This window comes from Sphingobium nicotianae, assembly GCF_018603885.1.
GTDB lineage: Bacteria > Pseudomonadota > Alphaproteobacteria > Sphingomonadales > Sphingomonadaceae > Sphingobium > Sphingobium nicotianae.
The window spans coordinates 108,692-161,867 of sequence record NZ_JAHGAW010000004.1 but is presented as its reverse complement, the minus strand read 5'-3'; the positions used below and the strand labels follow the sequence as shown (position 1 = coordinate 161,867).

Genomic DNA, 53,176 nt, shown 5'->3' with positions numbered 1-53,176 from the left:
TCGAGCAGGCCGTCGGGATCGATATCTGGGCGCAGGGCGGGCATTGCAGGTCTCCTAGTCCTCGCGAGGCCCGATTTCACGAACCGGCCGGACAGTCAATCAGGCTTGCCGATCGGGCGGGCGAAGAAATTATATACGCTCCTTCCGCGCCATCTGGAATGACCGCGCGCGAGACCGCCCGATGAGCGGATCGGCAGGTTCGAAACCGGCCGGGACGATGAGGGCGAAGGCGCGAACGCCGCGCGCGCGGCATGGTCCTTCCCGGGCGGCAGAGCCGCGCGGCCGTAACGGTCAGGCGAGCGTGACCGAGGCCAGCGCGACCAGCCCGGCCGCGCCGACCAGCGCCGTCACCAACCCATATTCGAGCGCCCTGGCGCCGCGCTGTCCACTGAACATCCGTGCAATCACGAGTCCATTCCTCCAATGCGGCAAGACTATCGCAAGAAGGATGAGCAAGAGCTTAACCGGCCGATGCGAGCGCCCTTGACCGGCGCCACGCCGCGGCGGAAGATACCTATCAGGAGAGACAATGAGGAGAGGCGCGATGGCGCTCAAGGTGCCGCTGGAAGACCGGGTCGAGATCGAGGAGCTGATGGCGCGCTACGCCTGGGCGCTCGATACGGGCGACTTCGAGGGCTATGCGATGTGCTTCACCGAGGATGGCTGGCTGGAGCATTGGCCGCAGGGGCGCTGCCATGGCCGCGAAGGCCTCAAGCGCGCGACGGACTCGCTCTGGTACGAACGGCCCAACCATTATCTCGGCCGCCAGCATCGCATGAGCCAGGTGCTGATGAACCCGGACACGGCCGAGGACGGAACGCCCGGCGTGCGCATCAAATGCTTCTGGTCGATCCTGCAGCATGACGTCGTCACCTTCGAGAATCGCGTGTTCGGCATGGGCACCTGGGACACGCTGGCGGTGAAGGACACGGACGGCGAGTGGCGCTTCAAGAGCGTCTATGTCGACCTGTGGATCAATGGGCAGGTGCCCTGGCAGGGCGAAAAGCGCGCCTGGGGCGAGGATGCGCGGGCGGCGGCCGCTGCGGAATAGCGATTATCCTGCACAGATTGAGTCCCCATGAATATGTTTCCATCCAGGCCGCGTGGACAAATTCCGACGCTGAACGAACGCCCGGTTTCAGGTGACAGTCCGTTGGGCCTAAATGGCGAGTTTGGGGTGGATTGCAGACGCACGGGTTGCCGCATTTCCGACCCCGCTATCGCAGGTTCGCGGAAACTCCTCGCCGGTTTAACGAACCGACAATCTTCTTTCGACAATCTGGATCAATTCCCACCCCAAAGGCGATCATGATTTTCGCTGTAGCACTCTTGTTGAGCATGATCAGTCCCAACGATCAAGCGACGCCATTCAGGGTGGCTGATGGCCGCTTTAACGGTCACCCGGACTTTGGTTTTACCGTACAGCGTGCCAAGCAGATGATCTCATCATTGGGAGGTCGCTGGCAGATGGTACTTATCGGGGGTCAGCGGCGAGAGGATGTCGTCACCGAAGGCCGGGTGAATGATCCGCCCCCCTCCAGAAAGGCGAGAATTTTTCATGATCGTTTGGGCAAGGTCTGGAAAATCACGCTCGAGCTTGAGCTTGAAGGCAGCAACTGTGCTGACAATGTCAAAGTGGCCCAGGTCGCTTCAAAATTCGTAACTTTGATTTCGCCCGGGACCGATCCACGTGGCTTGGCGGCAGCCGTTCGGAATGACCGTACCGCTTGGCAATATACCAAGAATGCGTATTTTTTGGTCCTACGTCGGTGCACGATAATTGAAGCATCAGCGCGCAATGGCGAGCCGAGTCCTGTCGGGGTCAGTCAGGTCCCGCCGGCTCCAGCCATCAGCCGCTGGCGGACCGTTGAGCCGATTGGAGCACCATGGATAGTCCGAGAAGACATCCCGGACGACATGGTAGCCAACAAGCCCACTACTTATGTGTCCTTTGCACTCCAAGTAGGGTCAAATGGGCAAGCTAACCAATGCAAAATAACCAATGGTCCCTATGATCGCCCGCAGCTTAATACCCTCATCTGCGCGCTGTTGATAGAGAGGGCACGCTTTCGGCCTGCTTTGGACGCGCGGGGAATGCCGACTGCGGCGGTCTATAGGCGACGTATCGTAATTCCCGGCGATGAGAACTTAACAAACTGACAGATCCCCGGGGATGGAGGCGAACATCTCTCGGATGTCCGCAATCGGGTTGTATCCTGACAGGCCGCTTCTGGACGATATCTACGGATAGCCCCCATCCCGAATTTGTCCACGCGCCCTAGTCGCAAATGAGAGGCGCCGCCACCCGACCGGGCAACGGCGCCTCCCAATTCACCTTAGCGCGATCAGACGAAGCTGACGGCAACCTTGCGGCGGCGCATCGCGACACCGGCGAGCGCGAAGCCGCCGATCATCATCGCCCAGGTCGCCGGCTCGGGCACGCCCGGCGTCGGCGGCGAGGCTTGCTTGAGATCCCAGCCGACCACGTCCAGCGCCAGCTTGTCGTTGCCGGTGATGCTCAGAAACTCACCCAGACCGGCCGTCGGGTCCATGATGCCGATGTTGAGGCTGTCCTTCCAGTGGCTCGCCTGACGGCCGTCACCGAAATTGGTGCCGGTCGAGAAGAGCGGGCCGACCGTCGCGCCGCCATCGATCGAGAAATATTTGTCGCGATTGTCGGCAGTCCAGTCGATCACGCCAAGCGCCTCGCTCTGTGCCGAGTAGCGGAACAGGTCGAGCGGCTTCACGAAGGTGAACTGATTGTCGCTGAACGGGCCGTTGATCGGCGGGCTGTTATTGTCGAGCACGTCGACGCCGCTGGTGAAGCCCAGCGCATGGCCGATCTCGTGCGCCGCGACGCCGATGAAGTCATAGGCGTTGGCGTCGATGCCGTTGCTGCGGTCATAGTCGAAGTTGAACAAGGTGCTGAACTGGATGAACGCATCGCACGTCACCGTGCAGCCGCTGATCGTGCCGTTCGGCGTCGTGAAGCCCAGCGCCTTGGCATTGGCCGCCGAGAAATAGATGGTCGAGTTGTTGGCGTCGCCATCATTGTCGACATAGGGCGTGGCCGAGCCGGCGCCGTTGGGATTGTTCGACGTGCGGTTGATCAGCAGCGGGAAGGACGATCCGCCCGGCAGGTGAGCATTGGCGGTCGCATCCGCGGCGCTGGTCGCGTCGAGGCCCATGGCCAGCTTGAAGGTCGAATAGTCGATGGTGAAGCTGCGCGAGCCGGCCTGGCCAAGGATGCCCGGGCCGAGCGCGGCGGTGCCCACGGTCAGATCGACGGTGATATTGTCGGTGAAGATGTCGGCCCAGAGTTGGCCCGCCTGGAGGAAGGCCGCCTGCGCCTGCGCGCTGGTGCCGGCCGTGAAGGTGAAGTTGAAATTGACGGCGTTCGCCGGCGTGCTTGCCGTGAACGCAAAGCCCACCATCGCGGCGCCAGCCGCGAGTGCTTTCAGGTGTCGCATTGCAGTCGCTCCCACATGACTACTGAATCAACCGGGACCATCCCGATCGACAGATCTTTTTTTATTTGATCTGCGCCCCTGCGGCATCGCCTCCCAAGAAGGAGAGACGTGCCGTTAAGGACATATTTACCAAATATGAACGGCCGTGGGAAGAACGCAGAAATCCTTCCCGCCCTGCATCATCCCGCGAGTCGCACGGACCGCCCCGGATCGGGACATATGAGCGATGAATGTTTCACCCGATCGGGCAACCGGACCGCAAGGGCGAGTCGCCAGCCAGCCCCCGCCCAGGGCGCATGGCCAAATTGGCGGTAGGGATGGTGGGCCGCTATGGGGACAGCGCGCGAGCGAAGTGGACGGCCGAAACTGGGTGGGCGGCGGACCCTTTGCGCCACCGCTCCTCGTCATTCCCGCGTACGCGGGAATCCAGCTGTGACCTTGCGGCTCAGCGGCAGCGTGGAACTGGATTCCCGCGTGCGCGGGAATGACGGATAACCGGTCGCGTCCCGACGGTCGCCTTCTTGAACGATATCTCTGGGTAGCCGTATCCTATTTGTCCGCGCGTCCTAGAAGGCGACGCTCACCGCCCCGACCAGCGCGGTCTTCGTGTGCATCTGCTGGCCGTAATAATCGCGATCGGGTCCGCCGCTCGACAGGCTCAGTTCAAGATCGAACTTGCCCGCGACGCGGCCGATGCCGGCGCGCCAGTCATATTGGGTGGCGGAGATCGGGAAGGCCGGCATGCCGCCGAGCCGGGTGAGCGCGCCGACATGACCGAACAGGCGCCAGTCGGTCGCCGGCCGGGTGACAGCCTCGACCTGGCCATAGAGCATGGCGACGCCGGGGCGCAGATAGTCCGGCGAGAAAGCGATGCGGGCTGACAGGACACGCCCGGAGAGGCCTGCGAACAGCTCGCTGTAACCGGCGGGGCGGCCATAGCTGGCCCGCGAATATTGCGCGCGCAGAGCGCCAAGCTCGACTGACAGCCCATCACGCAGACGCTGGGCATAGCCGAGCGCGACGACGCCGCCCATCCAGCGCACGCCTTCGTTGCCGGGCGCGAGGAACACGGTGCCGCTACCGCTCGCAAACAGGCCGGAGGCATCATCATAGCCAATGCTGGCGCTGGCGGCGGGACGGCCCTGGCTGCGCGAATGGCCGCGCAACCGGGAGTCGCTCGCGACACTGGCGCCGAAGCTGAGCTGCGCCGGCGCGGGCGCGGCAAGCGCGAGCGCGACGAACAGACCGGCCCGGCGGCCGGCGCTGGCAGGCCTCACCGGGCAGGCCCGGCCAGACCACCACAGCCGGCAGGCGCGCCGGACGGCGCGAATGTCGCGCAGATATCGATGTCGCCGCCCGCGCTGCGGCTCGCGGCCAGCCTGAGCGGCATCCCCGGCTTCTCGCGCAGCAGCGCGAACAGGCCGCTCACATGCGCCGCCGAGAAGGAGCTGCCATCGACCAGTGACCATCGCCCCCCCGGAGCCGGTGCCGGGACATCGCGCCCCGGCGCGCTGTATACAGAGCGATTGGCGAGCCTGTCAGCATTATCGCTGACCGCGACCACGCCGGGCATCGAGGCCGGGAAGCCGCCATCGGCCAGCGCCGGATCATAGGCGGCCACGACGGTCAGCCCGCGATCGAGGCCGATGCGCAGCAGGCTGGTGAGCAGGCGGCCCGGCGGCCCGGCCAGGCTGAGATTGAGGATCGGCACGCGCTGCTCGATCGCGAACTGGATCGCCTTGGCGAGGCTGAGGCTGTCGCACAGCGTCTGCGCCGCGCGCTGCCAGCAGGCCCGCAGCGCCAGGATGCGCGCGCCCGGCGCGATGCCGGCGATGCCGACCTTGTTGTCGGCGCGCGCCGCGATGATGCCGGCGATCGCCGTGCCGTGATTTTCCGGCACAGCGGCGCCGTCCACGAAATTGCGCGACAAGGCGATCTGGCCGGCAAGATCGGGATGGCGCGCATCCACGCCGCTGTCGATCACCGCGACCGACACGCCCTTGCCGGTGCGCCAGGCGTGGAGCGCCGCCAGATGCCATATCGCGGCGGCCGGCTGGGCCGCGAACAGGGCGTCGTCATGGCCCGCCCCCGCTTTGCCGGCCTGGGCCTGCGCGGAATAAAGGCCGACCGGCTCGGACCAGCTCACCTGTGGATCGCGCGCGATCTCGGCGGCGGCGGCATCCACCGAGCGACCGCCGGGCACGGTCATGATGAAGCAATCGACGCCGAGGATCGGCATCGCCCAGTTGGTGACGAGCGCCAGCCCGTGGGCGCGCGCCAGACGGGCGGCGATGCGGGCGCGCGCGCCCCGCGCGGCATCGTCGCCATAGCCGCCGCCATAATCGGCCCCGGCGCGCAGATGCGGCGGTGCGAGGCGCAGCATGACCATGATCTGCCGCTCCACCGCCGCCGGCGCCTGCGCGCGCGCCGCCGCCAAAGGCGCGAGCAGCAGGCAGAGCGCGGCAAGGAGCGCCCGGATCGTCACGGCGCGGCGTCGATCGGCTGGGCCAGCACGATGTCGGGCCGCTTGCGCAGCAGGTCGAGCGCCGCATCGCGCCGCGCCTGCGGCACAGCCAGCACATAGGCGCCGGCCGCGGTCGGCCCGTCGACCAGCCGCGCGCCGACCGCATCGAGCGCGGCGCGCATCGCCCGCTCGCGACTGTCGGGGCGGAAGATCAGGATGATGTTGCCGGTGTGCGCCGCCGGCTGCGGCGCGCTCAGCGCATGATACTCCGCCTGCGGCGCCGGGCGCAGCCGGTCATAGACACCGATGCCGAGCAGCAGGATCGCCGCCTGCCCCGCCGCGATCAGGCCGACGCGCGAGGCAAGGCCGCGCGAGGCCCACCAGCCCGGCCGGGGCTGGCTCGCCAGAGCGCGGTCGCGCAGCGCCGCCCAGTCGCCCGCCGGCGCGCCCGGCAGTGCCAGCAGGTCGATGCGCAGCCGCTCCTCGCTTATCAGCTCGGCCGCGCACTCGGCGCAGCTCGCGAGATGGCCCTCGACCAGCGCATGCTCGGCCGGATCGAGCATGTCGGTGAGGAACCAGGGCATCAGCCGCTGCGTGGTCTCGTGCGGGTCGCCGTGGAGTGGAATGACATTGCCCATCGTTGCTTCCTAGATCCAGTCGGCCAGCTCGCCGCTGAGCTTGCGCTTCAGATGGCGGCGGGCATGAAACATGCGTGTCTTCACCGTGTCGACCGGGCAGCCCAAAATATCGGCGATCTCCCGATACCCGATCTCCTGAAAATAGGTGAGATGGACGACGGCGCGGTGATCGGGCGAAAGTTCCTCGATCGCGCTTTGCAGGATCGCGGCGGCGCGCCTGCGGCCGAAGTCGCGATCGGGCGGTGCATCATCGTCGCCCAGCTCGGGCCGGTGCCCGTCCTCGACCGGCTCGTCCTGGCGCAGCCGCGCGCGGATCGCCTTGCGATAGGCGATGGCATAGAGCCAGGTCGAGAGCTTGGCTTGGCCGCCATAGCTCTCCGGCTTGTCCCACAGCACCATCATCGTGTCGTTGACGACTTCCTCGACCAGCGGATGACGGCGCACGAGGCTGGTCACGAAGCGGCTGAGGCGCGGATGATAGAGCCGGTACAGCCCCTCGAACGCGGCGAGATCGCGCAGCCGCACGCGCGCGAGCAGGTCCGCCTCGCCGCTCCGCCGCTCCGCTTCGATCTGTCGACGCCGATCGCCCGACACGCTGTCCGTTCCGCCTCCCCGTGAGTCCGCCTGCGCGCATTAGTGCGCCCTTGCCGACGCCTGGTTCAAGCGCGGTGCAGAAAATGCGGCGGAGCGGGATGCGCTGTCCGGCTCCCGTCGATGCGCGGGAGCCGGACAGGCGGGGCCACCTTCTTGGAGGTCTGGCTGGCCCCGTGGGGGTCAGGCGAAGGCGACGCGCGCCACGCGACGGCGCATCATGCCGCCGGCCAGCGCCAGGCCGCCGATCATCAGCGCCCAGCTCGCCGGCTCGGGCACGGCGGTCAGATTGGCATTGTTCGGCGCGAAGTCGCTGATCACTTCGGTGCCGCCCGCGCCGCTGCGCGGCCAGATGTTGAAGCCATAGTCAATCGGCGTGAAGCCGTTGGCCGCGGCGGGCAGGAAGCTCAGCGGCACCCACACGTCGAACGTATCGCCCGCGAAGCTCGGCGTCAGGTTATGGCCGTTGACTGTGCTCGCGCCGACCTTGTTGATCCGGATCACCGTGTTGAAGATCACGTTGGGCTGGCCGATGCCCGCGAACGGGCTCGGCCCCGCCGAGCCGGTGTTGACGCCGATGATGTAGAAGCCCGGCGCGCCCAGATCGATCGTGCCGGCCATCGTCGAGGAGAGCTGGAACATCTGGCTGACGCTGTCCCACGCGACGCTGAACCTGGTGACGTCGAGATCGGCCTGCTGCGGGCCGGTGTAAGTGGGCAGGAAGCCGGTCTCGTCGGTGACGATCCCGGCAAGGGCCGGACTCGCGGCAAGCATGAGGCCGGCGAGCGCCGCGGCCGATAGCAGTTTGTGCATGTGTAGCTCTCCCATGAAACGTCGATCCCACGATGACGTCACGGGGTTAGTGGCGAGGCCGCCGCCGGGGGTTCAAAGAGCGTTAATCAAATTCGCCGCCCTGCGACGAGCGGTGTAGCGGTGACGACTGGTTGCGGTCGCGCCAACCTTCTCCCGCAAGCGGGAGAAGGATACGCAGCCTTATGAGCGAAGCGAATTAGGCGCAGTTGGATGAGGGTCTTTCTCTGGGGCGAGGTCCAGAAGACCCTCACCCTCCCACCGCTTCGCGGCGGGCTCCTCCCTCTCCCGCAGGCGAGAGAGGGTCCATGCGCTGCATCGATGCCCGTCACCCGGCCTAGAAAATGCCGGGCACTTCGCGCTGCGGCGTGGTCGGATGATCGGGGACGAGCAGGCGGGCGCCGCTCGTGCTGCCCGCGCTCGTGGTCACCGATTGCGCGACGACCCCGCTCGCCGAGATCGGCGAGCAGCCGCGCCCGGCGAGATAGTCGAGCGCGACGCGGGTCGAGCCCTCCTGCGCGTCGCCGAACTGGCGCGTGACGTCGTCGCTTGCCCGGCAGGTCGCTTCCATCGTCGTCGCGAGGCCGTTGAAGTAATTGCCGTTACCCGCCGCATTCTTGGTCGCGAAGGCGATGATGCGGAAGCGGTCGTCGCAGGCGCTGCGGTCGATCGCGATCTGGCCGACCGGCTTGCCATAGGTATTGCCGCCGACCAGCACGACATTGGTGTGCAGATAGGGCACCATGGCGTTGATCACGAGTTCGCTGGCCGAGGCCGTGCCCTCGAAGCCGATGAAGGCGATCTTGCGCGGGCTGATCGAGTCCGGCTGCGGCGCGAAATTGAGCGTCTCGTTCTCGGAGGATTTCTCCGGGCGGAGCGTGAGCTGCGCGAACACGTCCGACGCCTGTCGGTTGCCGCCGAGCAGATTGCCGAGCGTCTGCGCGATCGAGAGGAGGCCGCCGCCGTTGTAGCGCAGGTCGATGATCACCTGATCGATGCCTTGCGCCTTGAAACTGGCGAAGGCGGCGCGCAGCGCCGGATCGGCCGAGCTGATGAAGGTGCGCAGATTGATGTAGCCGACCTTGTTGCCATTGTCGTCGATCACCCTGGCGCCGTAACGCGAGGAGACGGGCGTCAGATCGTAATCGGCCTTGGAAACGGTGATGACATGATCGCCGCCGGTGTCGCGAATGCGCAAGGTCCGGGTGACGCCGGCGGTGTCCGGTCCGAGCGCATTGATGACACCGGCCTCGCCGGAATTGGCCATGAGCGTCGCGACGCTCTGGAGAGTGTTCGCACCGGTGCCGATGGCGAGGATCTCGACGCCGCGATCGAGCCCGGCGGCAAGACCCGGCGCGCCCTCGAACGCCTCGGACACCCAGGCGCGGCGCGCGCCGGCATCGGTCTTGACGCGGATGCCGAAACCGGCGGTCGTGCCGTTGTTATAGTAATTGGTCTCGCCCGCGATCGAGGTGACGAAGGTGAAGTAGCGATCCCGCCCCTGCGCGCGCGCCGTGGCGGTCAGCGCATCGACATAATCCTCCAGCGAGGCATAGGCGGCGGGATTGAGATTGCCCGGCAGCGTCTCGGGGAAGAGATACCATTCCTGCATCTGCGCCAGCGCCCAGTCCTGCCGCGCACGCAGGGTGCAGCTGGCATTGGCGGAGGGCGTGGGCGTGGGCGTCGACGTCGGCGTGGGTGTCGGCGAAGAACCGCCCGAACCGCCGCCATCCCCGCATCCGGAGAGCATCAGCGCAAGGCTCTGGAGGGTAAGGGCGGCCGTGCGTCCGAAGCGTCTCATGGCCCGAGTGGTAGAGCCGGCCCGCTCCCATGTCAGGTAAAATCATCCGCTTCGGAAGGGCTGGGGCTGATCGGCATTCTGCTTTCCCCCTCCCTGGAAGGGAGGGGCAAGGGGTGGGTTCGGCGCCGAACGGGGCTCGATGCCTCGTTCGGCGCTTCTGCATGGGCAAAGCGGGCATCTCTTGAGGTGCGCAGACGCGCGCACCCACCCCAATCCCCTCCCTGCAAGCAGGGAGGGGAGCTGAATTCACTGAATGTCTATCCGTCTCCTGGGACCGGCGGGCGCTTCTCGTCAGTCCGCCTTCTTGGGCGGTACGCTGAGCGAGGCGCTGAGGTCGAGCGGCCTGGCCTCCGGCATCGAGGCGATGATCGCCTTGAACCGGTCCTCGACCTGCTGTTTCCAGTTGCCGTGGGTCGAGACATAGAGCTTGTTGTGGATGATCGCGTCGACGATCATGTCGCCCACCTCGGTCGGCTCCATCCAGTCGTCCGAGACGACGCGCGTCGCCAGCCGGTCCTCATATTCCTTGAAGCCGCTGCCCGTGCGGAAGCGCTCCGGGCGGTTCTGGCCGGACTCATGGATGCGGCTCTTGATCGGGCCGGGCATCAGCACCGTGACGCCGATATTGTCCTTCTCCATCGTGTCGCGGATCGATTCGGTGAGCGTGATGACGCCCGCCTTGGCGACTGCATAGATGACCATCGCGCTCATCATCGGCGTGACGCCGGCGAGCGAGGCAGTGTTGACGATATGGCCGCCCTTGCCGCGCCGGCGCATGCCGGGCGAAAAGGCCATGATGCCGTTGATCGGCCCCATCAGGTTGATGTTCAGGCCATAGTCCCAGTCCTGATAGGTCGCTTCCTCGAACGGGCCGGAGGGATCGATCCCGGCATTGTTGACGAGGATCTCGGGGCCGCCCATCACCGCCTCGCACTCCTTGGCGGCTTCCGCCATCGCCTCGCGATCGGAGACGTCGAGGCGGATGGTGTGGACCATGCGGCCCTGCTGGCGCTCCTCGAAGAACTGCTTCGCCTCGTCGAGATGATCCTGGCGGATGTCGGCGAGCACCAGCTTGGCGCCATTGGCGAGCAGCCGCTGCGCGATGCCGAAGCCGATGCCGCTCGCGCCGCCGGTGATGAACGCGGTTGTGCCGGCAATCTCCATGAAACCCTCTCCTTCGTTGACTCGGTCCGAATTGTCTCCGGCCTTGCCGCAACTGGCGCGCGACCGCAACACCCAGCACCACGCGCGGGCCGATCAACCGATCGCGATTGAGGCTATACAGCGCCTGCCCGGCGATTATGCTCGTCCGCGAGGAGAGACGCGACGTCCAGCCAGACCATCCAGGCCGCCGATGCGGGCCGCGCCCGGCTGACCGCCGCGCTGGCGGATGTCGCGCGCGGTGACCGCGCCGCGCTGCGGCTGGTCCATGACCTCACCAGCGCGAAACTATTCGGCGTTTGCCTGCGTATCTGCCAGGATCGGGAGATCGCGGCGGACATCGTGCAGGAAAGCTATCTCAAAGTCTGGCAGCGGGCCGGCCGTTTCGATCCGGCCAAGGCGAGCCCGATCACCTGGCTGTGCGCCATCGCGCGCAACGGCGCGATCGACTGGTGCCGCGCCAATCGCGTGGCCGTCGCGCCGGTCGAGGAAGCGGCCGACATTGCCGACGATACCCCGAGCGCGCCGGAGATGATCGAAACGCGCCAGAGCGATGCGCGCATCCAGCATTGCCTTGATGAACTGGGCGGCAGCCCGGCCGAGGCGATCCGTGCCGCCTTCTTCGGCGGCTATACCTATGCGCAGCTTGCCGAGCGCATGAAGGTGCCGCTCGGCACGATGAAGAGCTGGGTCCGCCGGGGTCTTGCCCAGCTCAAGGACTGCATCGGGGATGGCTGACGCGCCGCTCACGCCCGAGGAGTTCGACCTGCTCGCCGCCGAGCTCGCGCTGGGCGTGCTCGAAGGGCGCGCGCGCGCGCGGGCGCTGCGGCTGCAGGTCTCCGATCCCGGGTTTCGCGAGGCGGTGCTCGCCTGGCAGGCGCGGTTCGAGCCGCTGCTGCATGGCTATCCCGACGCCGAGGCGCCCGACCTGTGGCACGCGATCGAGCAGCGCCTGCCGCAAGGGAGCGGGCCCGCGGGCGACAGGGTGGGCACGATCGAGCGTCGCCTCCAGGCCTGGCGGCGTAGCGCGCTGGCGGCGGGCGCGCTGGCGGCCGGGCTGGCGGCGGTGCTGCTGTTCCGCCCGGTCACGCCCCCCGCGCCGGGCCCACAGGTCGCGCAGGCGTCGCAGCCGGCGGTCGCGCATCTGGGCGATGCCGGGGGGGCGCATCAGTTCGCAGTCAATTATGATGCGATGAATGGCGAGTTGCGCGTCCGCACCCTGAAGATGCCGCAGCAGAGCGCGCTGGCGCCCGAGCTGTGGGTGATCCCGGCGGACAATGTGCCGCGCTCGCTCGGCCTGGTCTCGGCGACCGGATCGATGCGCATGACCGTCTCCCCGGCAATGCGGCACATGATGGCCGATGGCGCGATGCTCGCCGTCACCATGGAGCAGCCGGACGGCGCGCCGCACAGGGCGCCGAGCTCGACGCCCATCGCGACGGGACCGATCAACAAAATCTGAGTAAAGGCTGCATCCGCGCGCCGGTGCCTCTCGTAGCTCCTGCATCCCACACGGGATCACGGATCAGAGAGGAAGTCATCATGCATATTTCCAGCAAAGCCATTCAGATCGTTGCCGCCATCACCCTCGCATCGGCAGGCGGCATCGCCATTGCGCGCGCCAACCCGATGGTCGGCGGCGCGGCCATGTACCCGACCAGGAACATCGTCGAGAATGCCGTCAACTCGAAGGACCACACGACCCTCGTCGCCGCCGTGAAGGCGGCCGGCCTCGTCGACACGCTCTCGGGCAAGGGCCCGTTCACGGTGTTCGCGCCGACCAACGAGGCGTTCGGCATGCTCCCGGCCGGCACGGTCGACACGCTGCTGAAGCCAGAGAACAAGGCGATGCTGACCAAGGTGCTGACCTATCATGTCGTGCCCGGCAAGCACGGCGCGATGGAGATCGCCGCGATGGCGAAGAAGCATGGCGGCAAGGCCATGTTCACGACCGTCGAGGGCGAGCCGGTCACGCTCACCAGGGACAGCATGGGCGGCTGGTGGATCGCCGACGCAAAGGGCGGCAAGGCGAAGATCACCATTGCCGACGTCAGCCAGTCGAACGGCGTCATCCACGTCATCGACAAGGTGCTGATGCCCTGAGGTTGCGCGGCGGGCATCCCCAAAAAGGCGCCGCCCGCCGCCGCTCGGACGCCCGCCGCCACCCCCTCCCGAACGCGGCGGCGGGCGTCCTTCCCGACTCCCCATCTCGACGCACCAGCAAATGACGCTATGATCGCGGCCCCGCCCCATCTCCGGAGAGCGGATGCGAAGAGGCTGGAAGACGTGCGCAGACTCCCGATCGTGCTCGCCGCATGTCTGGCGATGGGCGCCGCCGATCCTCCGCCCGATCCCGCCAAATGGCTGCAGGAGCGGCTCGATCGCATCCTCGCGCGCATCGGCAGCGCGCCGGGCGAGGTGAAGATCGCGCTCTCGGACGCCAGCGACGTGCCCTGGACCCATCCCGCCGGCACGATCCAGTTTCCCCGCGCGCTGCTCGTCATGGCGCCCTCGCCCGAGGCCGTCGACGGCATGCTCGCCATGCTGCTGTCCTACGAGGAGCCGGGCGCGGGCGATGCCCGGCGGCCGGGCGGCCTCTCCGCGCGCGCCTATGGCGGCTCGGGCCTGTCCAATGATCGCGACGATCAGCAGGTCGGCCTCTCGGTCGGCCCGGCGCGCCCGCCCGAGACCAAGGCCCAGACCGATCTGCGCCGCGACAAGGCCTGGCAGGGCGCACGGTGGAACGGCCAGATCGGCAATTGCACGGCGATCCAGATCGATTTCCTGCGGGATATCGGCAAGGAGGCGCGACTGACCATCCATGGCAAGCCGATGATCTGGCCGGGCAGCGAGTTCAGCCGCAAGGTCATCGCCTATCTCGGCGCGCAGGCCTATCCGGGCGGCGACCGGCGCTGCCGGACGAGCGAGACAGATCCGGACTTCGCGCTGGTCAAGCAGAGCGCGCAGGCGGCGGACTGATCACCGCCGCGCCGGGGCCGACCGCCAAGCCGCCTCAGACGCCCTGGCTGAAGCTGACGCCGCTGACCTGCCCATTCTCGTAGAGGCAGCGGAAGCTGCGCTGGCGGCTCTCGGTCGCGCGATAGCTGGTGCGCTGGTCGATCGTGCCGGTCACGTCCCAGCCATTGCCGTGTGCCTGCGCGCCGGTGATGCGGCGAATGTCGGCGAAGCCGCCCGCGCGCGAAGCCTCTTCGCGCGCCGCCACGGCGCAGGCATCGACCGCCTCGTCCTCGCTGGCATAGCCGGCGCGGCCATCGTCATAGCGGCGGTCGTCCCCACCGCGGCCGTCATAGCCGCGCTGATCCTGTGCGCCCCGATCGTCATAGCCGCCGCCATAGCCGCCCCCGTTGCCGCCATTGTCGGCGCGCGGGTCATGGTCGCGCGGCGGCGGCGGGGCCTTGGTCTTGTTGCTGTTGGCCGAAGCGATCGCCGCGATCAGGCCGACGCCGAGCAGCAGGCCGAACACCGCGCCGGCATCGACACCGTCGCGATGGCCGCGCCAGTGGCGGTCATAGCCATGGGCCGCGGCCGGACTCACCGAGCCGATGACAAGCGCCCCGGCGGCGAGGCCCAGAGCGAGTTTCGAACGCAGCGCCATAATATCCTTTGCCCTTCCTGAGCGGCCGGCGAGCCCGGCGATGAGGGAGACCGGCTTAGCGACCGGATGATGAGCGCGGGCTGAATAGGGCCGCGACCAGCGCGCCGGGCCGGAGCCAGGCCGCGCGCGTTGTGGCAGGACGACGCCCACGGCGCGGCGCATCGCTCTTGTCATATCGCGGCCTGGCAGGGCATCCTCCGGTGAGCCGGAGTCGCGAAATGACCATCACCATCACCGCCTTTGAAAGCGCGCCCGATCGCGGCAGGGGACTGGCGCGCGACATGCCGGTTCGCTGGGCGCTCGAGGAAGTCGGCCAGCCTTACCAGGTCCGCCTCGTGTCGTTTGCGGCGATGAAGGAGCCGGCGCATCTTGCGCGCCAGCCGTTCGGGCAGATCCCGACCTATGAAGAGGGCGGTCTCGTCCTGTTCGAATCCGGCGCGATCATCTTCCACATCGCGGAACGCCACGCCGGCCTGCTGCCGGACGAGCCGGATGCCCGCGCCCGCGCGATCGCCTGGATGTTCGCGGCGCTCGGCACGATCGAGCCGCCGATCGCCGATCTTCAGAATGCGAGGCTCGTCGAGCAGGAGAGGAGCTGGGCGCAGGAGCGCCTGCCGCTGGTGGAGGAGCGCATCCGGGCGCGACTGGGGCCCCTGTCCGCGCGGCTTGGCGAGGGCGACTGGCTGGACGGCGCCTTCAGCGCCGGCGATCTTCAGATGGTGGCCGTGCTGCGCCGGTTGCGCGGCTCAGGCTTGCTGGACGCCTATCCGAACCTCTCGGCCTATATCGGTCGCGCGGAGGCCCGGCCTGCCTTCCAGCGGGCGTTCGCGGCGCAACTCGCCGTGTTCACCGCCCGGCAGCCGGCCGGATAAGCGATCCGTGCCCGGGCTCGCGCATCGCCTCAGCCGCGACGCATAAAAAAGAGGGGAAGCCGCAGCCTCCCCTCCTCTGTTCGATCATCGCGAAGCGATGGCTCAGGCGAAGCTGACCTTCGTCGCGCGACGACGCATGGCCATGCCAGCGACGCCGAGACCGACGATCATCATGCCCCACGTGGCGGGCTCCGGAACGGCCGGGCCGACATTGCCGAAGGTCAGGTCGTCGAGCTTGTAGGTCTCGGCAACGCCGCCCTGCGTACCAGCGGTCAGCACGACATAGTTGAACGCGTCGCTGCTGATGAAGCCGAAGAAGCCACCCGAGAAGCTGTTCGGAACTTCCGTGCCGAGCGTCGCACCCGGAACCGGCGTGATCGCGATGCCGAGGCCCGCACCACCGGGGGTCAGATCCCAGAAGCCGCCGAACGCGTGGAACGAGCCGGGCAGCAGGAAGGTCGTCGACTGCGTGTTGGGGACCAGACGGTCGTCGAACACATTGTCGTCACCCGCGTCGACAGTGCCGACGGTCGACAGGATCGAGAGGCCCGGAACGAGCGTCGTGTCGTTGAAGTCCTCGACGGTCGGAACCGTGGCGCCGAGAGCGGCGAGGAACGCGGCCTGGCTGTAGTAATAGGTGACGGTGGCCGACGCAGGTGCCGCAAACACGGTACCGGCGAGCAGCGCCGCTGCAATAAACTTACGCATATTCATTCTCCCACTGCGGCCGGAGCCGCGATTTCCCAACTTACAACCCAAAATCTCTGTTTTTTGGCCCCGGCGACCGCATGGATCGACTCGACGAAATGGTTGCTAAGATATGAATCGGTCGCGAGCAACGTGAATAACCATAACGATGTTTCATCGTGGCACGAATGCGTTTGCGACATCGGCGCGCTGTGCACCTGCTTTATTTTTGGCGGAAATGCGCGGATTCCAATTTATACCGCAAAAACAGAGAATTGAAATTCCACCTGGTTGGAGTCTTGGGTGCATGGCAGCAAGAGGAACCGAATAATTCACGCTGCAACTGCGAAAAAATTTATCATTCCCGGCGCGGACGCGTTAACCTTTTCCCGCTGCTCTCAGCCACCGAACAGCCTCGCCAGCCCCATGATCTGCTCTTTCATGACCCCGTCGACGGCCGGCGCGAGCTCCTTGAGCACGAAGCGCGCATGACCGCCCACGACATAGTCCATCACGATCCTGGTGCCCTTGCCCTCCGGCGTCAGCGTGAAGCTCATCGTGCCGGTCACCGCCTCGCCCTGCAGCGGGCCGAGCGCGCCGTTCAGGCGCAATTGCTTGCCCCTGACGGCGTAGATGACCCGCGCATGCTCGACCGATCCCGCCGCCCAGCGCTCGCAGAAGCAGCCGCCCGCGACCGGGTCGATCGAGAAGTTGGCCGCGCTGCCCGACCAGCTATGCGCGGCGGACCACCAGCGGCTGGGCGTCACGATCGCCGCCCACACCGCGTCCGGGCTCGCGGCCACGATGCGCGCGTTGCTGACGGTGAAGCCGCTGTCGCTCGCCTCGACCACGTCGGCCCGCGCCGGCGCGGCGATCATCAACGCCGCCATCATCGTCCACCGCATCCCGTCCTCCTTTCGCAAGAGCGCGCCGCTCCTACTTGACCAGCTTCGCCGCGATCGCCGACTGCGAAATCTCGGCGATGAACGCCGCCCATTGATCCAGCATGAAGCGCATCTCCGCGGCGGAGAATTGCGCCCCGCCGGTCGGCACCGGCATCGAGAAGCCGAGCGTCCGGTCGTCCTTGCCGACCCAGACCTTGCCGAGATCATAGTCCTCGTTGCGCGCGTTGGTCCACTCCGCCGGCGCGTCCTTGAGGTCGGTGAAGCGGCCGACCAGCACGAAATATTTGCACATCTTGCCGTCGGTGCAGCCGCCGAACACGATCGCCGTCTCGAGCCCGTTGATGGCCACCGTGAACAAAGGCGTGCCGCCATTGGGATCGATCGCGCCGGGCTGGTAGCCCATGCCGGTCAAGGCCGTGGCCATCGCGGCCGGATCGCCGCTGGAGAAAGTCTGCGCCGGTGCCGCGCTCGCGCAGAGCGCGAGCAGGAGCGCGATGAGCCTCTTCTTCAAATCCCGTCCCCCCATTCCCGCGCAGCGGCGCGGCCCCGTCCGCTTATTTCACCGCCACCTTCAATCCCGTCCAATAGGCGATGAAGCTGTACATGTCGGCAAATTCCTCGATGACCTTCTCGGTCGGCTTGCCCGATCCGTGGCCGGCGCGCGTTTCGATGCGAATAAGCCGCGGCCTCCCACCGACATCGGCATGCTGCAGCGCAGCGGTATATTTGAAGCTGTGCCCGGGCACGACGCGATCGTCCGTGTCCGCCGTGGTCACCAGGATCGCCGGATAGGCCGCGCCGTCCTTGATGTTGTGATAGGGCGAATAGGTCAGGAGATTGCGGAAATCCGCCTCATGATCCGGCCGGCCATAATCGTCGACCCAGTAGCGCCCGGCGGTGAACCGGTCGAAGCGCAACATGTCCATGACGCCCACCGCCGGCAGCGCCGCGGCGAACAGGTCCGGCCGCTGGTTGACCACCGCGCCGACCAGCAGGCCGCCGTTCGAGCGGCCCTCGATGGCGAGCTCATCCTTGCCGGTATAGCCGCTCTTCTTGAGATATTCGGCCGCCGCGATGAAATCGTCGAACACGTTCTGCTTGTTCGAGAGCCGGCCCGCATCGTGCCATTCCTTGCCATATTCGCCGCCGCCGCGCAGGCTGGCGATGGCGAGCACCCCGCCCTGCTCCAGCCAGGCGAGGCGCGTCGGCGCGAAACCCTGCGTCTGCGAGACGTTGAAGCCGCCATAGCCATAGAGCAACGTCGGCGCCGGCCTGGCCGCCTGCGCGACATCCTTGCGGCGCACGATGTACATGGGGATCTGCGTGCCGTCCCGGGACGGGAAGAAGACCTGCTCGGTCACATAGTCGGCCGGGTCGAAGGCGAGCCTGGGCTGCGCGAATACGCTCGTCTCGCCGGTGTCGACATTCAGCCGATAGATGGTCGAGGGCGTGGTGAAGCTCGAAAAGGCGAAGAACGTCTCCGGATCGCCGCCCTTGCCGCCGAAGCCCGCCGCCGATCCGAAGCCGGGCAGCGGCACGTCGCCGCGCGCATTTCCGCCCAGGTCGACCAGTTCCGCCACCGTGCGCCCCTCGCTCAGATAAGCGAGCACGATCCGGTCGCCGATCATCGATCCGCCGACCAGCGCCTGACGCTGTTCGGCCACCACTTCGCGCATCTTGTCGCGCGGCCGCGCCGCGTCGAGCATCACCAGCCGGCCGCGCGGCGCCCCGGCGGTCGTGCGGAAATAGAGCAGGTCGCCGACATTGCCGACGAGCTGCCACTCATAGTCCAGTCCCCGCATCAGCTTCACCGGCCGCGGCTTGTCCGTCGTCAGCGAGATGAGGGTCAGCTCGTAGCGCTGATCGGTGCTCTCGTTCGACGTGACGAGCAGCCAGCGCCCGTCGTCCGTCACTTCGGCACGGTTCATCAGCCCGGGCCGGTCGGGCGTCGCATAGATGCGCTTGTCGGCCGATTGCGGCGTGCCGACCTTGTGGAACCAGATCTCCTGATTGGTCACGACCGACTGATATTTGCTGCCGTTGGCCGGCGGATCGAAGCGCGAATAATAGAAGCCGCTGTCGTCGCCGTTCCAGGCGAGGTTGGAATATTTGACCCACTCGATGCGATCGTCGAGCGTCTTGCCGCTGTCCACGTCGACGATCCGCAGGATGCGCCAGTCGGTGCCGCCATCCTGCACCGAATAGAGCAGGTAGCGCCCGTCGTCGGAGGGCAGCCACTCGGCGAGCGCGGTCGCTTCGTCCTTCGAGAATGTGTTGGGATCGAGCAGCAGCCGCTGCGCGCCCTTCAGCCCCTCGCGCACATAGAGCGGCGACTGGTTCTGCAGGCCGCTGTTGCGCGTGTAGAAATAGCGGTTGCCGGCCTTGCGCGGCACGCCGTAGCGCTCATAATCATAGAGCTGCGCCAGCCGCGAACGCAGCGCGTCGCGCCCGGGCAGCTCCTTCAGATAGGCGAAGGTCGCGTCATTCTCCGCCGTCACCCAGTCCCGCACATCCTTGTCGGAACGCACGTCCGCCTCGAGCCAGCGATAGGGGTCGGCGACGCTCACGCCGAACCTGGTCTCGACGATGTCCTGCCGCCGCGTCGCGGGATAGGCGGGCGGCAGCGCCGGGTTCGCGGCCGCATCGACGACATGCGCGCTGCCGCTGCTGGAGATCGCCGCGTCGCTCTTGTCCCCCGCCCATGCCGGCGCGACCGGCGCGATCGTCACAAGGGTCAAGGCAAGCAGAAGAGCGCGCATCGGGGCTTGCAACGGCAACATGGACGGACTTCTATCTACCTCTCCGGCGGAAGATCAGTCTAGGTCCGCGCGGCGGGATTTCCAAGCGCGAAGCAAGCTCACCAAGCGGCTTTCCGACTCCCCTCCCTCCCAGGGAGGGGTGGGGGTGGGTAGCCGCGCAACGCGCAGCGCGCTACGATCCCACCATGCGCCGCATCCCCGATCATATGACGGCCCGTGCCCGCGATCTGCGTAACAATCAGACCGAAGCGGAGCGCAAAGTCTGGCAGCGCATCTCGCGCTATCGCCCGCGCTTCACGCGTCAGCTTGTCGTCGGTCCCTACATCCTCGATCTGGCTTGTCGCGCCGCAAAGCTGGCGGTCGAGTTTGATGGCTCACAGCATCTTGAGACCAGTCTCCATGATGCAGAGCGCACGGCTTTTCTTGAAGCGCGAGACTGGATCGTGCTGCGCTTCTGGAACAGCGAAGTTGCCAACAATCTCGACGGAGTGGTCGAAACAATCCTTGCAAAGACCGCCGAGTGCCTCGGCGGCACCCACCCCCAACCCCTCCCTTCCAGGGAGGGGAGAAAGAAGACCTAGTCCACGGCCCGCCCCTCACCGCCAGCGCAGCCGCTCCCGGTTCAGCTCGTCGACGCGCTTCACGCCCATCAGCCGCATGCCGCGTTCGATCTCGTCCTTGAGGATGCCCAGCGCACGTTCCACGCCCGGCTGCCCCGCCGCCGCGAGCGCATAGAGATAGAGCCGTCCGCCCGAGGCGCAGTTCGCACCGGCAGCTAGGGCCTTGAGCACATGCGTGCCGCGCCGCACGCCGCCATCGCAGATGATCTCGATCTGCCCGCCGACCGCGTCGACGATCTCGCGCAGCTGGTCGAACGGCGCCCGGCTGCCGTCGAGCTGGCGCCCGCCATGGTTGGAGATCATGATCGCGTCCGCGCCGATCACCACCGCGCGGCGCGCATCGGCCACGCTCATGATGCCCTTGAGGCAGAAGGTGCCGCCCCAGTCCTCGCGCAGCTGCTCGGCCATCTTCCAGTCCATCGACGTGTCGAGCATGGTGTTGAAATAGCCGGCGATCGAGACGGCCTCGCCGCTGCCTTCCTTCACATGCGTGTCGAGATTGGGCAACGCGAACTTGTCGCGCAGCATATAGTCCAGCGCCCAGCGCGGCTTGATCGCATAGGAGGCGAGCGAGGAGGCGGTGAAGCGCGGCGGCGAGGTGAAGCCGCTGCGCGCGCAGCGCTCGCGCTTGCCCGAGACGATCGTGTCGACCGTGAGCGCCAGCGCGTCGAACTTGGCCGCCTTGCAGCGCTCGACCATCGATCGGTTGAGCCCGCGATCCTTGTGATAATAGAATTGGAACATCTTGGGCGTGGAGATGGTCTCGCCAATCTCCTCGATGCTCACCGTGCCGAGGCTGGAAATGCCGAACCACAGGCCGAGCTTTTCGGCCGCCTTCGCCACCGCCCGCTCGCCCTGCCAGTGGAACACGCGCTGCAGCGCGGTCGGCGACAGGATCAGGGGCAGCGCGCTCTTGCGGCCCATGATGGTGACGCTGGTGTCGATCTCCGCCACGCCGGCCAGCACGTTGGGCACCAGGTCGCAATCGGCATAGGCGGCGGTATTGCGGTCCTTGGTGATCTCGTCGTCGGCCGCGCCGTCGATATAGTCGAACACCGGCCAGGGCAGGCGATGCTTCGCGAGGCGGCGGAAATCGTCGATATTGTGGCAGTCGGTCAGGCGCATGCCCGGTCCTTAGCGGCGCGGGACGGGTTCGTACATGCGATTTCCGAACAGGGCGTGATAGCGCCGCACTCATCGCTTTTCCGTCTTCGGGAAGGAAGCGGAGGGTGAGGGCCTGCTTACTTTCCCTCGTCATCCCCGCCTTCGCGGGAATGACGGCCACAGGCCGGCGTGGGGCGACTTGTTCCCCTCCCTTTCAAGGGAGGGGTTAGGGGTGGGTGCGAGCGAAGCGAGGTTGAGCCCGACAGCCGCTGGCGCGGCCTACCCACCCCCAGCCCCTCCCTTGAAAGGGAGGGGAGCAGCATATCCTCAACACGCAGCCCTTCGACAAAGCCCGATCGACCGTCTAAGTGACGGAACAAACAGACAGGGAGGATCATCATGGCCGCGCCCGGCGCCACCACCTTCGGCGAAGCGCTCTCGCGTGCGCCCATGCGCGCCTTCCAGTGGGTAACGGTCGCCATCTGCATGCTCGTGCTGGTCAGCGACGGCATCGACATGCAGCTGCTCGGCATCGTCGCGCCGCTGGTGATCAAGGATTTCGGCGTCGACAAGGGCACGTTCGGCATCGCGATGAGCGCGGCTTTGGTCGGCTTCGGCCTCGGCGCGTGGGGCGGCGGCTGGCTGGGCGACCGGATCGGCCGGCGCTTCACCCTCGCCCTCGCCGCCCTGGTTTTCGCCCTCGCCACCGTCGCCGCCAGCCAGGCGGACGGCGTCTGGCACATGGCCCTGTGGCGCGTGCTCGGCGGCCTCGGCTTTGGCGCCGCTTATTCCAATGCGCTGGCGATGGCGAGCGAGTGGCTGCCCGATCGCCTGCGCCCGGTGACGATCAGCACCCTCTCGGTCGGCACGCCGATCGGCGGCACGGTGGTCGGCTGGCTCGGGCCGACGCTGGCGGCGGATTATGGCTGGCGCGGCGCCTTCGTGGCGTTCGGCATCGCGACCTTGCTGCTCGTGATCATCATCCTCGCGACCCTGCGCGACAGCCCCTCCTACCTGCTCGCCCGCGGCAAGACCGAGGCCGCCCGCCGCGCCGCCCGCCATGTGCTCGCCGAGGACGTGCCCCTGCTGCCCGAGCGCCACGAGGGCGATGCGGCCGGCCTCCCCGCGATCGGCGTGCTCCACCGCACCAACCTGCGCCTCAACATCGGCGTCGGCACCGCCTTCGCCGCCTTCGCCGGCGTCGCCTACGGCATCCTCAACTGGTCGACCACGTTCCTGACCGCCTCCGGCTTCACCCTCGCGCAGGCCGGCGGCGCCGTCTCGGTCGGCGGCATCACCTCGATGGCCGGCTCGGTCCTCGCCGGCATGCTCACCCGCCGCTTCGGCTCGCGCCGCGTCATGACGGTGATGAGCGTGACGCTGCTGACCCTGCTGGTCGCCCTCGCCTTCGTCGTCGAGACCCTGCCGGACGCCCCCACCGCCGCCGAGCGCCTCACCGTCGTCACGCTCATCGGCGCGGCCGCCGCGGTGTTCAGCGGCGGCATCGCGATCATGTATGTCATCATGATCTTCGGCTACCCGCAGTCGTGCCGCTCGGCCGGCATCGGCTTCGGCATCTTCATGAGCCGCGTCGGCGCGATCAGCGCCAGCGGCTTCGGCGGCGCGCTGCTCGATTTCGGCCAGGGCAGCACCATCCCCTTCTTCGCGACCCTCTGCGCCTGCTCGGTGCTGGTGCTGGCGGCGGTCGTCATCATCGACCGCCATGTGCCGCCGGCGGGGGTCAGCAGTTAGTAAGCGGACAATCGGTCTAGCCCTCTCCCGCTTTCGCGGGAGAGGGTTGGGTGAGGGTCTTTCTGTTTTCCCCAAGCGCAGCGGCAATGGCCTCGACAACGCCATCGAAATTCTCGACGATCTCATGATTCCAGAAACGCAGGACGCGGTAGCCCTTCGCCTCCAGAAAGGCGGTGCGGGACGCGTCCCGCTCTCCATCATGCTGGCCACCGTCAAGCTCGACGACAAGCCTCGCCTCAATGCACAGGAAATCGACGACAAACGGTCCGACCATGGCCTGCCGCCGAAACTTGTGGCCTATCAGCTGCCGCGCCCGCAAGGCTTGCCAAAGCCGCTGTTCGACATGGGTCATGGTCCGGCGCAGCGACGCCGCATGCGGACTGATCTGACGGCGGACCGGATACATGATCCTTATCCTAGAAGAAGAAAGACCCTCACCCAACCCTCTCCCGCGAAAGCGGGAGAGGGCTAGATAATCCGCTTCATGACCTCAGGATCTAAGACGGCTGAACCCGCCCCCGCCGCCCCCCAGCCCGCCGCCCCATGCCCCGCGACTTCATCACATTCCGCCGGAACATCGCCGTGCCGGCGCGGATGATCAGCCAGGTGCACAGCGCCTGCCAGAGCAGCAGCACGAGATGCGGCCAGAGCGCGGGGAACTGCGCCGCCCGCGCCATCAGCGCGAAGGGCGAGCTGAACGGGAAGAGGCAGGCAACGCCCTCGATCAGCGTGCCGGGCCGCGCGGTCGCATAATTGGCGAACAGGAAGATGCCGACCTGCCCCATGCTGACCGGCATGGAGAGCGTCTGCACGTCGCGCACCGTCGCCGCCATCGCGCCGATGCCGAGATAGAGCGAGCCGAGCAGCAGATAGGCGCTGGAGAAATAGACGAAGCCGAGCGCGACGAAGAGCGGCCAGCCGACCGCCGGCGCGGGCACGGCCGGCAGGGCCGATCCCGCCAGCAAGGCGATCGCGCCGCCCAGCGCCGTCCACACCGCGATCGCGATGAGCGCCATGCCGAGCATCGCGAACAGCTTGCCGAGGAAGATCGCTTCCATCGGAATGCTGGCGGTCAGGATCTCGATGATCTTGTTGGCCTTCTCCTCGACCAGGTTGGAGAGCACCATGCCCGCCAGCAGCATGGTCGCGAGGAAGAGGCACATCTGGCCGAGCTGCGCCGTCGCGCTGCGGTCGACCGGCGCGGCCGGGTGGGGGCGCGCCGGCTTCAGGCGGATGGCGAGCGGCGCGGCGACCGCATCCTCGCTCTGCCGCGCGGTGTCGACGAGCAGGCGGACTTCGTCGCCGAGCGCCTGCGCATCCTGCGCGTCGGCATGCAGCACCGGGCTGCGCAGCGAGCCGGCGAGCAGCAGGTCGCCGGAGGCACTCTCCGCGCGCCCTGTTTCCAGCATGGGAAAGTCGGGGACGATCGCCTTCAGCCGCCGCTGCGCCGCGATCAGCCGCGCGACGTCGCCGTCCGGCATCGCCACCGCGATCGTGCGGGCGAGGTCGGGCTTCGCCATGTGGCTGCCGACATTGCCAGCCGCCAGCGCGATGCCCAGCATGATGACCGGCGTGATCAGGAAGAAGATGAACGCCCGCGAGCGGATCAGCGCGTTGAAGTCGCGCCGCGCGATGACCAGCGCCCCGCGCACGATCTCGTTCATGCCCTCGGTCATGCCCGGTCCTCCTCCTGCGCGCGGTCGAGATCGGCCGCAGCCGCCTCGCCCGCGATGGCGACGAAGGCGTCGTGCAGGCCCGGCCGCTCGATCGACAGCGAGACGATGCCGGCATCGCCCTCGATCAGCGCCTTGAGCAGCGGCTCGACGCCCGCCTCGGCCAGCTCGAACTGCCAGTGATGGCCCTGCTGCAGCGCGCCGGGCGGCAGCGCCGCGCGCCAGGGCCCGTCGGCCGCCCGCGTCTCCAGCCGCACCTGCGGCGCCAGGCGATTGCGCGCCTCATCCACGCGCCCGGCGAACGGCACCTTGCCGCCGGCGATGATCGCGATCTCCTCGCACAGCCGCTCGGCATGGGCGATGACGTGGGTGGAGAAGATGATGGTGACGCCGTCCTGCGCCTGCGCGCGGATCAGCCCCTCCAGCTTCTGCTGGTTGAGCGCGTCGAGGCCCGAGAAAGGCTCGTCCAGCACGATGAGGCGCGGGCGGTGGACGATCGTGCCGAGCAGCTGCACCGTCTGCGCCATGCCCTTGGACATCTGCCGCACCGGCCGGTTCATCGCATAAGCGAGGCCATGCCCCTCCAGCAGGTCGCGCGCGCGGCGCCGCCCCTCGGCCAGCGGCAGCCCGCGCAGCGCGCCCATGAAGGCGATTGCCTCGATCGCGCTCATCGAGGGATAGAGGCCGCGCTCCTCGGGCAGATAGCCGACCAGCTTGGCCACCGAAAGCGGCCGGTCCGCGCCGAGCAGCAGGCAGCGCCCCTCGTCCGGCGCGATGATGCCGAGCAGCATGCGCAGCGTCGTTGTCTTGCCTGCCCCGTTCGGCCCGAGCACGCCGAAGATGCTGCCGGCCTTCACCTTCAGGCTGATATGATCGACCGCGCGAAAACCGTCGAAATCCTTGACCAGCCCCTGCGCATCGATGGCGAGCGGCGCGGAGGTGGAGGTGGAGGTGGGGGCGATCGTCATGGGAGCCATGTGCATCCCCGCTGCCTAGCGGCAAAGCCCTAATGGCTTACCAACGCGAGGCGCGTTTATCCGCCTGTCCGGCGACGGGAGCGGCGGCCTTCCGGGCCGCGGCGCAATCGCCCCGTTCCGTCCGCCCGAATGACGGTCACGCGTCGCTGGCGACAAAATCGCCGCGCGCCCAGGCCCACCACAGGAGAGCCGCGCTCGCCAGCAGGGACAGGACCAGCGCCGACAGGGATGCCTCCGGCCCGAAACCGCCTCCGCTCAGCAGCTCGGAGACATGCGCGGCCGGCCGCAACGCGAGCGGCCCACCGGCAATCTCGCCCGTGCCCGAGACCGCCGCGCCCAGACGCCAGCCTTGCGTGAAGTTCCAGCCGGCATGCATGCCCATCGAGGCCCAGGCCCGCCCGGTGATCATGTACAGCGCGATGATGGCCCCCTCGCCCGCGATCAGGCAGGCCACCGCGAACAGGCTCGCATCCGGATTGGCGAGATGCAGCAGCCCGAAGACGACCGCCGCGCCGGCCAGCGCCGGCCAGATCCCGAAGGCCCGCCACAGCAGCCGGAAGATGACCAGCCGCATGACAAGCTCCTCGAGCACGCCCGAACGCAGGGAATCGCGCAGCGCCAGCGCGACGCCGTCGATCGGTTTCGGCGTGATGATCACCCAGCCGAACAGCCATTGCACGCCGACAATGGCGCCGAGCAGCGCGCCGCCGATGATGAGGCCCGCCAGCAATTCCCAGGGCGCGCGGCGCAGGCCAAGCTCCGGCGTCGCCCGCCGCTCGCCGAACCGGATCGTCGCCCGGTAGGCGATCAGAACGGCGAGCAGGCCGATGATCGCCACCACGAGCTTGTAGGCGGCGGGGGCGGCGCTCAGCGAGTCCAGCCGGATCCCGCCGGCCCGGACCGCGAGCCACAGGCCCCCCCGGGCAACTGCATTATACAGGATGACTGTGCCGACGCACAGGACGACCAGCCAGCCCAGCGCGCGCAACCAGCGCCATTTCCCCGGCGCCAGGACTCCCGCCGATCCGATCACCACCATATCCCGCTCCCCCGATGCTGCGCCGCACGCTACCATGGTGTATTATCTTGTCAATACACCATGCATCGCGCCGGTCGGGAGCCTTTGCGCCCTTACCCCAACGGCGCCGGCCGTCTCGGCGATGCCCCACCTCGGCGCGAGAGCTGGCCCGGGAACATCCAGCCCGGATATTCCGGCCCGAGCGCGCTCGCCTCGTCCAGCGCGGCGATCTCCGCCGGGGTCAGCGCGACATCGCTCGCCGCCAGATTCTGCGCAAGCTGTTCGGGCCGCGTCGCGCCGACGATGACGCTGCTGACGAACGGGCGCTGCAGCAGCCAGGCCAAAGCGATCGAGGCGATGCCAATGCCGCGCCCCTCCGCCATCGGCCGCATCAGGTCGATCAGCGCATAGACCTTGTCCATGTCCAGATAGTCGGCCGGCCCGCCGCTCTTGGCGACGCGCCCTTCGCCCGCGACGCCCCGACCCTCACCGGCGTCGGTCCGGCTATACTTGCCCGAGAGCAGGCCGCCCGCCAGCGGGCTCCAGACCATCAGGCCGACGCCCTCGCTCTGCATCATCGGCACGATCTCGCGCTCCAGGTCGCGGCCGGCCAGCGTGTAATAGGACTGGATGCTCGCGATCCGCTCCAGCCCGCGCACGCCCGCGATGCCCTGCGCCTTGGCGACCTGCCAGCCCGCCCAGTTGGAGACGCCGACATAGCGCGCGCGGCCCGAGCGGACGATGTCGTCGAGCGCGCGCAGCGTCTCCTCGATCGGCGTCTGCGGGTCGAAGCCGTGCACCTGATACAGGTCGACATAGTCCATGCCGAGCCGCTTCAGGCTGGCGTCGATCTCGTCCATCAGATGCTTGCGCGAATTGCCGGCATGATTGGGGTCGGTGCCCATCCGCGCGAAGGCCTTGGTGGCGACGATCGCGTCGCGCCGGGCGATGCCGACCTGGCGCAGCGCCGCGCCGGTCAGCGTCTCGGACTGGCCGTCCGAATAGACATTGGCCGTGTCGATGAAATTGACGCCCGCATCGAACGCCTGCCGCACCAGCGCGCTGGCGGCCTCCTGCTCGAGTCCGGCAATGTGGGAGAAGCGCCCTTCCACCGTGCCGAAGGTCATCGCGCCCAGGCAGAGCTCGGAGACGATCAGGCCGGTCTGGCCCAGATGGTTGTAGCGCATGACGGCTCCTCTCGATTTTTTTTGGGTTTGCAGGGGGTGCAAAGGCGTCGCGTGTGCGACTCCGCGCAAGTTTATGGGCTCGCGCTGGCGGCGGCAAGCTTAACATGTGAAGCATCGCGCGCAGCGACCCCGTCGCAACCCGTCGCAAGCTAAGTTTCCTGCGTGACGAACGGCTTGCGCGGTGCCAAGATGGACAGAATCAATAAGCTCAGGAGAGAGAGCATGCGATACCATCTTGCCCTGGCGGGTGCGCTCGCGCTTGCCGTATCGCTCGGCGCCGTGCCGGTGCAGGCTCATCACAGCATGGCCATGTTCGACCAGACCAAAAAGGTCACCATGTCCGGCACCGTCCGCGAATTCCAGTGGACCAATCCGCATTGCTACATCCAGCTGATGGTCCCGGACGCCAGCGGCAAGACCACCGAATGGAGCATGGAGATGGGCGCGCCCATGTATCTCTATGCCAAGGGCTGGCGGCCCGGCACGCTCAAGGCCGGCATGAAGATCAGCATGTCCATCTATCCCCTGCGCAACGGCAATCCGGGCGGCGTCGTGATCGACGCGACGACCGCCGACGGCAAGCCGATCGGGAAGAATATCCAGTGATCCGCGCGGCCCTGCTCGGCGGCGTCTTGCTCTGCGCCCTTGCCGCTCCGGCCCTCGCCGATCCCGCCTCTCCCGCCGCCCGCGCCAGGCAGTTCGCCAAGCTCCCCTACTGGGATGGCCTCTGGCTCACCGAGAATGACCAGACCACCATCGGCGGCCTCTCCGAAGTGCAGGAGGCGGCGAAGGCGACGGGCGAGAAACCCAAAGTCCACCCGATGAAGCTGATCGCGCCCTTCGCCCCGTGGAACGAGGAGGGCAAGCGCCGCCTCGCCGAGGTGCGCAAGACGCAGGGCAATCGCAAGGCGGACGGCTGGGGCTATCCGATGATGATGAACGGCGCCGCGCCGATCGAATTCCTCATCACGCCCGAGGAGACGCTGATCATCAACGGCTATCGCGACGTGCGCCATATCTACACGGACGGGCGCAAGCATCCCGCGCCGGACGATCGCTGGCCGACCGTCTGGGGCGACAGCGTCGGCCATTGGGAAGGCGACACGCTCGTCGTCGACACGATCAGCGTCAAGAACCCGAATGTCTATTTCCACGGCGGCCCGCCGCTCTCCGACGATGCGGACTATGCCGAGCGCATCCGCATGGTCGGCAAGGACCGGATCGAGGTCGAGATGGTGATCACCGATCCGACGACGCTGACGGGCCCGTGGAAGAGCCAGCTCGCCTTCGTGCGCGCCACCGGCTTCGATCGGATGATCCACATGGAATATGACAATGACCGCACCGTCTTCGACGGCGACAACAACACGATCGCGCCGCCCAGGGACGAGCAGCCAGCCCAGCATTAAACGCCGCGCCTGATCATATGCGGCCATCAGGAGAGAGACGATGAGACACAGGATCGGGACCGCCCTGCTGGCCTTGGCCGGCGCCCTCGCCTTTGCCGCCCCCGCGCCCGCCCAGCTCCTCGCCGGCGAGCGCGAGGCGACGGTCGCGCCGATCGACGGCATCGTCGCCCCCGGCGCGAAATGGGAGCTGGCCTGGGCCGGCTTCATGACCGCCGACGGCATGGTCGGCACCGACGATGGCGGCCTCCTGTTCGCGCAGGAGCAGAGCAACAGCATCCGCAAGCTGGCGCCGGACGGCAGCGAGCAGGTCTTCCTCTCCGGCGTCGCGGGCGCGGGCGCGGTGTCGATCGACGCGAAGGGCCGCCTCTTCACCGTCGAGCGCACCTGCACCGATCCCGGCCTCAACATGCCGAGCTGCCCGGAGCTGACCCGCGTCGTCCAGCTCGCGCCCGAGCGGCGCCTGATCGCCAACAGCTTCGCCGATGGCCGTCCTCTGGGCCGCCTCAACGATGTCATGGCCGATGGCCAGGGCGGCGCATACTTCACCGTCGGCGGCGTCTATCGCGCCGCGCCGGACGGCAAGGTGAGCGTCGTCGCGGAGGGCAGCGACGTCACCACCAACGGGCTGGTGCTGAGCCCGGACGGCAGGACGCTCTACGTCACCAACCGCCAGAAGATCATGGCTTTCGATGTCGGCAAGGATGGCGCCACGTCCAACCGCCGCGACTTCGCCGCGCTCGATCATGAGCCGGCCGGCGCGTTCGGTGGTGACGGCCTGGCGGTCGACGATCAGGGGCGGCTCTATGTGACGGCCGGCGCGGGCATCTATGTGTTCGACAAGGCGGGCAAGGAGCTGGGCATCATTCCCGTCCCCCGCCCGCCGATCACGCTCGCTTTCTCGGGGCCGGACAAGCAGACGCTCTTCGTCGGCGCGATGGGCGCGGTCGGGCCGGACGGCAAGCCCTGGACCACCCCCAAGGGCGTCCGCAACGTCGGCATGACCGTCTACAAGCTGCGGATGCTGAGCACCGGCTATAAGGGCCGGCCGAAATAGGCGGCGGGCGGGAAAGGGTTCCTCCTTCCCCGGATGGCAGGGTGCGGCCGGGCGCTCACGCCGGCCGCCAGACCCCGTCGGCGAGATCGGCGGGGTCCACCGTCACGGTCTGCACCAGACTGCCCGTGCGCACGGTCAGCAACGTCGCGACGCGCACATAGGCGGTCAGCGCATTGCCCTCGATCGCCTCTTCCTCGGTCGCGACCTCATAGGGGCCGGCCGGCAGCGTCGCGTCGAGCGCCCGCACGTGAAACGGCGCCCCGAAGGTCACGAGCGATCGGGTGGTGCGGATCGCCATGCGCGATCAGGCGACGCTGGCCACGCCGCGATCGGGATTTTCGCTCGCCAGCCTGTCTTCCTGCTCTTCGCAGTCCGATACGGGCTCGGGGAGCCTGACCTCGACATGGCGCTTGGCTTCGCGCTCCTCGGCAAGTCCTGCCTCGCGGCTCCATGCGACGGCGGCCGAAACCGCGATCGAGCGGACGTTTTCGAGTGTCGCGCCGTTGGCGCGTTCCCGCTGGATGGCGGCTTGCGCCCGGCAAAAGGCTGCTGTCTGAGCCATGATCTTATCCTTTCGATGTGCGACACTCGCGTCGCGGAAATGCGCGGCGCTCAGGCCGATTTGTCGTCCAGCCGCGCCTGACGGAGCGCATCGGCCAGCCGGGAAAAGCGAAACGACTTGTAGTGGAAGCGCGGTGTCGGAACCATCTTGATGCCATAGCGGGCCATCAGTTCGGCATCCTCGGCGTCGATCTCATCGCTGATCGTGGCGCCATTCGGGGCCATCGGAGCCGCTCGGTCGCGAACGGGGCGAAATGTCATGAGATACGATCTCCCGGGCTGGATCGCGACGCAATCGTCGCTTTCACAAGCGGGGAGCCAGCGCTGCCAATTTGCGATCAAGCCCAGGTGCGCCGGGCCAGCACGATGTCATATGGTGTCGCGACCCCGCGCGCACAAGGGACCGCGCCGCTCCGCGAGACCGGACATGCCCGCCCGCCAAAGAAAAAGGGCCCCGCATCGCTGCGAGGCCCTCTATCTCGATCAGATCGAAGCGCGATCAGGCCGCTTCGTATTCGTCCTCGTCGGCGGTCTGCACCGGGCCCGAATCCTGGCCCTTGGCGCTCTCGTCGCGATCGACCAGTTCGATGATCGCCATGTGGACGGCGTCCGAGGCGCGATAGCCGGCCTTGATGATGCGGGTATAGCCGCCTTCGCGGTCCTTGTAGCGCTCGGCCAGCACGTCGAACAGCTTGGTGAGCTGCGTGTCGTCGAGCAGGCGGGCATGGGCCAGACGGCGATTGGAGAGGCCGCCGCGCTTCGCCAGCGTGATCAGCTTCTCGACATAGGGGCGAAGCTCCTTCGCCTTGGGCACGGTGGTCTTGATCTGCTCATGCTTGATGAGCGAGGCCGCCATATTGCGGAACATGGCCGTGCGGTGGCCGGAGGTGCGCTGCAGCTTGCGGCCGCCATAGCGATGACGCATGGGTGTCTTCCTTCGTTCGTTAAGGGGCCGTATCAGGTTCCCCAGACCAGGCAGTGATGAGGGCCACCGCCAAAAGCCCGCCCCTCGAAGGGGTTGAAGCGCCGCCCCAAAGCGGATTCGGCGCGCAAAGTCAAGGAAAAGCGGCCGAGGACGGCCACCTGCCCATCCGCTGCGAAACCGGCGTGCAGATCATGGCATTGCGGCGACGCGGCGCACAGGCTGTTTTCCGCGCTTTGGACGATCCCGCCAATATCCGCACGTATAACGCGAAATATTATTGAACGGCATCTTCACCGATGGATATATATCTTTAGTAATATTTATCTCGCAGCACCCGATGATTTTGCGCATGAACGCGCAGACTTTCGGCGATCATCCATCTTATTCCGGCTGTATTCCAATTTACACATGACATCGCGTGGAACTCATTGCGCGTTCGCCCGTTCGCTGAGTCTCACAAAAGGGAGTCGCGCTATGGGTATTATCATGTGGCTGATCATCGGAGGCGTGGTGGGATGGCTTGCGAGCCTGATCATGCGCACCGACGCGCAGCAGGGCATTTTCCTCAACATCATCGTCGGGATCGTCGGGGCCTTCCTGGGCGGCCTTCTCCTGGCGCGTGGCGAGATCAACAACGCGCCCCTCACGATCGAGACCTTTGCGGTCTCGCTGCTCGGTGCCGTTGTGTTGCTCGGCATCGTCAACCTGCTGCGCCGCGGCACGCTGCGCTAACGACGCCGCAGATCGGTCAGAGAGAGGAGGCCATCATGGCAGACAATAGCAGTTCAAGCTCGAACCTCGGCTTGATCGTCCTCGCGATCGCCGTGCTGATCGCCGCCGCCGTCGGGTTCATGTTCTACCAGAGCCAGCAGAACAAGGACAATGCCGTGACCGGCGCCGCCCAGGCCGTTGGCGACGCGGCGAAGGACGTCGGCGACGCGGCGAAGAAATAGCCGACGCACGCGGGCGGCGGCGCGGAGAATCGGCCGACACGGTCGAGGGGACGCAGATCGGTTTCGCCAACACTAACCCTCGCGTTGGCGAAAGGTGGCTTCGACGGTGTGTGGGAGCGCAGTCGGAGCCACCCCCAACTTGCCCACCCCCTCTGCGGAGCCGGGGGGCTGACCAGCTCGCTGGCCATCATCATCACAGGACAGGAAAATAATGTCCGTCACAGCGAAGGGGGATGGTCGGGCCGAAACCGCAATGCCCGGAAACGTTCTGATCGTGGAGGACACGCCGATCGTCGCGACGGCGATCTCGACGATGCTGCTGGAGCTCGGAATCGAGGATGTCACGATCGCCGGGAGCGTCGAGCAGGGCCTTTCCTCCCTGGAGGAGGCGCGGTTTCACCTGGCCATCGTGGATCTCCAGCTCGGTGACCAGAACGGCCTCGTCGTGGCGGAGCGCTGCGCGGACCTCAAGATCCCCGTCATCTATTCGACCGGGCATGGCCCCGTGATGGTGCCGGTCGTCTATCCGGGCGAGGCCTTTCTCCAGAAGCCCTATACGCTCGCCCAGCTGAAAGGCGCCATCGAGGCCCTGTGCGGCCAGCATGGATGACCGCCGCCGTCGCTTCCGGCAGCGTGACCGGCCAGACGATCATCGCGCCCCACGGAACGATTGCCCCGCCCGGCGGTTCTGCCTCTGACAGGGCGCGCCCTTCGCGCCCGTCCCGGAGGACCCATGAAAACCGCCCCTTATGCGAGAAATGGATTGGCCCTTGGATTGCTGGCGGGCGCCGGCGCGCTGGCTGGCGCGGGCCTGCTGATCTGGCGGGCGTGGCGCGGCCGCCAGCCGCAGGACGCGCCCGCCGCCGCCTTCGCCGGCACCGGCGCTCACAAGGACAGCCCCGTCCAGGTCCGCGATGCCGGCCCCGAGCACATCCGCGACGAGGATGGCGAGGATTGGGACGCGCTCGACCAGGCTTCGGACGAGAGCTTCCCGACCAGCGACCCGCCGACCGCGAACGATTTCCGCACGCCCGAGCCGATCGACTATTCGGACGGCAAGGCCAGCCGCCCGCACTGACCGCACGCCCGTCGAACGGGCGTCGGACGGCCGGGCGCGCCCCCACGCGCCCGGCCGCCGCTACGGCACCCGCACCGAGGGCGCCCCGCCCGGCGCCAGCATCAGCGCATGCAGCGCCCAGACCATCGCGTCGGCCCGGTCGGGTGATCGCCCCGGCCCCTCATAGCCGCCGCCCGCGATCAGCCCGGCGAGCTGCGCTTCGAGCACCGGGAAGCGCCCGGCGAAGCGCGCCCGCCCAGCCTCGAACAGGCCAGCGGCCGGCTCGGCCCGCGCCGCCTTGCTCCGCGTTGCGCTGACCAGCGTCACCGCCATGCGCAGCCCCGCGCTCGCCAGCACGCTGCGCACCATATCGCCGCCCTGATTGCCCTCGGCGATCACCCGGTCCGCCCCATGTCGCTCCGCCGCCGCCGCGACCGCCCGCGCCCAGCCGTCGGGCGAGCGCCCTTCCACCGTCTCGTCCGCCAGCACATGGCCGATGCCGCGCCCGTCCAGCCCGCACGCCACGATGCCGCACACGCCCGCCGCGCTCGCCGGCGGATCGACGCCGATCACCACGCGCACCAGCGCCGCCGGCTCCACCGCCGCCCCCCGGCTCGCCTCGATCAGCGCCGCCGGCCACAGCGTCCCGCGCAGATCCGCGATCAGCTCGCCGCCCAGCTCCTGCCGCCCGAGCCGCGTGTCGCCATACTCGGCCGTCACCGCCGCCAGCCAGGCGTCCGGCAGGTGCGGATTGACCCCGCTCGCCCCGCCGGTCTTCACCGTGTCCGCCATCGCCAGGATGCGCGTCAGCACCGCGCTGCCCTCCCGCGGCGTCGTCGTCACCAGCGCGCGCGGCCGCTCGCCGGCGCGCAGGCCGAGCTGCAGCATGTCCCATGTCTCCTCCGGATGCCGCCATTTCGCCAGCTCGTCGCACCAGGCATAATGATGCTCCGGCCCGCGCAGCGCCTCCGGATTGGCGCCGGAGAAGAGCGCCGCCTCCGCCCCGCACGGCCAGATCACCCGCTGCCGGCTCGGCTCGAAGCGCGGCCGCGCCTGCACGTCGCGCCCCGCGCCCGCCCCGGCCTCCGCCGCGATCGCCAGGATGCCGCTGCGCCCCTCGACCATGATGCGCCGCGCCTCGTCCGCCGTCGCCGCCACCAGGGCGATGCGCAGCGGCTCGCCCGCCCCCGCCGCCCCGTCGCCCGCCGCCGCCGCCGCCCGCACCATGGCGGCGACCCACTGCGCCCCCGCCCGCGTCTTGCCGAAGCCGCGCCCCGCCATCAGCACCCAGGTCCGCCAGTCGCCCGGCGGCGGCACCTGCCCGGCATGCGCCCACTCCCGCCACGCGCTCTGCCAGACGTCGCGCTCGCCGTCGTTCAGCCCGCCGAGCACGCGCGCGCGCTTCTCCGCCGTGCGCAGCCGCGCCGCGAAGATCTCGCGGATGAAGTTCATGCCTGCCTCCATGATTTCGGGAGCACGAAACCGCCCCAGCGCGCGCCCAGGCCCCTCTCCCCGGAGCCGTCCGCAATCGACGCTTCCGCTCCCCCTCCCGCAAGCGGAAGGGGGCCGGGGGGTGGGCACTGCGGCATCACCGTCCAATGCCCCACCCCTAACCCCTCCCGCCTGCGGGAGGGGACCGCCCGCCTATGCAGGCAGGCCCCGCTTCCCTATACCCCGGCTCCCCCGGCCTCCTCCCCCGCCACCGCCACAGCCGCCTCCTTCGCCGCCCGCTTCGCCGCCTCGCGCGCATCCCAGCGCTCGATCGCCTCGATCTTGCGCAGGATGCTCGCGCGCACCGCATCCAGCGTCGGCGCCTTGCGGTTCGCGTCATAATGCTGCGCCTTGCCGCCACGCACGGAGGCGCGATGCAGCCGCAGCAGGTTCATCATCTCGGCATTGCTGAGCGGCTCGCCCGCCTGCTCCCAGTCGCCGTCCAGCTCCAGCCGCACGACGCTGTCCGTCGCCCGCTCGACGAGCTGCGCCTCGATCCGCGCATAGCCATGCTCCATCGCCTCGGCCCAGAGCGCCGCGAAGGCCGGATAGCGCAGCCGGCGCCTGTAGATCGCCACGGTCGAGAAGCCGACCTCCCGCGCCGCCAGCCGCACGTTGCACGTCGCCGCCAGCATCTCCAGGAACACGCGCTCGGCCCGCTCGGACCAGCGCTTGCCCGTGGTGTCGATGATCTTGGTCTTGCCGTTAATCGCCGGACGCACGACGCGACCAGCCAGCGGTGACGGCACCGCGAGCTCCTTGCCCATGGGGATGATCCTGATCTGTTGAGAAATGCAGCGCGAGCGGCGCCCCAGGTCAAAGAGGCAGGACTCGCAATGTTCCTGTTTTGTACCAGATCAGCGTGACGATGTCAAGGGCAGTCGGGACCACCAGAACAAGGATCATTCCAATGAGTTGCCACAAAGAAGGTTTGGTATATCATTCTCTCAGAGCTGCCTGTTAATAATTTAATGAGATGAAATATGGACTTCAATCCACGATATTTTGGAGATCAGTCCCCTGAGATAGTTACACACAGACCAAACACCGGATTGCCAAATCGCGTGATACTTGATGCCAATATTATTCTTTATTTCTTCTTATTTTTGGATGGCCCGATTCACGTTTTGGGGAGGCTAATATCGGAAGGATATACTCTCTATATTACCAAAACCGTTTTGGAAGAATGCCGGAAGACTCTTGAGAAAAGCCGCGACAATTATGAGGAAATTTTTGATGTCCTTAAAAAATCTATAGAAGGTAGCCAGATAATGATGCTGGACTCCGGGAATGATTTCCCCGGCGTTAATCCATGCGATCGTCATTTAGCGCGCGCCGCAATCGATATTGATGGCTACGTGCTAACTGACGACACTCCTCTTTTGCTAGAATTAGATAGATCTCACGTTCACGGCCGCTCCCTTCGCGAACAGCTTTGGGAGTTTTCAGATGAAAAAACCCAGCAGTGGTTACTATCGCTCGGCACATGCTTCGCAGCCGACGGTCATATCCTTATTAAAGCAACTTTTAACCCTAGTTACTTAACATCATGGCGCGCAAAATTTACGCTTTGGTTCCACCCTTCGCTCGGCACTCTCATCTACGACGGTTCCATTTCAGCTTTCGTATACATTCCTTGGGACGGTAGTGCGCCCATTCGTCTTCCATTCGTTCTTGAGCGCGGCATACCATTCGCGGCGCTTCTCAACTATTCAGTTGGTTAGACACAACGATAACGCTCAAAGCCCGTCAATTAGGCGGCACTTCCCAATCAAGATCAGCGAAACAGCGGCAGCTCACAACCTCGCCGGACACGTCACTCGCCCTCTCTCTGAACGGACCAGATTCATGGGCCGGTTATGTTCATTTGATTACATTTGGGCCCTACCAACTCAGCCCAAAAACTTGGAATTCTTGCTCGCAACTTGTTGGTGTTGCGCCTCCGACTTTGACTTCTGGCCTGGCGCTAGCGGGCGCGGTTTTTGCAAAAGTGGAGGGCAACATGATGAGGCGCATGCCATGGGATGCTGCGGTCCTGCTTGCGAGAATCGCCGCGCCAGGACTTTATCGATCCAAGAGACACGAGGAGCTACCCCAAGATTGGAATGCCTTAGGGTTTGAACGTGATAGACCAGTTTTTGATGAGCAACTTGACAGGCTTTTGGCACGATATGCCATCCAGCCTACATGGTAGATAAGAAAAGAAGCCCCCGCTTTTCGGCGAGGGCCCTTTGATCCCATACAAGGCAATTCGCCTTATCCCAAAAGCCCCTGCTCGATCTCGTCGAGGCTATTGCGCCCAAGTTCGGCATGCCGAGAATACACGCGCCCTCAGACTTCGACCACCACCACCCCCAGCGCCAGCGCCGCCTTCGCCATCTGCTCGTCCAGCGTGACGAGCGCGCAGCCGTTCGCCATCGCAACGGCCAGATGCAGCGCATCCCCGGCGCGCAGGCCGAGGTCGCGCCGCTGGCAGAGCGACGCGGCCTCCCGAAAGATGCTTTCCTCGATCGGCAGGCTGCGCAGGGCCTGTGTGAACAGCCGCCACTCGGCGAGGGCGGCGATCAGGATCTCTTCGCTGATCGCGCCCATGCGGGCCTTGAGCGCCAGCGCGCTGGAGAACTCCGTCAGCGTCCATTGGCTGATCGCCATCGCCTCGCCCCCGCGCTCCGCGATCAGGGCATGCACCCGCTCCGTTGCCGGCTCCCGAATGAAGGCCGGCACGATGGCCGAGGTATCCAGATAGAGCAACGTCACGCCGGATCGCGCCCGCTCAATAGCGGTCGGCGTCGCGCAGCCGCCGGATGAACGCCCCGGCGCCTTCCCTCTGCACCGATTGCGCCGCGGTCAGCCGCCGCAGCCGCTCGACGTCCAGCGGCGGCCCTTTGCGATCCGCCGGGATGACGCGCGCCACCGTCTTGCCGCGCCGCGTGATTTCCACGCTCTCCCCGGCCATCACCTTGTCGATGAGTTCGGAGAGGTGCGCCTTGGCGTCGGCGATGCTGTAGCTGTCCAAGAGATCCTCCGCCGCAAGATGGTCAACCAGATGACCATATAGCGGATGAGCGTCAAAAAAAAGCCCCCGCCTTCCGGCAGGGGCTCCTTGCATCCTCCAAGCTCCAACCGGGTCAAAGTACCACTTTGACCCGAAGGCTTTACCCCAGCAATTCCTGCTCGAGCTTCTTGGCGATCTCCTCGATATTCTCCGGCGGCCAGCCCGGGATGTCCATGCCCAGCCGCAGGCCCATGCTCGAGAGCACTTCCTTGATCTCGTTGAGGCTCTTGCGGCCGAAGTTCGGCGTGCGGAGCATCTCGGCCTCGGTCTTCTGGACGAGGTCGCCGATATAGATGATGTTGTCGTTCTTGAGGCAGTTGGCGCTGCGCACCGAGAGCTCCAGCTCGTCCACCTTCTTGAGCAGGTAGCGGTTGATCTGGTTGGTGTCGCCCTCGTCCGCCTCGCCGCCGGCCGCGCCGGCATGGCCGCCGCTCGACGGCATCGCGCTGGGCAGCGCATCCTCGAAGTGGACGAACAGCTGCAGCTGGTCCTGCAGGATGCGCGCGGCATAGGCCACCGCGTCCTCGGGCGTCACCGTGCCGTCGGTCTCGACCGTCAGGTTCAGCTTGTCATAGTCCAGCTCCTGGCCGATGCGCGCATTCTCGACCTTGTAGGCCACCTGGCGCACGGGCGAGTAGAGCGCGTCGACCGGGATCAGGCCGATCGGCGCGTCGGCCGGGCGGTTGTTGACCGCGGGCACATAGCCCTTCCCGATGTCGGCGGTCAGCTCCATGTTGAAGCTGGCGCCCTCGTCGAGGTGGCAGATCACCAGATCCGGGTTCATCACCGCGATGTCGCCGGTCACGGCGATGTCGCCGGCCTTCACCTCGGCCGGGCCGGTCGCGCTGAGCTGCAGGCGGCGGGGGCCGTCGCCTTCCATCTTGAGCGCGATCTGCTTGACGTTGAGGACGATGTCGGTGACGTCCTCGCGCACGCCGGCGAGCGAAGAGAATTCATGCAGCACATTCTCGATCTTGATCGAGGTGACCGCCGCGCCCTGCAGCGAGGAGAGCAAAACGCGCCGCAGCGCGTTGCCGAGCGTCAGGCCGAAGCCCCGCTCGAGCGGCTCGGCGACGAACGTCGCGCGCCGCTTCGGGTCGCCGCTGGCCTTGAGCTCAAGGCTGTTGGGCTTCTTCAATTCCTGCCAGTTCTTGATATTGACAGTCATGTATTTCCCCTGGGGTTTGGGCGGAGGTGGGATTGGTCAGCGCTGGTCCTGATCCCGCCTCGGCCTTACAAAACGATCCGGTTCGCTTGGTTCCCCTGTTCGGGCGCCGCGCGGTCCGGCGGGTTCGTCAGACGCGGCGGCGCTTGCTGGGGCGCACGCCGTTGTGCGGGATCGGCGTCACGTCGCGGATCGAGGTGATGGTGAAGCCCACCGCCTGGAGCGCGCGCAGCGCGGATTCGCGGCCCGAACCGGGGCCTTTGACTTCGACCTCGAGGGTACGCACGCCGTGCTCCGCCGCCTTGCGGCCGGCATCCTCGGCGCAGACCTGCGCGGCATAGGGCGTCGACTTGCGGCTGCCCTTGAAGCCCATCATGCCGGCGCTGGACCAGCTGATCGCATTGCCCTGCGCGTCGGTGATGGTGACCATGGTGTTGTTGAAGCTGGCGTTCACATGCGCGACGCCGGCCGAGATGTTCTTGCGTTCGCGCCTGCGAATACGCTGGGGTTCCCGTGCCATCTGCTGATATTCCTACTCGAAAACGTGGTGCTGGCTGAGCGGGGGAGCGTCGTGCGGCCTCTTGTGTGTGGCGCTGGCGCCCGCCCGGTTCGGCGGAGGAGAAGCTGGGCCTTGCGGCTTACTTCTTCTTGCCGGCGATCGGCTTGGCCTTGCCCTTGCGGGTGCGCGCATTGGTGTGCGTGCGCTGGCCGCGGACGGGGAGGCCCTTGCGGTGGCGCAGGCCACGGTAGCAGGCCAGGTCCATCAGGCGCTTGATGTTCATCGCGGTCTGGCGACGCAGGTCGCCCTCGACCGTGATGCCGCCGTCGATGGTCTCGCGGATCTGCAGCACTTCGGCGTCGGTGAGATCCTGCACGCGGCGGCTCTCTTCGATGCCCAGCTTCTTGGTGATGGTCTCGGCCGTCTTGGGCCCGATCCCATGGATATAGGTCAGCGCGATGATCACGCGCTTGTTCGTCGGAATATTAACGCCTGCAATACGCGCCATAAAAACTTTCTCCTGCTCCACGGGACGCTGTGGCGAACGGCCCATCTCAACGCTTCACTTGCCCCAGGACGCAAAAAGGACGGCGGGCGCCTTCATGCGCTGCCGTTTGACCTATCGTCTCGGGATCGGCGGGCGTTAGCGCGAGTCGGCGAGTCTGTCAACTGCAAGAGAAGCCGCTTTTGCGCGCTATTCGCATCGCTTCTACGATGCGCCGTCGAGTAAATGGATTGTCCTCTTCAGATTTTCAAGATCAATCCTGAAGCGATCCGGCGTGTCCGGTTCGGGGCGTCCGACAATGAATCCAAACGTCCCATCATAAAAATCCACCAATCCCTTGTGATAGGCATAGAAGCGGTGGGGATCCTGCAGGACGAGCAGCTTCAGCGCATCGGGCGCAAAGAAGTGGAGATGGTTCAGGTGGGATCCCTCTGCGCTCACCACCATTTCCGCATCCCGCACCGCGACAGCGATCTCCTGAGCGGAAAGCGAGGACGGAACCACCGTGCGGAACCCTAGATCCTCCAGCATGGCTTGGATCAGCGCGAGATTGGCCGGATCGCGCGGGCGCGCACCGGCACCGCGCGAAAGATAGATGTGCGACCCCGCTGATTGCCCCGGCATAAACGCCGCCCTGTCTCGCAACGTCTGCCGCAATTCCATGAAACGACGTTCCCAATAATGATTATGCCCCATGTCATGCAGAAGGATCAGCCTGTCGAACCGCGCTTCCCAGAGATAGCGGCAGGCAAGGCCGCTCATCTCGCGAAAGGCCGGTTCGTGCGGCCAGAGCTTCCGCGCCACCCCGACCGACGGCAGGCCGAGCGAGCGGCCATGGAGCTCGCTGACGAGGCTATCCCGGACCCAATGGCCGAACTGCTGGCCCGAAAGTCCGCTGGTCGAGAGGAAAGCGTCTCGGAAGTGGATCGGATCAGCCTCGCCAAAATGAGATCGGGCCGCAGGAAGCACGGAAGGAAAACGCCCGACATAGCGCCCTGCTTTCAGGGTGATATTCTTAATGTGCGCAGGCTCGAACATGTATTCGACCGTCGCTCTGTGCAAATGTGAACCTCCGCTGATGCGCGTCCATTCAAGCTGAGCATCGCCATCCTCAGGATAGCCGAGCACGGCTTCGAACTCCCCGGGAAGAAAAATAGCGCGCTTGCCAACCGACGGCACTTCCGGCGCAATCTCCCGCACGGATGTCGCCGCCGACGCGAACGAGACTGGCCGGATCCTGTTCATCAATCGGGAAAGGAAAAATTCCATGAGGCCAGCCAATAAGGAACAATAAACAGGGTAGCGCGGAGCGTCGTCGTGAGATGAAGGCAGCCGGTGCCCTATCAAAGGGCCCGACGGCAGGCAATTGTCATGCGAGAGACCGCTTCCGATGAGACTGCGGAAAGAAAAAGGCGACGACTGACGGGATTTTCTCGATGACTGGGCCGCTGGAAAAGTAAGCGTTATGGACCTGGTAACGCCCCAAGTGTAAGGCTCCGCCAGGTAAGGCTCGGCTCGCCCAGCTTCGACTGTTTATGCCTGTGGGAGACAGCATTGCGAATTCTGAAGACGATCGAGGACGCGTCGCAGCAGCGCTACGACGTGCTGGTGGTGGGCGCGGGTTTCGCCGGTTCGGTCATGGCCGAGCGCATGGCGGAGGAGGCCGGGCTCAATGTGCTGGTGATCGACCGGCGCGAGCATGTCGCGGGCAATGCCTTCGATCATGAGGACGCTTCGGGCATTCTCATCCATCGCTACGGCCCGCACATTTTCCACACCAACAGCGAAGACGTCTTCGCCTATCTCTCCCGCTTCACCGATTGGCGCCCCTATGAGCACCGCGTCCTCGCCCAGGTCGAGGAGAAGCAGGTGCCGATGCCGATCAATCGCACGACTCTCAACATGATCTTCGGCAAGAGCCTGTCGACCGACGAAGAGGCCGAGGAATTCCTGGCCGGCATGGCGGAGCCGCGCGACGAGATCCGTACCTCGGAGGATGTCGTCGTCTCGAAGGTCGGGCAACATCTCTACGAGATGTTCTTCCGCGGCTATACCCGCAAGCAATGGGGCCTGGACCCGTCGGAGCTCGATCGCTCGGTAACGGCGCGCGTGCCGACCCGTGTCGACACGGACGACCGCTATTTCGGCGATAAGTTCCAGCAGATGCCCGCCAACGGCTACACTGCCATGTTCGAGAAGATGCTCGATCATCCGCGCATCTGCATCCTGCTCGACACCGACTACAAGGATGTGGTCGGCAAGATCGACTATGACCGCATGGTCTTCACCGGCCCGGTCGATGAATATTTCGATTTCCGTCTCGGCAAGCTGCCCTATCGCTCGCTGCAGTTCCGCCACGAGATGGTGGATCAGGAGCAGTTCCAGCCCGTCGGTGTGGTGAACTATCCGAATGAGGCCGTGCCCTACACGCGTATCACCGAATATAAGCACCTCACCGGCCAGGTCGCGCCCACGACCAGCATCACCTACGAATATCCCTCGGCCGAGGGCGATCCCTATTATCCGATCCCGCGACCGGAGAACCAGGAGCTGTTCCGCGAGTATGACAAGCTCGCCAACGCGGAGGAGAATGTCCTCTTCGTCGGCCGGCTCGCAACCTATCGCTATTATAACATGGACCAGGTGGTCGGGCAGGCACTGGCGACCTTCCGCCGCGCCTTCGTCGAGACCAAAGAGGCATGAAGACGGCACTGAAGCCCGTCGCCAAGCGGCTCGCGCGGCAATATGCCTATCGCCAGTCCGCGCTCTCCGCGACGGTCGGCTGGCAATTCAGGCAGAATCCGCGCCCCATCCACCTGCTCCTCGTCAGCGACGACAGGGTGATGACCAGCGAGCAGCAGTTCGCGCCCTTCGAGCGCCACGCCGCCGCGCTGCGCAAGGCGCTGGGCCTGGTCACGCGACCGGCTTCGATCGAGGCGGCACTGGCGATGAGCCCGGGCGACTTGGCTGGCTTTGCGGCAATCGGCCTGAAGCTGGGGTTCCGTACGCCTGCCGACGAGGCGGTGGCGATTACCCGGCAACTGCACGACCGGCTTGCCGGCGCTGGGGTTCCGCTCATCTATTTCGATGGCGACGACGACAGCAGCATCCAGTGGCCGGGCGTCCTCGCGGCGAGCGATCTCTATGTGAAGAAGCATGCCTATGCCGATCGCGCCGATTATGGCGTCACGCGCATCGGCAAGAGCAATCTCACCGATTACATCGCCCGCTCCCAGGGCTTCGACTTTTCGGGCAACGAGATACCCACCTCGCCCGCCATCGATCCGGCACTGGCGGAGCGTGTCATGGTCGGCTGGAATATCGGCCTCGACGACAAGATCGCCGATCTCGCAAAGCGCATGACGGACGTGGATCTGGACAATCGCCCCGTCGACGTGTGCGGCCGCGCGACCGCGGCGCCCGACAGCTGGATATACGCTTTCCGCGAGCCAGTCGCGCGCCAGCTTTCCGCGCTCGAAGGCGAGCTCAACGTGACCGTGCCGACCGCTCGCGTCGACCAAGACGAATATTATCGCGAGATGCTCTCCAGCAAGATTTGCGTCAGCCCGTTCGGCTATGGCGAGCTCTGCTGGCGGGATTTCGAGGCGGTGCTATGCGGCTGCCTCGTGGTGAAGCCGGACATGAGCCATATCGAAACCGCGCCCAATCTCTTCGTGCCCGGTGAAACCTATGTGCCATGCGCGTGGGACTTTTCCGATCTGGCCGATGCCTGCCGCCGCTATGCAACGGATGACGAGGCGCGCCTACGCATCGTCCAGAACGCGCGCGATGCGTTGCTCGAGAGCCTGACGCCCGGCTGGTTCGTCGGTCGGGTGGCGCGCGTGCTGCAGGCTGCGGGCGTCATCGCCGACTGACGTTCGCCGCGCCGCGCGTCGCTCAGGTCCTGCTATCGAGGATCTTCGCGATCGCTGCCGCCACATCCGCGATGTCGGCCATGCCGTCGACCCTGTTCACGATCCCGCGTGCATCGTAGATCGGCAGGATCGGCGCGGTCTTGGCACGATATTCTGCCATGCGAGTGCGCACTGTTTCCTCATTGTCGTCAGGGCGCCGCTTGAACTCGGTCCCGCCGCACTTGTCGCAGACGCCCGCGACCTTGGGCAGCTTGTAGCGATCGTGATAGCCCTCGCCGCAGGTTGCGCAGGTGTAACGACCGGTGATGCGGTCGACAAGCGCGTCCTCATCGACTTCCAGTTCGATGACATGATCGAGCACGCGGCCACGCGCGGCGAGCAGTGCGTCCAGACTCTCGGCCTGCGGTGCGGTGCGCGGGTAGCCGTCGAAGATGACGCCGGTTTCGGGCGCCAGCTGGTCCAGTGCTTCGCCGATGATGCCCGAGACGATCTCGTCCGATACAAGCTCGCCCGCTTCCATCACGGCCTTGGCCTTGAGGCCGATCGGCGTGCCGGCCTTCACGGCGGCGCGCAGCATGTCTCCGGTGGAGAGCTGGACCATGCTGCGCTCCGCAACGAGACTCTGCGCCTGCGTCCCTTTGCCGGCGCCGGGCGGTCCCAGCAGGATGATGTTCATGTCACTCCCCCGAATGTTATGGCGCCGGCGGCGCTGCGCCGCTCGGTCGAGCCTGTCCTTGTGCCCTAGCGGAGCTTGCCCTTCAACCGCGCCTTCTTGATGAGATCGCGATATTGATGCGCAATGAGGTGGCTCTGAATCTGGGTCACAGTATCGACTGTCACGTTGACCACGATGAGCAGGCTTGTCCCGCCCAGATAGAAGGGGATGCCCGCGCGCGCGATCAGATATTCCGGAATGAGGCAGATCACCGCCAGATAGGCCGCGCCGACCACAGTGATGCGGGTCAGCACATAATCGAGATAATTCTCGGTATTCTTGCCGGGCCGGATGCCGGGAATGAAGCCACCGTTCCGCTTCAGATTCTCCGCCGTCTCCTCCGGATTGAACACGACCGCCGTGTAGAAGAAGCAGAAGAAGATGATGCCCAGGCCATAGAGCGCCATGTAGAGCGGCTGGCCGTGGGTGAGATACTGGTTGATGACGAGCACAGTGTCGCCCCAGAAAGAGCCTTCCGGCGCGGTGTTGGCACCCGCGAACTGGGTGATGGTCAGCGGCAGCAGCAGCAGCGAGGACGCGAAGATCGGCGGAATCACGCCCGCGGTGTTGATCTTGAGCGGCAGATGGCTGCGGTCCGCCTGCATGATGCCCTGCTTGGTCTGACGCTTGGGATACTGGATCAGCACGCGGCGCTGGCCGCGTTCCATGAAGCAGATTCCGGCGATGAGGCCGAGGCCGATGACGACGATGCCGACGATGATCAGGCCCGAGATCGAGCCGGTCCGCCCGGATTCGAACAGATTGGCAAGCGTCACCGGAAGCTGGGCGACGATGCCCGCCATGATGATCAGCGAGGCGCCGTTGCCGATGCCCCGGCTGGTGATCTGCTCGCCCAGCCACATCAGGAACATGGTGCCGCCGATCAATGAAATGACCGCCGTCATGCGGAACAGCATGCCCGGGTCGACCACGGCCTGGAGGCCCGACTGGGCGCCGTAATTCTCGAGGCCGGTGGCGATGAAATACCCCTGGATCGCGGTCAGCGCGACGGTGCCGAAGCGGGTATATTGGTTGAGCTTCTTGCGCCCCGCTTCGCCTTCCTTCTTCAGCGCAGCCAGTTGCGGTGACAATGAGGAGCCAAGTTGCACCACGATCGACGCCGTGATGTAGGGCATGATGCCGAGCGCGATGAGGCTCATACGCTGCAGCGAGCCGCCGGAGAAAGTATTAAAGATGTCGAGAATGCCGCCCTGCGTCTGACGATAGAGCTGCGCCAGCACGGTCGGGTCGACGCCCGGCAGCGGCACGAAGCTAAGGAAGCGGAACACGATCAGCGCGCCTATGGTGAACCACAGCCGCTTCTTGAGCTCGGTTGCCTGGCCGAAATTGGCGAGGCTCAGATTGGCTGCCACTTGGTCGGCGCGTGATGCCATGATCGTCTTAAACCTTCACAACTGCGCGGCGATACTGCGCGCGGCCTAAACTCACCCGGGTCATCCCATAGCGCCCACCTCTCGTCCTGTCGAACGCGGACGCATATCGGCCCCTGACTCACACGCCAGCGAGCGAAATCGATGACTCCCCCCGCTAGATATGCATGACCCCGCTGGCCCATATCGGACAGCGGGGTCATGCTTTCAACCGATTTGCAAAAAATCAGGCCTTCTTCTGGGCCGCTTGCGCGGTGCCCTTCTTGGCCTGAGCCAGCGCTGCGGGATCGCGCGCCTCGATCAGCTCGACCTTACCGCCGGCCTTCTCGATCGCTTCGATCGCCGACTTGGATGCGCCAGCCACCGTGAAGCTGACCTTCGCGGTGATCTCGCCCTTGGCGAGCAGGCGCACGCCGTCCTCGCCGCCGCGCGAGATGCCGGCCGCACGGAGCGCCGCCTGATCGACAGTCGCCTTGGCATCCAGCTTGCCGGCGTCGATCGCCTTCTGGATCATGCCGAGGTTCACGACCGCATAATCCTTGGCGAAGATATTGTTGAAGCCGCGCTTCGGCAGGCGCATGTGGAGCGGCATCTGGCCACCCTCGAAGCCATTGATCGCTACACCCGAGCGCGCCTTGGCGCCCTTCTGGCCACGACCGGCGGTCTTGCCCTTGCCCGAACCGATGCCGCGTCCAACGCGCATCCGGCCCTTGCGGGCGCCATCATTATCCTTGATTTCGTTCAGTTTCATGTCGTTGCACTCGCTTTCGCTGGCCGGGAAATCCGGCGCTGTTCGCGCTAATCCTCTCGCCCGAGAGCGAGAGGAAAATCACTTATTCTACGATGGCCACCATGTGGGGAAGCTTGCGGATCGCACCGCGGACTTCCGCCGTGTCTTCCAGCTCAACCACGCGATGCATCTTGCCCAGCCCGAGGCCAATCAGGATCTGCTCCTGCTTGGCGGGACGGCGGATCGGCGATCCGATCTGCTTGATCTTGATCTTGGCCATATCGCTTACTCCGCAATCGCTTCGGCATCAGCCGCAGCGAGCTCTGCCGAGGCACCACCGCGACGAAGCAGATCGGCAACCTTCTTGCCGCGACGCTGCGCGACCGACTTGGGGCTGGTCTGCTCGGTGAGCGCCGCGAAGGTCGCCCGGATCATGTTGTAGGGGTTGGACGTGCCGTTGGACTTGGTCACCACGTCGGCAACGCCCAGGCTCTCGAAGACGGCGCGCATCGGGCCGCCCGCGATGATGCCGGTGCCCTGCGGTGCCGTGCGGACCGTCACCTTGCCGGCACCGAAATGGCCAAGGCCATCATGATGCAGCGTGCGGCCTTCCTTGAGCGGAACGCGAACCATCGCCTTCTTGGCGGCGGCGGTCGCTTTGCTGATCGCCTCGGGAACTTCGCGCGCCTTGCCATGGCCGAAGCCGGCACGGCCCTTGCCGTCGCCCACGACGACGAGCGCCGCGAAGCCGAAGCGCTTGCCGCCCTTCACCGTCTTGGAGACGCGATTGATGTGGACGAGCTTCTCGATGAACTCCTCGCCACCATCATCGTCGTTGCCACGGCCGCCACGACGGTCATCACGACGACCACCGCGGCCGCCACGATCACCGCCGCCGCGGTCGTTGCGACCGCCGCGATTGCCACGGCCCCGGCCGCTGGGCGCCTCGGTTGCTGCAGGCGCTTCCGCCTCGACGGCCACCGTGCCGGTCTCAATCTCGGTTTCGTCTGCCATGATCAGAACTCCAGTCCGCCCTCACGGGCGGCGTCGGCCAGCGCCTTCACGCGGCCATGAAAAAGGAAGCCTCCGCGGTCGAACACGACCTTGGTGACGCCGGCCTTGGTGGCGGCAGCCGCGACGCGCTTGCCGACATCAGCAGCCGCATCGGCCGTCGCGCCGGTCTTGCCGCGCACGTCCTTGTCCAGGGTCGACGCGGCAGCGAGGGTCTTGCCCGCTGCGTCGTCGATGATCTGGGCATAGATATGCCGGCCCGAGCGATGGACGCTGAGGCGGGGCTTGCCGCCGGCGCGAGCCTTGAGCGCGGTGCGGACGCGGCGCGTACGCCGGTCGAAGAGAGAGAGTTTCGCCATGGCTTACTTCTTCTTGCCTTCTTTGCGGAAGATAAACTCGCCGTCATATTTGATGCCCTTGCCCTTGTAGGGCTCCGGCTTGCGCCAGCGGCGGATCTCTGCGGCCACCTGGCCGACCTTCTGCTTGTCCATGCCGCTGATCTCGACCGTGGTGTTGTCCGGGGTCTTGATCTCAATGCCCTCGGGCACCGCGTAATCGACATCATGACTGTAGCCGAGCTGCAGCTTGAGGGTCTTGCCCTGCGAGTTGGCGCGGTAGCCCACGCCAGTGATCAGCAGCTTCTTGGAGAAGCCCTGCGTCACGCCAGTGACCAGGTTTTCCACGAGCGTGCGCTGCATGCCCCAGAATGCGCGAGCGGCCTTAGTGGCATTGGCGGGTTTCACCACGATGGCGCCCTCCTCGACCACATAGCTGATCTCGTCGCGCATCTGCAGGGTCAGCGTGCCCTTGGGACCCTTGACCGACAGCTGGCTACCTTCGATGGTCGCGGTCACGCCCGAAGGAATGGCGACCGGCCTTTTACCGATGCGGCTCATCAGAATACCTCCGCCAGCACTTCGCCGCCAACGTTCTGAGCGCGCGCTTCGGTGTCCGAAAGCACGCCCCGAGGCGTCGAGACGATGGTGATGCCCAGGCCGTTGCGCACGATCGGCAGCTCCTTGGAGCCCGAATAGACGCGGCGGCCAGGCTTCGAGACGCGCGCGACATGCTTGATCGCAGGCTCGCCCTCGAAATATTTGAGTTCGATGCGCAGGCCGTTGTGGCCGGCGACGTCCTCTTCGGAATAACCGCGGATATAGCCCTCGCGCTGGAGCACGTCGAGCACACGCGCGCGCAGCTTGGATGCGGGGGAAACCACGCTATCCTTGCGCGCCCGCTGGCCGTTGCGGATGCGGGTGAGCAGATCACCCAGGGGATCGGTCAATGCCATCTCTGTCTATCCTTACCAGCTCGACTTGGTGACGCCGGGGATCAGACCCTTGTTGGCCAGATCGCGCAGCTGAATGCGGCACAGTCGGAACTTGCGGTAATATGCGCGCGGGCGGCCGGTCAGTTCGCAACGGTTGCGAATCCGGGTCGGATTGCCGTTGCGGGGGATCTCGGCCATCTGCAGGCGGGCCATCAGGCGCTCGCCATCGTCGAGCGATGTGTCGCCCGCGATCGCCTTGAGCTTCGCATATTTGCCGGCATATTTCTTCACCAGCTTCTTGCGACGCTCATTCTTGTTGATCGAACTCAGTTTCGCCATGGACTTAAGCTCTCTTCCTTAGATTCTAGATCCGGCCACGCTCAGGCGGCCTGCTTGTCAGCGTCGAGGGGGAACGGGAAACCGAAGAGGCGCAGCAGCTCGCGCGCTTCATCGTCCGTCCGGGCCGTCGTGGTCACGATGATATCCATGCCACGAATCTTCTCGATCTTATCGTAGCTGATCTCCGGGAAGATCAGCTGCTCCTTGATGCCGAAGGCATAGTTGCCGCGGCCGTCGAAGCTGTTCGGGTTGAGGCCACGAAAGTCGCGGATGCGGGGCATCGCGATCGTCACGAGACGATCGAGAAACTCGTACATGCGCTCGCGACGCAGCGTCACCTTCGCACCGATCGGCATGCCCTCGCGCAACTTGAACTGCGCGATCGACTTCTTCGCCTTGGTGATGACCGGCTTCTGACCGGCGATCAGCTCCATTTCCTCGGCGGCCTGAGTGACCTTCTTCTTGTCCTGGGTCGCCTCGCCCACACCCATGTTCAGAACGATCTTGTCGATCTTCGGAACTTCCATGTGGTTCTTATAGCCGAACTTCTCGGTCATCGCCTTGACGATCGTGTCGTCATAGAGCTTGCGCGAGCGCGGGATATACTTGTCAGCCATTGATGACCTCCCCGGTCTTCACCGCGACACGGACCTTCTTGCCATCACGCTCCTCGAAGCGGACGCGCGTGGCCTTGCCGTCCTTGCCGGCAATCGCGACGTTTGAAATGTGCAGCGGCGCCGGCTTGCGGTCGATGCCGCCCTGCGGGTTCGCCTGGTCGGGTTTGCGGTGACGCGCGTGGATGTTGAGGCCCTCGACCAGCACCTTGTCATCCTTCGGCATGACCTGCAGGACGGTGCCGGTGCGGCCCTTGTCCTTGCCAGCCAGAACGACGACGTTGTCACCCTTCTTGATACGTGCAGCGCTCATCACAGCACCTCCGGTGCGAGCGAGATGATCTTCATGAAGTTCTTCGCACGCAGCTCGCGAACCACCGGGCCAAAAATGCGCGTGCCGATCGGCTCCGCATTCTTGTTCACCAGCACGGCCGCGTTCGTGTCGAAGCGGATGACGCTGCCGTCGGCACGACGGACGTCCTTCGCGGTGCGCACGATCACGGCGCGGTGCACGTCGCCCTTCTTGACGCGGCCACGGGGCGCAGCGTCCTTCACGGAGACGACGATGATGTCGCCGACGCTCGCGAAACGGCGCTTCGAGCCACCGAGCACCTTGATGCACTGGACGCGCTTGGCGCCGCTGTTGTCAGCGACCTCAAGATTGGATTGCATCTGGATCATTGGATCCGGTTCCTTCTCAATTGGCCTGCCGGGATGCCCCGGTGGTTCCGTTAAACTTTAATAGGGTCCGCTCAATGCGCCACTTCGGGCGACTTGTGCGTGTCGACACGCTCGATCACCTTCCAGGTTTTCAGCTTGGAGATCGGAGCGGTCTCCTCGATGCGAACCGTCTCGCCCTCATGATACTGGTTGGCATCGTCGTGGGCGTGGTACTTCTTCGAGCGGCGGATGATCTTGCCGTAGAGCGGGTGCTTCACCTTACGCTCCACCAGCACGACGACCGTTTTGTCACCCTTGTCGGAAACCACCGTTCCCGTCAGCACGCGCTTGGGCATGGGTCTGTTTCCTTCTTACTTCGCGGCCGAGCGCGAACGCTCGGTCTGCAGGGTCTTGATGCGCGCGATGTCGCGGCGCACTTCACGAATACGGCTCGGCTTCTCGAGCTGGTTGGTCGCGGCCTGGAAGCGCAGGTTGAACTGCTCCCGCTTCAACTCGCCCAGATCGGTCGACAGCTGGTCGTCGGTCTTCGCATTGAAATCACTGATCTTGGACATGACCATCATGCTCCCAGATGCGAGGTGTCGCCGAGACGCGCCACCACCTTGGTCTTGATCGGCAGCTTCATCGCTGCGCGGCTGAACGCCTCCGCGGCGAGCGGGCCGGGAACGCCGTCCAGCTCGAACAGGATGCGGCCGGGCTTCACGCGCGCCGCCCAATATTCGATCGAACCCTTGCCCTTGCCCTGACGGACTTCGGCCGGCTTCTTCGACACCGGCACGTCCGGGAAGACGCGGATCCAGAGACGGCCCTGACGACGGATGTGACGCGTGATCGCGCGGCGAGCCGCCTCGATCTGACGCGCGGTCACCCGGTCCGGCTCCATGGCCTTGAGACCATAGGATCCGAAATTGAGGTCCGTGCCGCCCTTCGCGTCGCCCTTGATGCGACCCTTGAAGGTCTTGCGGAACTTGGTTTTCTTCGGTTGCAGCATGATGCTCTACCTATTCCTGTCAGCGCGCCGGGCGCACGCCGGAGGTCTGAGCCTCCAGCATGAGGCGATCGGTGGCCATCGGATCATGGCCGAGAATCTCGCCCTTGAAGATCCAGACCTTGACGCCGCACACGCCATAAGCCGTGTGCGCCGTCGCTTCGGCATAATCGACGTTGCCGCGCAGCGTGTGGAGCGGCACGCGGCCTTCGCGATACCACTCGACGCGGGCGATCTCGGCGCCGCCGAGACGGCCGCCGCACGTGATCTTGATGCCCTCGGCGCCCAGACGTAGCGCGCTCTGCACGGCGCGCTTCATGGCGCGACGGAAGGCGATGCGACGCTCGAGCTGGTCGGCGACGCCTTGCGCGACGAGCTGGGAGTCGATCTCCGGCTTGCGGATCTCGACGATGTTGAGCGACACGTCGCTCTTGGTCATCTCGCCCAGCTTCTTGCGCAGCTTCTCAATGTCCGCGCCCTTCTTGCCGATGATGACACCGGGACGGGCAGCGTAGATGGAAACGCGACACAGCTTGGCCGGGCGCTCGATCACCACCTTGGAGATCGCGGCCTGTGGCAGCGTCTTCATGACATACTTGCGGATCTTGAGATCCTCAAGCAGCAGACGGCCATAGTCCTGACCTTCGGCGAACCAGCGGCTGTCCCAGGTGCGGTTGATCTGCAGACGCAGACCGATGGGGTTGCTCTTGTGACCCATGTGCTTACGCCTCTTCAGTCTGCTCGCGAACGACGATACGCACGCGGCTGAACGGTTTCAGGATC

At 66.0% G+C, this 53,176-nt stretch carries 68 protein-coding genes and 2 pseudogenes (2 of these 70 cut by a window edge); 20 read left to right on the top strand and 50 right to left on the bottom strand.

Going from position 1 to position 53,176, the window contains the following annotated elements; all coding sequences use genetic code 11:
* Positions 1-44: the 5' end (the start) of an aminotransferase class V-fold PLP-dependent enzyme gene (locus KK488_RS07270; protein WP_214622490.1), read on the bottom strand. It extends 1,084 nt beyond the left edge of the window; only the first 44 of its 1,128 coding nucleotides appear in the window; the start codon lies at positions 42-44; its stop codon lies off the left edge, out of view.
* 485 nt (positions 45-529) lie between these two features.
* On the opposite strand from KK488_RS07270, the gene KK488_RS07265 reads away from it, so the two are divergent.
* Complete coding sequence (locus KK488_RS07265) at positions 530-1,051, top strand: nuclear transport factor 2 family protein (protein ID WP_214622489.1); 522 nt, start codon at positions 530-532, stop codon at positions 1,049-1,051.
* A gap of 257 nt (positions 1,052-1,308) precedes the next feature.
* Positions 1,309-2,160 carry a hypothetical protein gene (locus tag KK488_RS07260; RefSeq protein ID WP_214622488.1) on the top strand — a complete coding sequence of 284 codons (852 nt, stop codon included), beginning with the start codon at positions 1,309-1,311 and terminating at the stop codon, positions 2,158-2,160.
* Between the two features lie 185 nt (positions 2,161-2,345).
* Here KK488_RS07260 and KK488_RS21780 read toward each other — a convergent pair.
* From KK488_RS21780 to KK488_RS07220, 9 genes and pseudogenes are all read right to left on the bottom strand, one after another.
* Positions 2,346-2,447 (bottom strand): annotated as a pseudogene (locus KK488_RS21780) (PEPxxWA-CTERM sorting domain-containing protein); the annotation flags it as partial.
* 36 nt (positions 2,448-2,483) lie between these two features.
* Positions 2,484-3,434 (bottom strand): annotated as a pseudogene (locus KK488_RS21290) (NF038122 family metalloprotease); the annotation flags it as partial.
* Positions 3,435-4,036: 602 nt separating this feature from the next.
* Positions 4,037-4,747: a TorF family putative porin gene (locus tag KK488_RS07250; protein WP_214622487.1), complete on the bottom strand. Its 711-nt coding sequence runs from the start codon at positions 4,745-4,747 to the stop codon at positions 4,037-4,039.
* On the bottom strand, positions 4,744-5,955 hold the full coding sequence (locus KK488_RS07245) for a S8 family peptidase (protein ID WP_349356858.1): 1,212 nt from the start codon (positions 5,953-5,955) through the stop codon (positions 4,744-4,746). Before KK488_RS07245 ends, KK488_RS07250 begins: the two co-directional genes overlap by 4 nt.
* Positions 5,952-6,572 (bottom strand): anti-sigma factor family protein, encoded by a 621-nt coding sequence (locus KK488_RS07240; protein WP_214622486.1) that lies wholly within the window; start codon positions 6,570-6,572, stop codon positions 5,952-5,954. Before KK488_RS07240 ends, KK488_RS07245 begins: the two co-directional genes overlap by 4 nt.
* Before the next feature lie 9 nt (positions 6,573-6,581).
* Positions 6,582-7,166 (bottom strand): RNA polymerase sigma factor, encoded by a 585-nt coding sequence (locus KK488_RS07235; RefSeq protein WP_349356857.1) that lies wholly within the window; start codon positions 7,164-7,166, stop codon positions 6,582-6,584.
* Between the two features lie 180 nt (positions 7,167-7,346).
* Entirely contained in the window at positions 7,347-7,976 is a 630-nt protein-coding gene (locus tag KK488_RS07230) for a PEPxxWA-CTERM sorting domain-containing protein (RefSeq protein ID WP_250890155.1), read from the bottom strand.
* A gap of 334 nt (positions 7,977-8,310) precedes the next feature.
* Positions 8,311-9,774: a S41 family peptidase gene (locus KK488_RS07225; protein WP_214622485.1), complete on the bottom strand. Its 1,464-nt coding sequence runs from the start codon at positions 9,772-9,774 to the stop codon at positions 8,311-8,313.
* A 291-nt stretch (positions 9,775-10,065) separates the two neighbouring features.
* Positions 10,066-10,938: an SDR family NAD(P)-dependent oxidoreductase gene (locus KK488_RS07220; RefSeq protein WP_214622484.1), complete on the bottom strand. Its 873-nt coding sequence runs from the start codon at positions 10,936-10,938 to the stop codon at positions 10,066-10,068.
* Between the two features lie 177 nt (positions 10,939-11,115).
* Here KK488_RS07220 and KK488_RS07215 point away from each other — a divergent pair, with 177 nt between their 5' ends.
* From KK488_RS07215 to KK488_RS07200, 4 genes are all read left to right on the top strand, one after another.
* The gene (locus KK488_RS07215) at positions 11,116-11,673 is read left to right on the top strand and encodes a sigma-70 family RNA polymerase sigma factor (RefSeq protein ID WP_214622640.1); all 558 of its coding nucleotides are present in this window, start codon (positions 11,116-11,118) and stop codon (positions 11,671-11,673) included.
* Positions 11,666-12,397: an anti-sigma factor gene (locus KK488_RS07210; protein WP_214622483.1), complete on the top strand. Its 732-nt coding sequence runs from the start codon at positions 11,666-11,668 to the stop codon at positions 12,395-12,397. Before KK488_RS07215 ends, KK488_RS07210 begins: the two co-directional genes overlap by 8 nt.
* Before the next feature lie 80 nt (positions 12,398-12,477).
* The gene (locus KK488_RS07205) at positions 12,478-13,038 is read left to right on the top strand and encodes a fasciclin domain-containing protein (protein ID WP_214622482.1); all 561 of its coding nucleotides are present in this window, start codon (positions 12,478-12,480) and stop codon (positions 13,036-13,038) included.
* Between the two features lie 183 nt (positions 13,039-13,221).
* A complete protein-coding gene (locus KK488_RS07200; protein ID WP_214622481.1) occupies positions 13,222-13,914 on the top strand; it encodes a hypothetical protein in 693 nt (230 codons plus the stop codon).
* Between the two features lie 34 nt (positions 13,915-13,948).
* Here KK488_RS07200 and KK488_RS07195 read toward each other — a convergent pair whose 3' ends face one another.
* Positions 13,949-14,551: a hypothetical protein gene (locus tag KK488_RS07195; RefSeq protein WP_214622480.1), complete on the bottom strand. Its 603-nt coding sequence runs from the start codon at positions 14,549-14,551 to the stop codon at positions 13,949-13,951.
* A gap of 218 nt (positions 14,552-14,769) precedes the next feature.
* Here KK488_RS07195 and KK488_RS07190 point away from each other — a divergent pair, with 218 nt between their 5' ends.
* A complete protein-coding gene (locus KK488_RS07190; protein WP_214622479.1) occupies positions 14,770-15,423 on the top strand; it encodes a glutathione S-transferase family protein in 654 nt (217 codons plus the stop codon).
* 102 nt (positions 15,424-15,525) lie between these two features.
* Here the strand turns inward: KK488_RS07190 and KK488_RS07185 are convergent, their stop codons facing one another.
* From KK488_RS07185 to KK488_RS07170, 4 genes are all read right to left on the bottom strand, one after another.
* A complete protein-coding gene (locus tag KK488_RS07185) occupies positions 15,526-16,131 on the bottom strand; it encodes a PEPxxWA-CTERM sorting domain-containing protein (RefSeq protein ID WP_214622478.1) in 606 nt (201 codons plus the stop codon).
* Positions 16,132-16,508: 377 nt separating this feature from the next.
* Positions 16,509-17,015 (bottom strand): SRPBCC family protein, encoded by a 507-nt coding sequence (locus KK488_RS07180; protein ID WP_214622477.1) that lies wholly within the window; start codon positions 17,013-17,015, stop codon positions 16,509-16,511.
* A gap of 31 nt (positions 17,016-17,046) precedes the next feature.
* A complete protein-coding gene (locus KK488_RS07175) occupies positions 17,047-17,526 on the bottom strand; it encodes a YbjN domain-containing protein (protein WP_214622476.1) in 480 nt (159 codons plus the stop codon).
* Between the two features lie 43 nt (positions 17,527-17,569).
* Positions 17,570-19,774: a prolyl oligopeptidase family serine peptidase gene (locus KK488_RS07170; RefSeq protein ID WP_214622475.1), complete on the bottom strand. Its 2,205-nt coding sequence runs from the start codon at positions 19,772-19,774 to the stop codon at positions 17,570-17,572.
* A gap of 185 nt (positions 19,775-19,959) precedes the next feature.
* Here KK488_RS07170 and KK488_RS07165 point away from each other — a divergent pair, with 185 nt between their 5' ends.
* A complete protein-coding gene (locus KK488_RS07165) occupies positions 19,960-20,355 on the top strand; it encodes an endonuclease domain-containing protein (RefSeq protein ID WP_214622474.1) in 396 nt (131 codons plus the stop codon).
* 15 nt (positions 20,356-20,370) lie between these two features.
* Here KK488_RS07165 and KK488_RS07160 read toward each other — a convergent pair whose 3' ends face one another.
* A complete protein-coding gene (locus tag KK488_RS07160; RefSeq protein WP_214622473.1) occupies positions 20,371-21,519 on the bottom strand; it encodes an alpha-hydroxy acid oxidase in 1,149 nt (382 codons plus the stop codon).
* 378 nt (positions 21,520-21,897) lie between these two features.
* Between KK488_RS07160 and KK488_RS07155 the strand changes: the two genes are divergently transcribed.
* A complete protein-coding gene (locus KK488_RS07155) occupies positions 21,898-23,250 on the top strand; it encodes an MFS transporter (protein ID WP_214622472.1) in 1,353 nt (450 codons plus the stop codon).
* Positions 23,251-23,266: 16 nt separating this feature from the next.
* Here the strand turns inward: KK488_RS07155 and KK488_RS07150 are convergent, their stop codons facing one another.
* The 5 genes from KK488_RS07150 to KK488_RS07130 all read right to left on the bottom strand — a co-directional run bounded on the left by KK488_RS07150 (position 23,267) and on the right by KK488_RS07130 (position 28,105).
* A complete protein-coding gene (locus KK488_RS07150; protein ID WP_214622471.1) occupies positions 23,267-23,656 on the bottom strand; it encodes an endonuclease domain-containing protein in 390 nt (129 codons plus the stop codon).
* A gap of 91 nt (positions 23,657-23,747) precedes the next feature.
* Complete coding sequence (locus tag KK488_RS07145; RefSeq protein WP_214622470.1) at positions 23,748-24,926, bottom strand: ABC transporter permease; 1,179 nt, start codon at positions 24,924-24,926, stop codon at positions 23,748-23,750.
* Positions 24,923-25,891, bottom strand: coding sequence for an ABC transporter ATP-binding protein (locus tag KK488_RS07140; protein ID WP_432653839.1), 969 nt, complete (start codon positions 25,889-25,891; stop codon positions 24,923-24,925). The genes KK488_RS07145 and KK488_RS07140 overlap by 4 nt, the downstream gene beginning before the upstream one ends.
* Positions 25,892-26,036: 145 nt before the next feature.
* Positions 26,037-26,939, bottom strand: coding sequence for a CPBP family intramembrane glutamic endopeptidase (locus KK488_RS07135; RefSeq protein WP_214622468.1), 903 nt, complete (start codon positions 26,937-26,939; stop codon positions 26,037-26,039).
* A gap of 92 nt (positions 26,940-27,031) precedes the next feature.
* On the bottom strand, positions 27,032-28,105 hold the full coding sequence (locus KK488_RS07130; protein WP_214622467.1) for an aldo/keto reductase: 1,074 nt from the start codon (positions 28,103-28,105) through the stop codon (positions 27,032-27,034).
* Between the two features lie 222 nt (positions 28,106-28,327).
* Here KK488_RS07130 and KK488_RS07125 point away from each other — a divergent pair, with 222 nt between their 5' ends.
* Genes KK488_RS07125 through KK488_RS07115 form a run of 3 tightly spaced genes read left to right on the top strand, consistent with a single transcriptional unit; the run spans position 28,328 to position 30,568 of the window.
* On the top strand, positions 28,328-28,711 hold the full coding sequence (locus tag KK488_RS07125) for a DUF6152 family protein (protein ID WP_214622466.1): 384 nt from the start codon (positions 28,328-28,330) through the stop codon (positions 28,709-28,711).
* On the top strand, positions 28,708-29,514 hold the full coding sequence (locus KK488_RS07120) for a hypothetical protein (protein ID WP_214622465.1): 807 nt from the start codon (positions 28,708-28,710) through the stop codon (positions 29,512-29,514). The genes KK488_RS07125 and KK488_RS07120 overlap by 4 nt, the downstream gene beginning before the upstream one ends.
* Before the next feature lie 40 nt (positions 29,515-29,554).
* Positions 29,555-30,568 carry an SMP-30/gluconolactonase/LRE family protein gene (locus tag KK488_RS07115; RefSeq protein WP_214622464.1) on the top strand — a complete coding sequence of 338 codons (1,014 nt, stop codon included), beginning with the start codon at positions 29,555-29,557 and terminating at the stop codon, positions 30,566-30,568.
* A gap of 55 nt (positions 30,569-30,623) precedes the next feature.
* On the opposite strand, the gene KK488_RS07110 is transcribed toward KK488_RS07115, so the two are convergent.
* From KK488_RS07110 to rplQ, 4 genes are all read right to left on the bottom strand, one after another.
* Entirely contained in the window at positions 30,624-30,839 is a 216-nt protein-coding gene (locus tag KK488_RS07110; protein ID WP_214622463.1) for a hypothetical protein, read from the bottom strand.
* A gap of 33 nt (positions 30,840-30,872) precedes the next feature.
* The gene (locus KK488_RS07105) at positions 30,873-31,130 is read right to left on the bottom strand and encodes a hypothetical protein (protein WP_214622462.1); all 258 of its coding nucleotides are present in this window, start codon (positions 31,128-31,130) and stop codon (positions 30,873-30,875) included.
* Between the two features lie 50 nt (positions 31,131-31,180).
* Complete coding sequence (locus tag KK488_RS07100) at positions 31,181-31,354, bottom strand: hypothetical protein (protein ID WP_214622461.1); 174 nt, start codon at positions 31,352-31,354, stop codon at positions 31,181-31,183.
* A gap of 274 nt (positions 31,355-31,628) precedes the next feature.
* Positions 31,629-32,054: a 50S ribosomal protein L17 gene (rplQ, locus tag KK488_RS07095; protein ID WP_214622460.1), complete on the bottom strand. Its 426-nt coding sequence runs from the start codon at positions 32,052-32,054 to the stop codon at positions 31,629-31,631.
* 56 nt (positions 32,055-32,110) lie between these two features.
* On the opposite strand from rplQ, the gene KK488_RS07090 reads away from it, so the two are divergent.
* The 5 genes from KK488_RS07090 to KK488_RS07070 all read left to right on the top strand — a co-directional run bounded on the left by KK488_RS07090 (position 32,111) and on the right by KK488_RS07070 (position 34,085).
* Positions 32,111-32,335 carry a hypothetical protein gene (locus KK488_RS07090; RefSeq protein ID WP_214622459.1) on the top strand — a complete coding sequence of 75 codons (225 nt, stop codon included), beginning with the start codon at positions 32,111-32,113 and terminating at the stop codon, positions 32,333-32,335.
* 193 nt (positions 32,336-32,528) lie between these two features.
* Positions 32,529-32,786: a GlsB/YeaQ/YmgE family stress response membrane protein gene (locus tag KK488_RS07085; RefSeq protein WP_214622458.1), complete on the top strand. Its 258-nt coding sequence runs from the start codon at positions 32,529-32,531 to the stop codon at positions 32,784-32,786.
* Between the two features lie 35 nt (positions 32,787-32,821).
* Positions 32,822-33,007, top strand: a complete 186-nt coding sequence (locus tag KK488_RS07080) for a hypothetical protein (RefSeq protein WP_214622457.1) — start codon at positions 32,822-32,824, stop codon at positions 33,005-33,007.
* A 253-nt stretch (positions 33,008-33,260) separates the two neighbouring features.
* Positions 33,261-33,617, top strand: coding sequence for a response regulator (locus KK488_RS07075; RefSeq protein ID WP_214622456.1), 357 nt, complete (start codon positions 33,261-33,263; stop codon positions 33,615-33,617).
* Between the two features lie 123 nt (positions 33,618-33,740).
* A complete protein-coding gene (locus tag KK488_RS07070; protein WP_250890154.1) occupies positions 33,741-34,085 on the top strand; it encodes a hypothetical protein in 345 nt (114 codons plus the stop codon).
* Between the two features lie 60 nt (positions 34,086-34,145).
* On the opposite strand, the gene KK488_RS07065 is transcribed toward KK488_RS07070, so the two are convergent.
* Together KK488_RS07065 and KK488_RS07060 are read right to left on the bottom strand one after the other, a co-directional pair.
* Positions 34,146-35,516, bottom strand: a complete 1,371-nt coding sequence (locus KK488_RS07065; protein ID WP_214622455.1) for a terminase large subunit domain-containing protein — start codon at positions 35,514-35,516, stop codon at positions 34,146-34,148.
* Between the two features lie 215 nt (positions 35,517-35,731).
* Positions 35,732-36,322, bottom strand: a complete 591-nt coding sequence (locus KK488_RS07060; protein WP_214622454.1) for a hypothetical protein — start codon at positions 36,320-36,322, stop codon at positions 35,732-35,734.
* Between the two features lie 216 nt (positions 36,323-36,538).
* Here KK488_RS07060 and KK488_RS07055 point away from each other — a divergent pair, with 216 nt between their 5' ends.
* On the top strand, positions 36,539-37,279 hold the full coding sequence (locus KK488_RS07055) for a PIN domain-containing protein (RefSeq protein ID WP_214622453.1): 741 nt from the start codon (positions 36,539-36,541) through the stop codon (positions 37,277-37,279).
* 607 nt (positions 37,280-37,886) lie between these two features.
* Here KK488_RS07055 and KK488_RS07050 read toward each other — a convergent pair.
* The 6 genes from KK488_RS07050 to KK488_RS07025 form a co-directional block, all read right to left on the bottom strand.
* Complete coding sequence (locus KK488_RS07050; protein WP_214622452.1) at positions 37,887-38,312, bottom strand: type II toxin-antitoxin system VapC family toxin; 426 nt, start codon at positions 38,310-38,312, stop codon at positions 37,887-37,889.
* Between the two features lie 16 nt (positions 38,313-38,328).
* Complete coding sequence (locus tag KK488_RS07045; protein WP_214622451.1) at positions 38,329-38,571, bottom strand: type II toxin-antitoxin system Phd/YefM family antitoxin; 243 nt, start codon at positions 38,569-38,571, stop codon at positions 38,329-38,331.
* A 139-nt stretch (positions 38,572-38,710) separates the two neighbouring features.
* Positions 38,711-39,778: a DNA-directed RNA polymerase subunit alpha gene (locus tag KK488_RS07040; protein ID WP_214622450.1), complete on the bottom strand. Its 1,068-nt coding sequence runs from the start codon at positions 39,776-39,778 to the stop codon at positions 38,711-38,713.
* A 127-nt stretch (positions 39,779-39,905) separates the two neighbouring features.
* Positions 39,906-40,295: a 30S ribosomal protein S11 gene (gene rpsK, locus KK488_RS07035; RefSeq protein ID WP_184475630.1), complete on the bottom strand. Its 390-nt coding sequence runs from the start codon at positions 40,293-40,295 to the stop codon at positions 39,906-39,908.
* A gap of 118 nt (positions 40,296-40,413) precedes the next feature.
* Positions 40,414-40,782: a 30S ribosomal protein S13 gene (gene rpsM / locus KK488_RS07030; protein WP_214622449.1), complete on the bottom strand. Its 369-nt coding sequence runs from the start codon at positions 40,780-40,782 to the stop codon at positions 40,414-40,416.
* A 201-nt stretch (positions 40,783-40,983) separates the two neighbouring features.
* Positions 40,984-42,024 (bottom strand): glycosyltransferase 61 family protein, encoded by a 1,041-nt coding sequence (locus KK488_RS07025; RefSeq protein ID WP_214622448.1) that lies wholly within the window; start codon positions 42,022-42,024, stop codon positions 40,984-40,986.
* 309 nt (positions 42,025-42,333) lie between these two features.
* On the opposite strand from KK488_RS07025, the gene glf reads away from it, so the two are divergent.
* Positions 42,334-43,482, top strand: a complete 1,149-nt coding sequence (glf, locus tag KK488_RS07020) for a UDP-galactopyranose mutase (protein ID WP_250890153.1) — start codon at positions 42,334-42,336, stop codon at positions 43,480-43,482.
* The gene (locus KK488_RS07015) at positions 43,479-44,654 is read left to right on the top strand and encodes a glycosyltransferase (RefSeq protein ID WP_214622447.1); all 1,176 of its coding nucleotides are present in this window, start codon (positions 43,479-43,481) and stop codon (positions 44,652-44,654) included. Before glf ends, KK488_RS07015 begins: the two co-directional genes overlap by 4 nt.
* 22 nt (positions 44,655-44,676) lie before the next feature.
* Here the strand turns inward: KK488_RS07015 and KK488_RS07010 are convergent, their stop codons facing one another.
* From KK488_RS07010 to rplV, 17 genes are all read right to left on the bottom strand, one after another.
* Entirely contained in the window at positions 44,677-45,330 is a 654-nt protein-coding gene (locus KK488_RS07010) for an adenylate kinase (RefSeq protein WP_214622446.1), read from the bottom strand.
* Between the two features lie 65 nt (positions 45,331-45,395).
* Positions 45,396-46,763, bottom strand: a complete 1,368-nt coding sequence (secY, locus tag KK488_RS07005) for a preprotein translocase subunit SecY (RefSeq protein WP_214622445.1) — start codon at positions 46,761-46,763, stop codon at positions 45,396-45,398.
* Positions 46,764-46,986: 223 nt separating this feature from the next.
* Positions 46,987-47,511: a 50S ribosomal protein L15 gene (gene rplO, locus KK488_RS07000; RefSeq protein ID WP_214622444.1), complete on the bottom strand. Its 525-nt coding sequence runs from the start codon at positions 47,509-47,511 to the stop codon at positions 46,987-46,989.
* Positions 47,512-47,593: 82 nt separating this feature from the next.
* On the bottom strand, positions 47,594-47,770 hold the full coding sequence (gene rpmD, locus KK488_RS06995; protein ID WP_214622443.1) for a 50S ribosomal protein L30: 177 nt from the start codon (positions 47,768-47,770) through the stop codon (positions 47,594-47,596).
* A gap of 5 nt (positions 47,771-47,775) precedes the next feature.
* Positions 47,776-48,504 (bottom strand): 30S ribosomal protein S5, encoded by a 729-nt coding sequence (gene rpsE, locus KK488_RS06990; protein WP_250890152.1) that lies wholly within the window; start codon positions 48,502-48,504, stop codon positions 47,776-47,778.
* 2 nt (positions 48,505-48,506) lie between these two features.
* Complete coding sequence (gene rplR / locus KK488_RS06985; protein WP_214622442.1) at positions 48,507-48,860, bottom strand: 50S ribosomal protein L18; 354 nt, start codon at positions 48,858-48,860, stop codon at positions 48,507-48,509.
* A 3-nt stretch (positions 48,861-48,863) separates the two neighbouring features.
* Positions 48,864-49,397: a 50S ribosomal protein L6 gene (gene rplF / locus KK488_RS06980; RefSeq protein ID WP_214622441.1), complete on the bottom strand. Its 534-nt coding sequence runs from the start codon at positions 49,395-49,397 to the stop codon at positions 48,864-48,866.
* Positions 49,397-49,792, bottom strand: a complete 396-nt coding sequence (rpsH, locus tag KK488_RS06975) for a 30S ribosomal protein S8 (protein WP_214622440.1) — start codon at positions 49,790-49,792, stop codon at positions 49,397-49,399. The genes rplF and rpsH overlap by 1 nt, the downstream gene beginning before the upstream one ends.
* A gap of 12 nt (positions 49,793-49,804) precedes the next feature.
* Positions 49,805-50,110, bottom strand: a complete 306-nt coding sequence (gene rpsN, locus KK488_RS06970) for a 30S ribosomal protein S14 (protein ID WP_214622439.1) — start codon at positions 50,108-50,110, stop codon at positions 49,805-49,807.
* A gap of 41 nt (positions 50,111-50,151) precedes the next feature.
* Complete coding sequence (gene rplE, locus KK488_RS06965; protein WP_214622438.1) at positions 50,152-50,727, bottom strand: 50S ribosomal protein L5; 576 nt, start codon at positions 50,725-50,727, stop codon at positions 50,152-50,154.
* Entirely contained in the window at positions 50,720-51,037 is a 318-nt protein-coding gene (gene rplX / locus KK488_RS06960; RefSeq protein ID WP_214622437.1) for a 50S ribosomal protein L24, read from the bottom strand. The genes rplE and rplX overlap by 8 nt, the downstream gene beginning before the upstream one ends.
* Positions 51,037-51,405 (bottom strand): 50S ribosomal protein L14, encoded by a 369-nt coding sequence (rplN, locus tag KK488_RS06955; protein WP_214622436.1) that lies wholly within the window; start codon positions 51,403-51,405, stop codon positions 51,037-51,039. Before rplN ends, rplX begins: the two co-directional genes overlap by 1 nt.
* Before the next feature lie 71 nt (positions 51,406-51,476).
* The gene (gene rpsQ, locus KK488_RS06950; RefSeq protein WP_214622435.1) at positions 51,477-51,740 is read right to left on the bottom strand and encodes a 30S ribosomal protein S17; all 264 of its coding nucleotides are present in this window, start codon (positions 51,738-51,740) and stop codon (positions 51,477-51,479) included.
* Between the two features lie 15 nt (positions 51,741-51,755).
* Entirely contained in the window at positions 51,756-51,959 is a 204-nt protein-coding gene (rpmC, locus tag KK488_RS06945; protein WP_214622434.1) for a 50S ribosomal protein L29, read from the bottom strand.
* A 5-nt stretch (positions 51,960-51,964) separates the two neighbouring features.
* On the bottom strand, positions 51,965-52,396 hold the full coding sequence (gene rplP, locus KK488_RS06940) for a 50S ribosomal protein L16 (protein ID WP_214622433.1): 432 nt from the start codon (positions 52,394-52,396) through the stop codon (positions 51,965-51,967).
* Positions 52,397-52,415: 19 nt separating this feature from the next.
* A complete protein-coding gene (gene rpsC, locus KK488_RS06935; protein WP_214622432.1) occupies positions 52,416-53,111 on the bottom strand; it encodes a 30S ribosomal protein S3 in 696 nt (231 codons plus the stop codon).
* A gap of 4 nt (positions 53,112-53,115) precedes the next feature.
* A protein-coding gene (gene rplV / locus KK488_RS06930) for a 50S ribosomal protein L22 (protein WP_214622431.1) crosses the window boundary here: on the bottom strand, positions 53,116-53,176 show its final stretch. It continues 320 nt past the right edge of the window; the window shows 61 of its 381 coding nt (coding positions 321-381); its start codon lies beyond the right edge, outside the window; it ends in the stop codon at positions 53,116-53,118.

Excerpts from the sequence above, each read along its gene's own strand:
- KK488_RS07265 (WP_214622489.1), top strand. The coding sequence starts at position 530 with ATGAGGAGAGGCGCGATGGCGCTCAAGGTGCCGCTGGAAGACCGGGTC.
- KK488_RS07260 (WP_214622488.1), top strand. The coding sequence starts at position 1,309 with ATGATTTTCGCTGTAGCACTCTTGTTGAGCATGATCAGTCCCAACGAT.
- KK488_RS07240 (WP_214622486.1), bottom strand. The coding sequence starts at position 6,572 with ATGGGCAATGTCATTCCACTCCACGGCGACCCGCACGAGACCACGCAG.
- KK488_RS07230 (WP_250890155.1), bottom strand. The coding sequence starts at position 7,976 with ATGCACAAACTGCTATCGGCCGCGGCGCTCGCCGGCCTCATGCTTGCC.
- KK488_RS07225 (WP_214622485.1), bottom strand. The coding sequence starts at position 9,774 with ATGAGACGCTTCGGACGCACGGCCGCCCTTACCCTCCAGAGCCTTGCG.
- KK488_RS07220 (WP_214622484.1), bottom strand. The coding sequence starts at position 10,938 with ATGGAGATTGCCGGCACAACCGCGTTCATCACCGGCGGCGCGAGCGGC.
- KK488_RS07210 (WP_214622483.1), top strand. The coding sequence starts at position 11,666 with ATGGCTGACGCGCCGCTCACGCCCGAGGAGTTCGACCTGCTCGCCGCC.
- KK488_RS07205 (WP_214622482.1), top strand. The coding sequence starts at position 12,478 with ATGCATATTTCCAGCAAAGCCATTCAGATCGTTGCCGCCATCACCCTC.
- KK488_RS07195 (WP_214622480.1), bottom strand. The coding sequence starts at position 14,551 with ATGGCGCTGCGTTCGAAACTCGCTCTGGGCCTCGCCGCCGGGGCGCTT.
- KK488_RS07190 (WP_214622479.1), top strand. The coding sequence starts at position 14,770 with ATGACCATCACCATCACCGCCTTTGAAAGCGCGCCCGATCGCGGCAGG.
- KK488_RS07185 (WP_214622478.1), bottom strand. The coding sequence starts at position 16,131 with ATGCGTAAGTTTATTGCAGCGGCGCTGCTCGCCGGTACCGTGTTTGCG.
- KK488_RS07180 (WP_214622477.1), bottom strand. The coding sequence starts at position 17,015 with ATGCGGTGGACGATGATGGCGGCGTTGATGATCGCCGCGCCGGCGCGG.
- KK488_RS07170 (WP_214622475.1), bottom strand. The coding sequence starts at position 19,774 with ATGCGCGCTCTTCTGCTTGCCTTGACCCTTGTGACGATCGCGCCGGTC.
- KK488_RS07165 (WP_214622474.1), top strand. The coding sequence starts at position 19,960 with ATGCGCCGCATCCCCGATCATATGACGGCCCGTGCCCGCGATCTGCGT.
- KK488_RS07160 (WP_214622473.1), bottom strand. The coding sequence starts at position 21,519 with ATGCGCCTGACCGACTGCCACAATATCGACGATTTCCGCCGCCTCGCG.
- KK488_RS07155 (WP_214622472.1), top strand. The coding sequence starts at position 21,898 with ATGGCCGCGCCCGGCGCCACCACCTTCGGCGAAGCGCTCTCGCGTGCG.
- KK488_RS07150 (WP_214622471.1), bottom strand. The coding sequence starts at position 23,656 with ATGTATCCGGTCCGCCGTCAGATCAGTCCGCATGCGGCGTCGCTGCGC.
- KK488_RS07145 (WP_214622470.1), bottom strand. The coding sequence starts at position 24,926 with ATGACCGAGGGCATGAACGAGATCGTGCGCGGGGCGCTGGTCATCGCG.
- KK488_RS07140 (WP_432653839.1), bottom strand. The coding sequence starts at position 25,891 with ATGACGATCGCCCCCACCTCCACCTCCACCTCCGCGCCGCTCGCCATC.
- KK488_RS07135 (WP_214622468.1), bottom strand. The coding sequence starts at position 26,939 with ATGGTGGTGATCGGATCGGCGGGAGTCCTGGCGCCGGGGAAATGGCGC.
- KK488_RS07130 (WP_214622467.1), bottom strand. The coding sequence starts at position 28,105 with ATGCGCTACAACCATCTGGGCCAGACCGGCCTGATCGTCTCCGAGCTC.
- KK488_RS07125 (WP_214622466.1), top strand. The coding sequence starts at position 28,328 with ATGCGATACCATCTTGCCCTGGCGGGTGCGCTCGCGCTTGCCGTATCG.
- KK488_RS07115 (WP_214622464.1), top strand. The coding sequence starts at position 29,555 with ATGAGACACAGGATCGGGACCGCCCTGCTGGCCTTGGCCGGCGCCCTC.
- KK488_RS07105 (WP_214622462.1), bottom strand. The coding sequence starts at position 31,130 with ATGGCTCAGACAGCAGCCTTTTGCCGGGCGCAAGCCGCCATCCAGCGG.
- KK488_RS07100 (WP_214622461.1), bottom strand. The coding sequence starts at position 31,354 with ATGGCCCCGAATGGCGCCACGATCAGCGATGAGATCGACGCCGAGGAT.
- rplQ (WP_214622460.1), bottom strand. The coding sequence starts at position 32,054 with ATGCGTCATCGCTATGGCGGCCGCAAGCTGCAGCGCACCTCCGGCCAC.
- KK488_RS07090 (WP_214622459.1), top strand. The coding sequence starts at position 32,111 with ATGAGGGCCACCGCCAAAAGCCCGCCCCTCGAAGGGGTTGAAGCGCCG.
- KK488_RS07085 (WP_214622458.1), top strand. The coding sequence starts at position 32,529 with ATGGGTATTATCATGTGGCTGATCATCGGAGGCGTGGTGGGATGGCTT.
- KK488_RS07080 (WP_214622457.1), top strand. The coding sequence starts at position 32,822 with ATGGCAGACAATAGCAGTTCAAGCTCGAACCTCGGCTTGATCGTCCTC.
- KK488_RS07075 (WP_214622456.1), top strand. The coding sequence starts at position 33,261 with ATGCCCGGAAACGTTCTGATCGTGGAGGACACGCCGATCGTCGCGACG.
- KK488_RS07070 (WP_250890154.1), top strand. The coding sequence starts at position 33,741 with ATGAAAACCGCCCCTTATGCGAGAAATGGATTGGCCCTTGGATTGCTG.
- KK488_RS07065 (WP_214622455.1), bottom strand. The coding sequence starts at position 35,516 with ATGAACTTCATCCGCGAGATCTTCGCGGCGCGGCTGCGCACGGCGGAG.
- KK488_RS07060 (WP_214622454.1), bottom strand. The coding sequence starts at position 36,322 with ATGGGCAAGGAGCTCGCGGTGCCGTCACCGCTGGCTGGTCGCGTCGTG.
- KK488_RS07055 (WP_214622453.1), top strand. The coding sequence starts at position 36,539 with ATGGACTTCAATCCACGATATTTTGGAGATCAGTCCCCTGAGATAGTT.
- KK488_RS07040 (WP_214622450.1), bottom strand. The coding sequence starts at position 39,778 with ATGACTGTCAATATCAAGAACTGGCAGGAATTGAAGAAGCCCAACAGC.
- rpsK (WP_184475630.1), bottom strand. The coding sequence starts at position 40,295 with ATGGCACGGGAACCCCAGCGTATTCGCAGGCGCGAACGCAAGAACATC.
- rpsM (WP_214622449.1), bottom strand. The coding sequence starts at position 40,782 with ATGGCGCGTATTGCAGGCGTTAATATTCCGACGAACAAGCGCGTGATC.
- KK488_RS07025 (WP_214622448.1), bottom strand. The coding sequence starts at position 42,024 with ATGAACAGGATCCGGCCAGTCTCGTTCGCGTCGGCGGCGACATCCGTG.
- KK488_RS07015 (WP_214622447.1), top strand. The coding sequence starts at position 43,479 with ATGAAGACGGCACTGAAGCCCGTCGCCAAGCGGCTCGCGCGGCAATAT.
- KK488_RS07010 (WP_214622446.1), bottom strand. The coding sequence starts at position 45,330 with ATGAACATCATCCTGCTGGGACCGCCCGGCGCCGGCAAAGGGACGCAG.
- secY (WP_214622445.1), bottom strand. The coding sequence starts at position 46,763 with ATGGCATCACGCGCCGACCAAGTGGCAGCCAATCTGAGCCTCGCCAAT.
- rplO (WP_214622444.1), bottom strand. The coding sequence starts at position 47,511 with ATGAAACTGAACGAAATCAAGGATAATGATGGCGCCCGCAAGGGCCGG.
- rpmD (WP_214622443.1), bottom strand. The coding sequence starts at position 47,770 with ATGGCCAAGATCAAGATCAAGCAGATCGGATCGCCGATCCGCCGTCCC.
- rpsE (WP_250890152.1), bottom strand. The coding sequence starts at position 48,504 with ATGGCAGACGAAACCGAGATTGAGACCGGCACGGTGGCCGTCGAGGCG.
- rplR (WP_214622442.1), bottom strand. The coding sequence starts at position 48,860 with ATGGCGAAACTCTCTCTCTTCGACCGGCGTACGCGCCGCGTCCGCACC.
- rplF (WP_214622441.1), bottom strand. The coding sequence starts at position 49,397 with ATGAGCCGCATCGGTAAAAGGCCGGTCGCCATTCCTTCGGGCGTGACC.
- rpsH (WP_214622440.1), bottom strand. The coding sequence starts at position 49,792 with ATGGCATTGACCGATCCCCTGGGTGATCTGCTCACCCGCATCCGCAAC.
- rpsN (WP_214622439.1), bottom strand. The coding sequence starts at position 50,110 with ATGGCGAAACTGAGTTCGATCAACAAGAATGAGCGTCGCAAGAAGCTG.
- rplE (WP_214622438.1), bottom strand. The coding sequence starts at position 50,727 with ATGGCTGACAAGTATATCCCGCGCTCGCGCAAGCTCTATGACGACACG.
- rplX (WP_214622437.1), bottom strand. The coding sequence starts at position 51,037 with ATGAGCGCTGCACGTATCAAGAAGGGTGACAACGTCGTCGTTCTGGCT.
- rplN (WP_214622436.1), bottom strand. The coding sequence starts at position 51,405 with ATGATCCAGATGCAATCCAATCTTGAGGTCGCTGACAACAGCGGCGCC.
- rpsQ (WP_214622435.1), bottom strand. The coding sequence starts at position 51,740 with ATGCCCAAGCGCGTGCTGACGGGAACGGTGGTTTCCGACAAGGGTGAC.
- rpmC (WP_214622434.1), bottom strand. The coding sequence starts at position 51,959 with ATGTCCAAGATCAGTGATTTCAATGCGAAGACCGACGACCAGCTGTCG.
- rplP (WP_214622433.1), bottom strand. The coding sequence starts at position 52,396 with ATGCTGCAACCGAAGAAAACCAAGTTCCGCAAGACCTTCAAGGGTCGC.
- rpsC (WP_214622432.1), bottom strand. The coding sequence starts at position 53,111 with ATGGGTCACAAGAGCAACCCCATCGGTCTGCGTCTGCAGATCAACCGC.